Source organism: Psychrobacter cibarius (genome assembly GCF_016107535.1).
Lineage (GTDB): Bacteria > Pseudomonadota > Gammaproteobacteria > Pseudomonadales > Moraxellaceae > Psychrobacter > Psychrobacter cibarius.
The window spans coordinates 1-55,302 of sequence record NZ_JABASQ010000021.1 but is presented as its reverse complement, the minus strand read 5'-3'; the positions used below and the strand labels follow the sequence as shown (position 1 = coordinate 55,302).

Sequence of the window (55,302 nt, the reverse complement as noted above, 5' to 3'; positions counted from 1 at the left end):
ACGAAAAATTGGCTCGTAATTATAAGTCTATGCTGTATCTAGCTTGTACTATGATCCACTGTAAACTGAATTAGGGACACGCCCTAGTGATTCTCTAATGAACATTCAAACTTCACCTTAATGTTATTCATGTTAAAAATCAAAAAATACAGGCTATATAAAAGTCGTAAGGCGGATGAACCAGCCAATTAAAGTCTTCATTTAGAGTGTTGTCACATGCAAAATGGTCGAAAATAAATATAAATCAACAACAAATTAAGAGTTTCTAACAAATTTTATTGTTTCATCATTTTATGGAAAGTCCTATAACTTGCCATAAAAATCCTTCTATCTACTTTTGATAATAAATACAAGCCATTGATTTAATTGAAATAATTAAAAAAACCCTCATATTTCCTCTCATTAAAACACTTCGTTGCCAATTGGTACTGATAGATTTTAATCCTTGTTTTTTACAAATAATTGCGTTAACCTCGTTTAACTGTACTTTGATACATAACCCGTACATAGCTACTAATAAACTTTGCATTTAATTATATTTTGGTTGTAGCTCGTACGTATAGTTAGCGAATTGTAGATTGCAAGCTTTCAAATACACTACTTAATTAACGGTTTAATAACAAAGACACACGTAAGGCCTTCTAAAACCTTTATTAATTTAGCAATGTTAGAAAATTTGTAAATAGCACATATAGCGGACTCTATACTCAACCTTTGTATTTAGATTGGGTATTCTACTAATATCGTTAGCTGTCATTTGAGCGTTTCATAAGTATCTTTGGTCGTATTATCCTGACCCGCTTATGATAATAAAATGAAAAATTACCATACCTTAAAATCTATAAAAGCCACGTTTAGTATCAATAATTATATGAAAAAAATATTGATGATGCGGCTTTAGAGTTTGTGACGCTGTTAGATTGGTCTAACATTGCCACGCTCAGTCTAGAACTATTAGAGTTAGATTTTAAAGTATAAGTTATAGAGGTATCTATGAATAAGCGTTTATCTGGTTTACTTACCATGTCAGCAGTATTGTTTGCTGGCTCCGCAGTTGCTACTAATGCAAATGCTGTAGAAGCAAAAACCTCTCTTGCGATGATTTCACAAGATAACGCCTCCCATATCGATCGTATACTTGGTGAGCTTAGCCGTCAGCATGATGGCGCATCAAGTTTGGTGAAGTCAGCACGCCAACCAACTTCATTGGCACTTAGCAGCTCGCTGTTAGCCAGTGACACCTCTCAACTGACTAATGATGAAGATGTATTAGAGCGTCTGACAGCCGTAGCCTCTAACTCGGTCAGTAAATTTAAGCAAACAGGCCTAGCCTCTTGGTATGGTCGTAAATTCCATGGTCGTAAAACAGCCAGTGGCGAAACATTCGATATGAATGGTTTGACAGCGGCGCATCGTTCACTGCCATTGAATTGCTATGTTAAAGTCACGAATAAGACTAATGGTAAAAGCGTCGTGGTAAAAGTGAATGATCGTGGTCCATTCCATGGTAACCGTGTGCTAGATTTGTCTTATGGTGCTGCCAAAAAACTCGGTATTACAGGTAAAGGTGTGGGTAATGTTGCTATTGAGCGCGTTTCAGGACCATAATTCTAAAAAACAGTCTATTTGCATTAAACCATAAAAAAACCATAAAAAGCGCCTAACACATCAGTGTTAGGCGCTTTTTTGTAGTTTCAGTTTATTGTATCCATTAGGCTACAGATAAAGCTGTAGCGCTTAGCAATAATTTATAAAACAACCATAATCAAAATGATTAACCCTTACACTTTACAGTTCAAATGCACTTTCAATGGCATCATCAAGACGTTCAACGGCAATCACATTGATGCCTTTAAATTGAGGAGCATCCTTAGCAGGCGCATTGGCTTTTGGAATAATGGCGTGCTTAAATCCATGTTTCATCGCTTCCTTCAAACGTTCTTGACCGTTCGGTACAGGACGGATTTCACCCGACAATCCCACTTCACCAAATACAGCCAATGACGATGGCAACGCTTTTTCTTTAATACTTGAGGCACAAGCCAACAATACTGCTAAGTCAGATCCCGTCTCTATGACCTTGACACCACCGACGACGTTGACATACACATCTTGTCCGCTGGTATGAATGCCGCCATGACGATGCATGACGGCCAGCAGCATGGACAGGCGCTGAAAATCCAATCCTAATGCCATTCGTCTAGGTGAGCCTTGCGAATCATCCACTAACGCTTGTACCTCCACCAACAAGGGTCGTGTGCCTTCGCGGCTGACCATGACGACAGATCCAGCAACGGGTTTGTCATAGCGACTCAAAAATATCGCTGATGGATTGGCGACCTCTTTCAGTCCCATATCTGTCATACCGAAAATACCTAATTCGTTGACGGCACCGAAGCGGTTTTTGACGGCACGAATCATCCGAAAGCGTGAGTCTGATTGACCTTCAAAATATAAGACCGTATCAACCATGTGTTCAAGAACGCGCGGCCCTGCGAGCGTGCCTTCCTTGGTCACGTGACCCACTAAAAATAGCGCGGTGCCAGTCTGTTTGGCGTAGCGAGTCAAGATAGCCGCAGACTCTCGAATTTGACTGACGCCGCCAGGTGCAGAATTGATTGCATCCGTATAAATGGTTTGAATAGAGTCAATAATAGCGATGGCGGGCTGCTCTTGAGTCAAGGCGGCACAAATAGTCTCTACATTGGTTTCGGCCAGTACGCGTAATCTATCGGCCGGTAAATCTAAGCGCCTAGCGCGCATAGCAACCTGTGCCAATGATTCTTCACCAGTCACATACAAGGCGCTACCTGCCAACGAGTCGGCACGTGCCATATTAGTCGCAGTTTGCAGCAAAATCGTCGATTTACCGATACCAGGATCACCGCCGATTAAAACGACTGAACCAGCAACCAATCCACCACCAAGTACACGATCAAACTCACTAATACCAGTTGGTAAGCGTGTGTCTAGCGTTACGCTCACGGCATTGAGCGGCATGACCGCACTATGCGTACCCGAATAATTTCCTGATGGTGCACCACCTGATTCACGAGATGCTGATCGATTTGCTGCTGGTTTAGAAACGTTTTTATTGTGATGCGGCATGCTGACATTTGGTGCTTCAACCAAGCTATTCCATTCACCGCAATCGGTACATTGCCCTGCCCACTTGCCAAAATGCGCGCCGCAATGCTGACAGACATAACTACTTTTATTTTTTGCCATAACGTATGAACCTTATTCAAGTGTCCAATCAAGATTAATTGATAAAATATCGTGACGCTCTGATAAGCGTTAATTTGAGAATGATCTTTGAGATAAATTAGCCATCAGTATGATGGACTAGATCTTATAGAAGAGGTGATGCTAAATATGATGAATAGCTAGATATAGGAAAAGTAGCAAGCGCTGTCTTGAGAACTTAATGGAAATTATAAGTTTAACAGACAGCGTAAATAGTAGCGCGAAAAACACGTTAAGATATTAAGGGTGTATTAAACATTTAAAAATACGCAGAGCTAATCGATGCGCATTTAGCAAAAAAATGTATTCGAGACAAGTACAATATTCAACACATCCTCATTTATACGTGAAAGTCTTTACCCAGATAAACGGCTTTTACCAATTCATTTTCTAACACTTCACTAGAAGTACCCTCAGCGATAATAGAACCTTCTGAGACGATATAAGCTTTCTCACAAATAGCCAAGGTATCGCGAACGTTATGATCGGTAATCAAAACACCAATACCACGATTTTTGAGGGTCAAAATAACGTCTTTGATATCACCAACAGAGATAGGATCCACGCCTGCAAATGGCTCATCTAATAAAATGAATTTTGGGTCAGCCGCCAATGCACGGGCAATTTCACAGCGACGACGCTCACCACCTGATACGCTCATGCCTAATGATTTTCGTACATGCTCTAGATGGAATTCACCGATTAGTTTTTCCAGCTCTTGCTTTTGCTCGCTTTTATTTAATTCTTTGCGAGTTTCTAAAATAGCCAAGATGTTGTCTTCGATAGACAATTTGCGAAAAATAGACGCCTCTTGTGGTAAGTAACCAATTCCTGCACGCGCACGCTCATGCATGGCATATTTAGACAGATCCATTTTTCCTAAAGTGACACGGCCTTTATCCATATTGACCAACCCTACCACCATATAAAAGCTGGTTGTCTTCCCTGCACCATTTGGACCTAATAAACCAACGACTTGCCCTTGTTCTACGGAGAAAGAGACATCTTTCACAACCCAGCGCTTACCATAGCGTTTGCCTAGATTTTGCATTGATAGTCGCGTCGCAGGTGCTGCGTTGTTGTTGGTTGCTAAAGGGTTTGTATTTTTATTATCACTCATAACTTACTCATACGGTTGCAGAATTCAAGCACTGATACACTAAAGGGTGTTGATACAGTTACATTCACCATTCAGCTTTTTAGCGGATGCTACTTTGGCTACCATTACTACTGGGCGGAAAGACTAACTCTACGCGCTGATTACCGCCAGCAGTTGCTTCAACATCACCAGCTTTTAGGCTATAACGAATGACATTACCCGCAAAACTTGCGCCATTTTGAACCAACTTAGCATTACCCGTCAAAGTAACAATACCAGTGACCGCATTATAATCAATCTTATTGGCTTGACCTTTTGCCAGCCCTTTTTCTTGTGTGACCACCTGTTGCATGGTTGCAGGGCGTCCAGTCGCTACTGCCGAGTTGATACTGCGACCCTGTGATAGGTTGACCGTAATGTTATCAGCGGTCATTTTAAACGTACCTTGAGTGATAATGACACTACCCGAGTAGCTGGTAACGCCTGTACGCTCACTATAGGTCGCTTTATCAGCCAATAGTTTGATTTCTTGATTGGCATCTGATGGCAGCGCATGACTGTAAAGTGGTAGTGCCAGCAGCATAACCGTTGGCAGCACATGTAATTGACGCAAGCGGCACGATGTTAGATTAAAGCGTGCTAATGATGAGCGCAAAGTAGGCAAAAATTTAGATGTCATAAAAATCACTCGTTTTATAATGGGTAGTAGGATTTGCAAACTTTATGCTAGCTGCTATTTTTATTACATAGTCAATAAGAGTTACTGCGATCAAAACAATGCTTTATCTTGGCGTTCAGCTGGAGTAAAAGCGACAGCCACTTGACCAAACTCATATTCACCAGTCTCAAGGTTGGCGGTCATGCTAGAAGCTTCAAAACGATTCATGCCTTGTTCAATCTTAACAGGCGCGTCACTATATACTTGCCCTGATTTGGTATTGCCTTTAAGGATACTACCTGTCACCTTTATCGGTTCAATATCTGGCGCGTCTTTATTGCCTTCACTGACCAGTGAAAAGCCCCCTGACAAGCTGAGTTCACCCGTTTGCTGACTGATAGCAGCACTACCCGCTTCAATACGATAACGCTGCTCTGCCGATGGCTCCCAATTCATAGTGATGCCTGACATCTCGTCTAAATTGGTCTCTGGATTGTGCGTCAATGTTTTGGCAGTCATCTCATACTCAGTTTCGCCTTTCTCATTAGTTTGTACCGCTTTGATATCTGTTGCTTCATAATCAACATCGGTCGCTTCCATACTAACTGGCGGCGCTATCTCTCCTTGCTGTTGAAAAAACCAACCTGCAATACCAGCAATAATCAAGGCAAGAACTATTAAAACACGAGTATTCACGACAAATTATCCTGAGTTTTTGCTGCATCAAGCGTATAGTGCGCGATGAAGTCTTGATAGTGTCCATGACCTTTCAAAATGAGGTCACATACTTCACGTACAGCGCCAGTGCCACCTGCTCGGGTGGTGACCATGTCACTGCGATTGATCACTTCAGCATGCGCATTGGGTACTGTTGCAGCAAATCCAACGGTCTGCATCGCTTTAATGTCTGGTAAATCATCGCCCATATAAGCGCAATCGGCAGCCGTAATATTGAGCGCTGGATCAAGTATGGTTAGCAGCTCATTTAAAGCAACCAGCTTATCATCACGACCTTGCACCACATAATTCACGCCCATTTCCGCGGCGCGCTTATCTACCATAGCACTGCTACGACCTGTAATAATAGCCGTCAAAATGCCATAACGTGCTAACGACTTAACGCCTACGCCATCATGAACAGAAAAAGCCTTGGTCTCGATACCATTGGCATCATAGATAATTTGACCGTTTGATAAAATACCATCGACATCCATTATTAACAGCTTTACTTGTCCAGCTTTTTTGATTAAGTCTTGCATCATGTCCCTCTTTCTTAAGGCGATTTTTTACATTTTATTGTTATAAATCGATACTGTGTGAATCTATACTGTATAAACCGATATCTTTATTAATGCTATTTATTTTACACCGGCTTGTAGCAAATCATGTACCGTAATAATTGCTTCTAAACGATCTTGGTCGTCAATAATTAGCAACTGGCTAATACCATTTTCATTCATCACACTGAGCGCGTCTGATGCGCGCATGGTCTTGCTAATGCGCCGTGGATTACTAACCATTACTTCACCCATCGGCGTTTGCAAATCGATGCCTTTTTCTAGACCACGGCGTAGGTCACCATCTGTAAATACCCCAACCACCTTATCATTATCATCGGTCACCACCGTCATTCCTAAGCGCCCAGCAGACATAGTAAAAAGCGCTTCTTGCAGTGGCGCTTGCTGATGAATGAGCGGCAAATCTTCTGACTTAGTATGCATTAAATCTTCAACTCGCGTTAGCAGCTGACGACCTAATGCGCCCGCTGGATGCGATAATGCGAAATCTTCTGAGGTAAAGTTGCGCGCATGGACTAAGGCAACGGCTAATGCATCACCAAGCGCTAAGGTCGCCGTGGTACTGGAAGTAGGAGCAAGATTAAGTGGACAAGCCTCTTGCGATTTACCGAGCGTCAATACAATGTTCGCGGCACGAGGCAACATACCGCGCTTATCACGGCTAATACTAATCAGTGGAATATTTAGGTGTTTGACCACTGGCAGCAGCATCTTAATCTCGTCGGACTCACCAGAGTTAGAGATAGCAAGCAGTACATCACCTTTTACCAACATGCCTAAATCGCCATGCCCAGCTTCACCAGGGTGCATAAAAAAGGCTGGCGTGCCAGTAGAGGCAAACGTCGCCGCTATTTTACGCCCGATCAATCCTGACTTACCCATACCAGTGACCACGACTCGACCCTTACAAGCCAAAATAATATCGCATGCTTGTGCAAACCTATCGTCTATCTGCTCTGTTAGTAAAGCCAATGCCGATATCTCAGTATTAATCGCTTCGATGGCCTTACTAATAAACTGCTCATGGGTTAGATTGATTTGGGTATTACTCATGGATTCGCTCTATTTTATAATGAATCAATACTGTATTTTACTATACTATGCCCAATATTAATAATAATCTACGAAACCAATCACTAACAACTCGGCACGTCATTTCAGACCATTATTATACGTTTGTTTATACAAAAAAAACCCACTATAAAAAGCAGGTTTTGATCGGATAAATCACGTATTAGTAATGCACCTTCGATAATGAATCTTGCTCTCTAACCCTTAGTCTCTAACCATTGTTATCATTAGATCCATCATTTGGTTTTTCCTCAAAACCCGTATTTTCTGCTGGGTTTTCGAAACCACGGTCTTGACCAAAACCGCCACGCTCAAAGCCACGCTCCTGACTCTGACCAAAGCTACCACGCTCAAAACCACGATCTTGACCTTGGCTAAAGCCGCCACGATTAAAACCACTGCGATTAGACGCAAAACCGCGTTCTTCAAAGCCACCTGTGCTAGCAGGATTACTACCGCGTTCAAATCCGCCGCCTTGATAACCTGATGGAGCAGCGCTTTGCGGTTGGGTGCTCGTACCTGTCGTCGTACTGCTACGTGGATTACGTGCCGGCACGACGGTTGAGATAGCGTGTTTGTATACCATTTGACTGACAGTGTTTTTGAGCAATACCACGTACTGATCAAATGATTCAATCTGACCTTGCAGCTTGATACCATTGACCAAAAAAATAGAGACAGGAATGCGATCTTTGCGCAGCGAGTTCAAAAACGGATCTTGTAAAGTTTGTCCTTTTGACATGAGAGCTCTCCTAAATATTATTAATTATGTTTTAGTGCCAATTATTTTAAGTGCCAATTATTTTAAGTGTTAATTTAATTATAATGGCTAACGGCAGATACAATAATAAATTTTCCTTATAAAACGTATCTAAATAAACGCTACTTGTTCTTAAGTGATTCCACTTTATCGCGAATACATTATTATTGTAAATAATTAAGTAACTAGTTGTTTCATTAGTTATTTTTATCAACAAACGTCAATTAATATTGATTAAATACACAGTTAGGCTAGTATTACACCTACTATTTTGATGAATTTAAATTATAACAGCTATCTACGATTTATTTTGATACTAATTGTCATTACTTTATAATAGTTGCATAGAGCTTTTTACAATACTATATTTTTAGTACACCATATTGTATTTATAAGGTATTAACTCATACCATATTTTGAGGCAGTTTATCTCATTTTTATCACCATTTTTAAAATGAGGACACGCCCTAGTATCATTGAGAGATTTAATATAAATAATCTCTTGCCTGCGCCATGGTAGTGAATGCTTTTACCACCATATCGCGGTCTATAGAATAGCCTTCCTCGCTAGAGGTCTCGGCTGCTATCGCCCCATCCATGGAATTACTAGGCAATTTCATGACTTTGCGTAACCATGTGTACTGACGTTTTGCCAATTGTCTTGTCGCATATAATGCCTTATTTTGCATTTGCTGACAAGCAAGTGCCTGGGTCGCATCATCAGATAAGCTTGATTGATCTGAAGACTGGAGTACTTCAAAAGCACTGTAAAATTGCGCTTTATCTAGATGAAGCTGTTCAAATACTGGGTGATCGATGTGTACTAGGTATTCTAGTACTTGTCGATAACCAACGCAGCGCATGGACGGTAGATTTGGTGTTAAAGGATAGCGCTCCAGCAGACCAATGACCTCAGTCACCAACCCATCATTCCACATGATATCTAAACGTTGCTCGATACGTGTATGCAACCATGGACGATCAGGCATGACTGTCAATGCATGCCATTGCTGATTGGGATTATTTGCCAGTGCCTGCTTGGGCTTGCGCTGCCAGTCACTTATAGGGGTATCAGTTTGCAGATAAACTTCAACTGCTCGGGTGATGCGCTGAGTATCAGTCGCATGAAGGCGCTCATGGCTGATCGGATCTATCTCACCTAAATAGTCGTAAAGCACACTAATGCCTTCATCTTGCCGCCACTGCTCCACACGTGCGCGAACACCATCATCACTATCCGGTACTGGAGATAGCCCGTCTAGCAGCGCCATGTAATACATCATAGTACCGCCAACCAGCAACGGTATTTTGCCATTCTCGTGACAGCTATCAATCAAACGGGCAACGTCATTCACAAATTCGGCGACGCTATAGCTCTGCATAAGATCGATAATGTCAACCAAATGATGTGGATAACGCGCCAACTCAATAGCGGTTGGTTTTGCCGTACCGATATTCATATCACGATAAATCAGCGCTGAATCTACTGAAATTAGCTCATAACGCCCTGTATTATATAACTCATAAGCCAGTGCAGTCTTGCCACTTGCTGTCGGCGCCATCAAACACACCACGCTATTATCTGCTAAATTGGCGTTTAGGCGATAAGATGAGCTATCAGATGAAAGTTGCATAGGCTTGCCTTTATTAATGATATTAGTAGCAATAAACTTGAGCGTTATCATTGCTAAAATTTGCTTATTATATTTTTTGTCGTTATAGCTATCTTGACTCAGGCGCAGATAATAGCATCAATGTTGCTAATTGATTACCATCTATCGCTTTAATCGCATGCTGAGTCAGTAACGCGTCGATATCCGTCAAGAACACCATCAAATCTTGCTTTGACATCTGCATGCTCACGGCGGCAAGTTGCTGATTAATGTCATTTGCATTGTGTAACCATTGATCTTTTTTATATGCCCTATTGCTAAGTAAACTTGACTCAAATAATGAACGCATCTTTGATTGCCAATTTTCTGCACCGATCAATACACATTGGCTTTGATGATAAAACAATAACCAAGGCAGCGCTTTGTCCTCAATATATGTCGTGCCAACAGATTCGGTTAATGCCTCATTTAAATGAGTAACAACATCTAGGCAATAAGGCAAAGATGTCGAATGTATTGCGACATCGTTAGCGATACCTCTGGTGTTTTGACTTATTTTCTCAGAAACACTTGGTACGTTTAAGGTTTGAGGCGAATACCTATTTTCTGACAGCTGATAGGGTTGTTTGGGCGCTTTTACCTGATGACTTTTGCTTGAATGAATGGTCGTTGATGTCTTTGGCATTACAGTAGCGAATGCATTATCGATAGACAGATTACTATCTACTATCTGACTATTACCTAGTATTTGAATAGTATCATTAGCATTAGTAGATCTGATCGTCTCTGTAGTCACTACTGTCTTAAGTTTTGTCCGAATCGCATGGCTTACATGCGCCATAATATTATTGAGCGGACTTATTTTGATACGCTGTTTAGATGGATGCACATTGATATTGAGCCACTGAGTGGGCAAATCAAAATAAAGCGCATAGCCAATTCCTACCAACTGAGCAGTTTGGGCAAGTTGGCGTAGCTGATTGCTTATCAATGCTTCTTTGACCAGTCTTCCATTCACATAGATTAATTTTGGTAAGGTGTCCTGCGAATCAGTGATAGGCCATAACCAACCATTAACGCTTGCTTGATCGCCAAAGCCATTATTAACATATTCTCTGGATGGCTGCATTAAACTGGTGAGGTCTATCGCTATTTCTAATGCCTTCTTGGTTAACAGTAACCCAGTCGCTTGCTCAAGACGTGCCAATGGCAAAAGATTGATATTATTATTGCCACTAGCATTTGTAGAAACGGTATTTAAAGACTTTGAATTTGAAAGCCTTGTAGTTGAAGACATGGTACTTAAAGACATCGCACTTGAAGAAAGTGACAAGCGTTTTTTATGGTCATGAAAAAGTGTTAGTGCCACATCTGCTCGCGCCAAAGCCACTTCGCGCACAATCGTTTCGATATGACTGAACTCCGTCGCAATAGATTTCAAATTGCCACGGCGTGCTGGTACATTAAAATATAAATCCTTAACCGTAATGGTCGTACCACGATGATGCACAACTGGCATGAGCTTTGGCGCATCATCTAACACACCCGCGACTTGCAACTGGCGACCGATGCCACTGTCATCATGGCTACTGGTTAAAGTCAGCCGAGATACTGCCGCCGTCGCTGCTAGTGCTTCCCCGCGAAAACCCAACGTCGTAATACCGTGTAAGTTAGCGACATCCGCGACTTTGCTAGTCGCATGACGGGTAATTGCCATGACCATATCATCGGGATGAATGCCCACGCCATTGTCGACCACTTCAATCATACCCATGCCGCCTTGAGTAATATGTATCTCAATATTAGTCGCACCAGCGTCAATGGCATTTTCTAGCAGCTCTTTGACTACGGCTGCTGGGCGTGTCACTACCTCACCCGCTGCCAATTGATTGATGAGCAGCGGCGATAGTTTTTTGATGCGAGTATAAGAACGATTGTCTGGCATTTGCGGCATTAAGAGGTATCGTTGTTTTACGTGATGATAAGTAGTACTGGCAGATATTGATAACTTATATTAAGGTCTGTTGAACATTCAAATGTATAATTAAATCTTAACAGAGGATAAATCTAAGTCTTGCGCTTGCCCAGCCTTCGATAGACGCAGCTCAACTTGACGAGACTCATTATCCTTATCAGTGCTAGTAGCTTGCGTCATATCAATAAACAAGGTGGGCGGCGGTAAATAGCTGTCTGCGCGGCTGGCCCATTCGATGATAACCAACGCGTTTGGCTCATCCAGATATTCATCAAAACCGATAAAAGACAGCTCTTCTGGGTCTTGCAAACGATACAAATCCGCGTGGTAAACTGGCTTGACTGAGCCGTCTGTTTGCTCGATGCTATAAGGCTCAACCAAAGTATAAGTCGGGCTTTTGACGGCACCTGCATGCCCGAGCGCCTGCAACCAATAGCGAGTCAGAGTCGTTTTACCTGCCCCTAAATCACCTGCCAACCAGACACTACCTGTCAAGGGTAAAGCTGCCAATTGCGCAGCCAAACGTTGAGTATCAGCTTCTGTATACAGTGTCAGCGTCTTAGCGTTTTTGTCCTCTGTTGTACTATTAGGCATCAGGCTTACCTACCTGCACTTGCGTCTGTACCTGCATAGTCACCGTTGGGTTAATAAAGCTTTCACCGCGGATCAATTTGGCATATAGCTCAGGGTCGTGCCACTCGGCACTGACTTGATCGCTAAACTCAAACGCTTCTAAATGAAGCTTACCCATTTGCTCATTCGCCACATCATCAGCAAAGCACTGCGCGTAACCGGTAGCGGTTTCGTGTGCAATCACCGAATAAACGCTGACATCAGATTCACCGTTTTGCATTTGGGTTTGTTTTAAAATTTCTTGCGCCCAAAAGAATATCACGCGTGAAAACTGCTCTGCCGATGGCGATACTGGCAAGCTTATCCAGCGCGCACTGAATTTTTTACAGGCAGCGACATACTCAGGGTCGTCTTTATTCCAAAAACAAATCGCATGATCAAAGCTATCGATAATGTCCTTGATAGACGATTTTAATAAGCCAAAATCATAGACCATTTGTCCGTGATCCAAGCGCTTAGCCTCAAGAATCAGTTCAATCTGATAACTATGACCATGGATAGAGTGTTTGCAGCGCTCAGAGCTACAATTACGCACAATATGTGCATTTTCAAATTTAAAAAGTTTACGGATACGCATAACAATCAACCAAAACAGTAAGCATTTTTATGCTAAATATGAATATTATAAAAGTTTGCCGCGACAACTTATCGGCTTGTGGCTTATTATAGCAAATCGTGATGACTCCGTAAGTAAGCACTTATTAATAGCAGTATTGACTAAATAAATCCATGGCATCGAAAATCTACTTATACAACCCATTTATCAGACAAATTTTTAGAAGTAGCATTAAACAAGGGATGAATACAGGATTGACTCGAATCGTAGGTGAATTGTGCTAGTGCTATCTATTGCGACACCTTAAGCATATACTCATTGCAGTACGCACTATTTGCGTCATCAGCATTAATCTAACCTTCCAGCTATTTACACTGGCTTAAAAGGTATTACGGCTTATCTCAAGAGGAAAAAACCATGAGTAAAGGTCAAGACAGTAAAAAGAATGTAAAAAAGAAACCGCTATTAACGGCAAAAGAGAAAAAAGCCGCCAAACAATCTAAGAAAGACGACAACGGCAGTATCTTAGGTAAACATTAATATTTAGTGCATCATTGTGCCATTTAAAAAATGCCAATCGAACCTCACGGTTTGATTGGCATTTTTTATGCTAGGTGCGGTCTTTATGCTAAGCACCGCGCGGCGCAAACATAATAATTGCCATGCCTAATAACGCAACCGCAGAACCTACTATATCCCACGTGGTCGGCCTGATACCATTCACCGTCCACAACCATAAAATAGCCATCGAAATATACACGCCGCCATAAGCCGCGTAGACTCTACCAGCTGCGGCAGGATGTAAAGACAACAGCCAAACGAAAGCGACCAAGCTTAGTACGCCAGGGACAAGCAGCCAAATAGACTTACCTTCTCGCAGCCATAGATAAGGCAAATAGCAGCCCGCGATCTCTGCTAATGCGGTCAGCGCAAACAGTCCAACGGTTTTTAATTCAGTCAAAACCATCTACTCCTAAACGGTGATAAAACCTGTCATATACTGTACGGCATTGCCAGAAATCATTACTCTGTCACCTGCGACGACACAGTCTAAAATACCGCCTCGTTTTGATGCTTGATAAGCGACCAAGTGATTTTTACCCAAACGCTCAGCCCATAATGGTGCTAAAGCAGTATGAGCCGAACCCGTCACTGGGTCTTCATCGCCACCATTGGCTGGCCAAAAATAACGTGAAATAAAATCATAGTTTTTGTAGTCAGCAGACTTAGCCTGACAAGTCACCACCACATCTAAAGGCGCAAGCTGTTTTAGCTGCTCGTTATCACGCGCTACTGTTAATACGTCGGACTCAGCATTATAAATCACAAAATAGGCTTGAGCATTTTTATAGACTTCAATGGGTGCAATAGATAGTCCTGCAAGCAAGCTATCAGGGATACTGTCAACTTTCTCAGGCTTAGTATTAGGAAAGTCCATTTGTATTTTGCTATCGTCTGTTTGCACAATGGTCAATATACCAACCGCTTTGGCTGAAAACTTAATACAGTCTAAATGAGGGTTTTTGTTAAATAACACAAAGGCTGACGCCAAGGTTGCATGCCCGCAAAATGCAATCTCAGTGAATGGTGAAAACCAGCGGATATGATAAATGCCTTTATCATCAAGAACCATAAAAGCTGTCTCGGATAAGTTGTTTTCAAAAGCAATAGACTGCATCAAATCATCAGTGAGCCAGTTATCAGTGATAACAACTGCCGCTGAATTTCCTTTAAAAACGGTATCAGTGAAAGCATCGATGACATTAATTTCTAGTTGCATTTTATGTTCTCGCTTTATTTTTATAGATCTATGGTTTTATAGCTTTATGAATTTTATGGTGTTACTGGCAATATCAATCAACAATAAATAGCTTAGCGCCTATCTTCGTTGACGAACGATGTGCAATCGTATTGTCCGCCACTTGATAAGTCATGCCCGCTGTTAAGGTGAAAGTACGACCATCTTTTAGTTCGGTGTTCAGCTCGCCCTCAACACAGAATAAAATATGTCCTTTATCGCACCAGTGATCGGCAAGGTAGCCTGCGGAGTACTCAACCATATGCACATTGATATTGTTAAATTCGCAAGTCTTCCAATACCCCGTGCCCGTTTCACCTTTATTTTCTACCGCTTCTACTGTCGTCCAATCGGTAATAGCAAAAGGTATATTTTTCATTTCCATAATGTCATCTCCCTGATTTTATTGTTCATTCATTTATCATAAAATCTTTACTTACTATACCTCAAATCCAGCGCCGCACTTTATTTAGATAATCCTGATAAGTTTTGCCGAATTTTCGTGCCATCATCTGCTCTTCTGGCTGGATTTGAAAGCGCGTCATATAAAGTATAAAAATAGGCAATAATACAAACGCCAGAAAGTGAGAAAGATAGAACGCCCAGCCTAATAGTATAAGCACCAAGCCAACATACATCGGATTGCGGCTATACTGATATACGCCGCTGGTCACTAAACTAGAGACCTTCTCTAACGCTTGCGGATTGGGCGTGGTCTGAGCTATTCTAAATTGAGTCACACCCATAATACCTAAGCTCAGCCCTATCACACCCAAACACCCTGCCAGTGTAGTTGAGCCGTTGAGTGAGAACGTCAAAGTAGGAAGCATTTTAGAGACGCCATACATAGCAGCGGCGGTAATAATAACTTGAGCGACTGGAGGGACTTTAAGTGCTAGAGCGTTCATGATTAGACCTTATAGCGCGTTAAATGACAAACCTGAACAATGAGTGCTCATGATACCTGCTAACTATTTTCGTTTTAATTGTTTACTTTTAGCCCTTTACTATTTAAACCGTCAAAAAATAATTATTCTTACCTTTTAGATGGCTTTATCATTTATTTTTATTCTTTGCTCGCTAACCATATCACTGTATTTATACGGTTAACGGGGATTGTTATTTATCAAAATAACGCCATTTATGTAAAGTAAAAACATATATAAAAATATAATACCTCATAGAGGATTATGTCTTAAAGTTGTCTTTAAATTTAAATGAGGAAACTGGCATCATGATGCGTATTGGATTGTTCTTATTGACCAACTTAGCGGTGATTGTGGTATTTAGCATCGTGTTTGGTATTTTATCCAGATTCTTTGGGATTGGTGGCGTACATGGTGCGGGCGGGTTAAATTACACCAGTCTTGCCATTATGTGCGGCGTATACGGCATGGTTGGTTCGATGGTATCACTATTTATCTCGAAGTGGATGGCCAAAAGATCAACGGGAACGGTGGTTATTGAAACGCCAAGCAATGCCACTGAAAAATGGCTTGTAGATACGGTCGCTAGACAAGCGCGAGCGGTAAATATTGGCATGCCAGAAGTAGGAATTTTTAATAATTCTCAGCCAAACGCGTTTGCCACAGGCTGGAATAAAAACAAAGCGTTGGTCGCTGTTTCATCTGGCTTACTGCAAAGCATGACACCCGATGAAGTAGAAGCGGTATTGGCGCATGAAATTGGTCACGTGGCAAACGGTGATATGGTCACGCTGGCGCTCATCCAAGGGGTGGTAAACGCCTTTGTGATGTTCTTTGCGCGTATTATTGGTAGCTTCGTCGATCGGACGGTGTTTAAAAATACCAGTGATAGCCCAGGTATTGGTTACTTCATCACGAGTATTGTGATGGATATTTTGCTTGGATTTTTGGCGTCTGCCATCGTAATGTGGTTCTCGCGTCTACGCGAATTCCGTGCCGATCAGATGGGTGCAAAGCTTGCTAGCAAAGACAAAATGATTAGTGCGCTTGATGCTTTACGTCCTTCCGAGCAGCGTCCCGATCAAATGCCTGAGAGCATGAAAGCATTTGCTATTTCATCAGGACAATCTACGGGCTTTAGTATCGCAAACCTTTTCCGCTCACATCCAACGCTTGATGACCGTATTGCGGCGTTGAGAAATTATAACCCTAGTGAGGGGTGATAGAAGACTCTTGAAATGCTAAGGGCATAATTTGTAGATTGAATTGACCGTCTATGGATTATGCCTTAGCTTTTGATTAAAGCATAGAAAGACCTAGTTAAGCGAATATAAGTCAGTTGTAATTGAGGAACCATTAAATGAATATAGTTGATTCAATCTAAAAGAGATAAAAAGCAACCGAATGTGTATGTCATAACGAGCCCATCTCAGATTCTGTGTAACTGCCATTTAGATTAAATGCCTGCTTATACGATCATCAAACATAATCATAAAGCGATTTAAAGCAGACGTCCAGTTACGGATGGGCATAGACCACTTTTTAGAGGCCTGCTGGGTGGCTAAGTACACCACTTTAAATGCTGCCTGATCAGAGGGGAACACCTTACGCTTATTCACCGCTGTCCGAATCACGCTGTTTAATGATTCAATGGCATTGGTGGTATAGATGACTTTTCTGATGTCTTTAGGGTAGTTAAAGAACACCGTTAAGCCCTCCCAGTTATTGCGCCAAGACTTAACCACATGCGGGTACTCAGTGCCCCATACCTCATCAAAGTGTTCAAGGTTAGCCTCTGCTATCTCAAGCGTATCAGCGCCGTAGATAGCCTTTAGATCAGCCGCTACTGCCTTTTTATTTGTCCAAGGTACAAACTTCATCGAATAGCGCACCATGTGTACGATACACAGCTGAACCTGAGCGTTGGGATAAACGGTATTGATGGCATCAGGGAAGCCCTTTAAACCATCGACACAGGCAATGAGGATATCTTGCACCCCGCGGTTTTGTAGTTCAGTGAGTACGCCTAGCCAGAACTTAGCGCCCTCATTCTCTGATAGCCACATACCAAGCAGCTCTTTTTTACCATTAAGTCCCACACCTAGTGCCAGATAGATAGCCTTGTTGATAATCTGTTTATCTTGACGTATCTTCACGACAATACAGTCTAGATAGACGATAGGATAGACACTGCTTAACGGCCGGTTCTGCCAAGCGGTGATGTCCTCTAAGATGTTGTCAGTGACTCTTGAAACCAGTGTGCTTGAGATGTCGACATCGTAGAGCTCTTTGATGCTCTCTACAATCTCGGTGGTGGTTTGACCTTTGGCGTAAAAGAAGATGATTTTATCGTCAAGACCTGAGATACGGGTCTGATGCTTAGCAACCAATACAGGCTCAAAGCTGCCACCGCGGTCTCTTGGAGTAGATATCTCAAGATCGCCTGTATCACTGCGGACGGTCTTTTTAGTGTGTCCGTTGCGCTTGTTTGGTTTATCTGCTTTCTCATGCTTGGGGTAGCCGAGATGCTCTTCCATCTCAGCCTCTAAGGCAGTATCGATAAAGGATTGCATGAGCTGCTTTTGGAAGTCTTTGATGTTATCAAAGCTTTTCATGCTACCAGCCATTTGCTCGGCCAGTTTTTTAATGTCAGATTGAGTAGTCATTGCTTATTCTCCTGTTAGTGGATTATAAGCAGTTACACAGTTTTTAGGAAAGGCTCGTCATAACTCAAGAGGAGGTTAATGCTGTAACTCCTTTTTAGTCGATTGACTAAACTTCTTTATTCAAAGGAGCCAATTTATTAGAACTAATTCAAAGATAATAAGCTGGACAAGACGTCCAACTTATAGAACCTCTATTATGATATATTGCTTTCAATCACGGAAAAATGCCGCTTTTCTATAAGCATCATCAGAAGCTTGTGCCTCACATTGTTCACAATACTCAGTTATATTTTGATAGTACTCTACAAGCTGATCTTCATCTAAAATATTAGGACATTCTGTTGGTGCTTCTTCACATTCATGATTGTAACCAGGACACTGAACATCTTCGATTAAGTGTCTAATACAGTTATTAAAATGATATTTTTGTGGGTCTGATAATTTATCAAACCCATTAATAACAGCAAATTTTGCAATTCCAATAACAACATCTTTATCTGCATTATTATCAGCAGCAGCTTCTTCAATAATTTCTACATTATTGTTAATAATCTCTTCTAGAGCTTGTAAGTTCATAAAATCCATCCTTATTTATGTAATTTAGAAATTCGATTATCTACTAATATTTTAACTATGTGCAAGTAAGTAATCGTAGTGTGTATATAGCGGATAGCAGGATTGGCTCCCCTACCTCCTCGTAAAATTAAAGTAAAAACTCAGACATAAAAAAAGCCTATCTATAAAAGATAGGCTTTTTTGTTGGATAAAATTACTGATTAAATATCAAACGCTAACGCTCTGTCACCTTCGCTATCTTTGATACGCGTTGGCAAACCAATCTTATTCAGCAGATTGATAAATGGCTTGGCATCCAGCTCTTCGACGTTAACCATCTTGCCAGCATCCCACTCACCAGTTGCGACCAGAATCGCCGCAGCGACCGGTGGTACGCCTGCGGTATAAGAAATACCTTGGCTACCAACCTCATTATAAGCATCTTTATGATCTGAGATATTATAAATAAACACCTCGCTATCAACGCCGTTGATTTTACCTTTGACCTTGTCACCGATGCAGGTCTTGCCCGTATAGTTTGGCGCAAGTGAACTTGGGTCTGGTAGAACCGCTTTCACTACTTTTAATGGGATAACTTCTTGCCCTTCAGCAGTCATCACCGGCTGCTCAGAGAGTAGACCCAAACTTTGTAGCACAGTGAATACATTAATATAATGCTCACCAAAGCCCATCCAAAAACGGATATTTGGTACGTCTAAATTGGCGGATAACGAATGCACTTCATCATGACCACTTAAATAACTGTTTTGCACGCCAACTACCGGTAAATCGTCAGTACGCTTCACTTCGAACATTTTATTAGACTGCCACTTGCTGTCCTGCCAAGAGTAAACCGTACCGGTAAATTCACGGAAGTTAATCTCAGGATCGAAGTTAGTAGCGAAGTATTTGCCGTGGCTGCCAGCATTGATATCAATGATATCGATATCCGTCACCGAACCTGCATCCATCATGTCATAGCCAAGACGCGCATAGGCGTTGACCATACCGGGGTCAAATCCTGCCCCTAAAATCGCCGTGACATTATTGTCCGCACAGCGCTGTTTGCGCTGCCATTCGTAATTGTCATACCATGGCGGCGTCTCACAAATCTTGCGTGGATCTTCGTGAATGGCAGTATCGATATAAGCAACACCTGTCTCGATACAAGCTTCCAATACCGTCATATTGATAAATGCCGAACCGACATTGATGACGATTTGGATACCCGACTCTTGAATCAGCTGTATCAGCGCCTGAGTATCCATAGCATCCACTTGGTGCGTATGCAATACGGCAGGCTGCTTGAAGCTATTCTTATCTTTCACGCTTTGGGCGATAGCATCACATTTATCTTGCGTGCGCGAGGCAATATGAATCTCGCCAAGGATATCGTTATGCATCGCACATTTATGCGCGACCACTTGAGCGACACCACCGGCTCCGATGATGAGTACGTCTTTTTTGCTAGATTTGGCTTGTTGGTTTGTGTTCAATGAACAATCCTCCTTTGTGTCTCTGTCGATACCATCGATAGTGGCGAGTCAAAACAGAAACGAGTGAATGATATGCGTGAATTAAAAAGGAAGACCGAGGAAAACCCACGCACCCGTCGGGCAAAGCACCATTTGATTGTTGGCTTTTGCCCGTGGCGATTATAACAATTTTTATGAAGACATCGGTAAAAATAATGTATAAAAAACAGACGAGTTAAAGTCATTCAAAAACACACTTAAGTCTTTGTTTTCTAAAATTTAAATCAATTTATCGACACAATTAAACTAAGACAAGCTGGCTTTGTAATCTTGATAATCAAATTCGCGCTGCACATCTATACTGCCATCTAGACGACGAATCACAATTGCTGGCATATTAACACCATTGAACCAGTTCTTTTTCACCATGGTATAACCTGCGGCATTACCAAACGCAATCTTATCACCTATTGTTAGGTTATTTGGCAAGGCATACTCACCAAAGATATCGCCCGCCAAACAAGAACGACCATAAATAATGGTATTATCAGCTGACTTAGCGTTCTCGCTGATGGGGGCGATATTGGTAGGGTCGATATCAAGAGAGGCAATATTCATTAAATCACTATTAACAGCCGCTATCGGCGCTGACTCACGGTAAATTAACAAATCAAGCATGTGCGCTTCAATGGATGAATCTACTACAGCGAGATTTTTTTCATTGTGCATAGTATCTAAGACGGTCGTGACCAATGACCCAGCACCATGGATACTTGCCTCACCCGGTTCAAGATAAACTTGCACCCCATATTTTTCACTAAAGCCTTTTAACCTGTCAGCCAGTTTTTCTAGTGGATAATCAGGCGCGATAAAGTGAATACCACCGCCCAAACTCACCCACTCAAGCTGCGCTAAAATATCACCAAATCTGTCTTCGATATCTGCCAAGCTGGCACTAAAGGCTTCAAAGCTGTCATTTTCGCAGTTGTTATGAATCATTACCCCAGTAATGTCATCAATTACCGCTGTAATCTTGTTTTTATCATGTTCACCCAAACGACTAAAAGGACGCGCAGGATCAGCGATGATAAACGATGAATTACTGGTCTTTGGGTTTAAGCGCAGTCCCACTGGTATATTTTTTGCCGCCGCTTGATCTTTAAAAGCATTTAATTGTGAGATAGAGTTAAAGATAATTTTATCAGCATAGCTCAATACTTCATCGATCTCATCAGCGCTATAGGCGACGCTGTAAGCATGAGTTTCTTTTTTATTATCACTGTCTTTACCTTTACCAAAGGTCTCATAGCCCAAACGCACTTCATTGAGTGACGATGACGTTGTGCCGTGCAAATAAGGCTGCATCACATCAAACACGCCCCAAGTGGCAAAGCATTTGAGTGCCAATAATGCTTTAGCGCCCGATAGCTCACACAGCCGCGAGATAATCTGCATATTGGCAACGATTGCCGCTTCATCAAGCATATAATAAGGCGTGGGCGGTAGAGGTGATTGGCTGGTGTTTAGCGAAGTTTTTGCATTCATAAGAGGTTACCTAATAGCTGCTGTTGGCATCATGACAGACATAAATATTTGCGCTATAGTAGACTAAATTCATCATAATTAGAATATCTTATGTCACTATCAACCGATTATTCCACTGCTACTAGCCAAGCTTATTCATCGCAACTCGACCCAAAAAATATTCATTTAGAACATCTTGATGTTAATGCGCGTGCAGTACTGGAGTTTTGGTTCGACAAAGACAATGAGCAATATTGGTTTGCGCAAAATGATACTTTTGATAAGCAAATAAAAGACAAGTTTGCTGATATTTGGCAAGCGGCAAAGCAAGGTGAATGCGTGACATGGCGTAGCGCAAACGCGCCAACCGATAGCAATAGTTCAATCACCGCTTTGGCAGGCAGACTAGCAGAAATTATTGTCTTAGATCAGTTTTCGCGTAATTTATGTCGCGGGCAAGCAGATGCTTTTGCACAAGATAGTATGGCTATCGCATTGGCACAAGAGGCTATTGGACAACCACACTTTGATACATTACCGACTGAATGGCGCAAGTTTACCATCATGCCATTTATGCATTCTGAATCATTGATGATCCATAAGCGCTACTTACCATTGTTTGAGAAATTACATGATGACCATACGCTGGATTTCGAAAATCGTCACAAAGATATCATTGAGCAATTCGGTCGCTATCCGCATCGCAATGACATTTTAGATCGCGAGTCAACGGATGAAGAAGAAGCCTTCTTGCAACAACCGAACTCGTCGTTTTAGCGCTTATATATTTATATGATTGATTGCAATATGATTTATTCTAATACAGTTACTTCAACTCAAAATAAGGGTGAAGTACAAGGCAACCAAGTATAGGCATATATATATTTCAAGCGAGATGAACGCCGAACTTTTTATAGTGCAATGGATTGACTATGATAATAAAGCAAGGGCTGAATCAGATAACTGGTTCAGCCCTTGCTTTATTCTACTTACTTTTTAGGTACTTTCGTTCAGATTGGTGTTTTTATTCAGATTAAGAACACGTCTTAGTTCACCTAATTATTAGTTCACTATCCCTGTCGTAAAGGTAAAGCTTTCACGCTCGATAGTTTTATTATCCACTAAAATATCAAAGCTGACACGGTAGTCACTGTTGCCATGTAAACCGCAGTTTTTGCCTTTTTTACTGGCAATCTGGCAGCTTTTTAAATTATCAGTGATTGGTAATATAAAAGCTTCGTTTGCTGGTAATGCATTTGCCGTATTTTTATGGGGATCTTGGCGATAGTCTAGCAGCTCAATCGGTACATTGATATTTCGCTGGATATCATGGAATGTCACATTGCTGATATCAATCGTTTGAGCAGATGGCATATTGATATAAATAGGTTGTCCGATAGGATCCACTCGCAAGTCACGCCCTGTATGCTTGACAGGATCTGGCGTCTCATTATATAGCGCGGTTACTGTATCCGTTACGCCTTCACATGGATAAGTAAATACGCCTTTAACCGTATTATCTTTAGTCGCTTGGGTCGCTGCTGCATGGTTGACCAAGACATAACCTTGGTTATTCGCTGCCTCTTTATTGTATGGCTTATAGATAACCACGCCAGTACCTGTCACGCTTGCACTAGGCATCATTAATGAACGCAAATGGTAAGGTGCTGCCAGCAAGGACTTTGCCATCGAGCCTGCCACAACATCTGAGCGAATAAGATTGCTTGCTGAACTATAGTAGATAGATTGGGCGATATTCTCAGTCACACCATATCGTACATTTGGATAGTCTGCGTTTGATAAGCGATCGGTAAAACTGAGCCCACCAAAAAATGGATTATTGCTACTGGTAACGCCCGAAATATCTGCAATCTTATTTTCGTAATGCGCGCTGAATGCGGTCGGTGAGCTATTGGCAAAGACGTATTTAATATAATTTGCATGTTTAATGGCAACATCATCAAGCGCGGTATCAACAGATAAGCCGCTCAGACCACAGCTGGTACGTGCCAAACTGAACTTATTGTTGGCAATTAATGCAGCCTTTACCTCATTAGTAGCAGTAGTGCTATCAGGTTGGTCGCCAACATTATCGCTTGAATTGTCACTTGTATTACCATTGGGCTGATCGTTTGGCTCGATAGCAGGTGGGTTCGGGCTTGGCGCATTGGTATTAGAGCTGCTATCAGAGCCACCACCGCCCCCACCACAAGCCGTTATAAATACTGTCAAAAAAAGCACTGCAGCAAGATTTTTTTGTGGCGTACTGATTAATAGCGTACTGAGCGTCATTTTTTATCCTATAGAATAGTAGCACGTATATAAGTCAATAAAAGCTAGCGTTAAGTATGCGGACATAAGCTAAGTAGACTTAAGCTGCTAGGGCGTGTTGAACATTCACAAATGGGCACTGCTGATAGCTAAAATTGTTCCAGACAAGGCGCAAGTCGACGATAATGTTAATACCTTAGCTAGAATTGCAACGCAGTATGGGGCAGTTTTAGTATCAGCCCCGATATTAACAGAAGGGGACAGGACTCTTTTTTGCCGCTTCATTGTTAAAAAGAGACGCTTAGAATGACTAAACTTACTATTTTTAACGTCGAATCGCCTGCAAAATAGCCTCTGTCAGTGCCATGGTCGAATGTTCGACACGCCCTAACATCACAGTATTGAATTTATTTGTAATGGCATTGTAATACAGTCCAAAAATTTTTACTTGGTGTTTGTTGAAGACTGATACGTTCATTACGGACTGTCTTATTTTTAGCCATGACTATTTTTGCTTAGGCTATTTTAAAGAAGCACGCTCAGTTTAACGTTTATTTTTAAGTGCTTTCTTCTTAAGTGATTTGTTCTTAAGTGGCTTTCTCTAATGACTTTCTGACTGGTGCAAAACTACGTCTATGCGCAGATAATACGCCGTATTTTTCGATCGCCTCCATGTGTGCACGTGTTGGATAGCCTTTATGTTTGGCGATACCGTATTCTGGATGCTTGGCATCAAGCGCATACATGGCTTTGTCACGACTGACTTTAGCCAATATACTGGCGGCAGCAATGCTGGTATGACGCGCATCGCCCTTTACCCACGCTTGGCAATCGATAGTCGATTTTTCTATACCCAGTTCAGCGAGCATTGCCTCATTTAATTCAGGGCAGCGATTACCATCGAACAAAACTTCGACCTGCCTCATAGAGTTGACAAGATGATGAGCAATGGCTTTTAACAATACTTCGGTACATAAGCGCATACCGAGCATCGTCGCTTGCAAGATATTGACTTGATCGATGACCGCTGCTGGGATCTCGGCGACAACATAACCAATAGCATGCTGTTGAACCAATGGATAAAGTCGGTCACGCTTCTTTTCACTCAGCTGCTTGGAGTCGGTCAAGATAGATAATGGCGTGTCCTTTAATGGCTGCATCTCAATCAATCCTGACCAGGTTTTAGGCAATATCGCAGCAGCCACATTGACGCTACCGAGTAACGGCCCACGTCCTGCCTCATCAACGCCCATTTGTAGCGTTGACTGCTGTAAGCCTTGCTCCACCTTGATCGGATACTGAACAAGTAGCTCACCAATATCTACCTGACCCGATAAACGAATAGGCTCAACCAGCTGTAGATATTGACCTTTGATATCAATTTGCTCAATACTTACTTCGATCGGGGTGACAGAGTTGTGGGTTTGGTACTGGTTACTCATAGGGGCGCGGTATCTTTGTTATTAGGTATCATTGTAATTAATAGAAGAAGAAATGATCGCAATCAATAATGGCTTAAATCCGATGTTTCGCTTGGATAAACCATTGCTCAATCACACTATTAGCAGGATCATGATTACTCTGCTGTTGTAATAAGTGCTTGGTGGCGACGATATCTTTTAATTGCTCAGCATAGGCACGCGGTTGTAGTAGCCGCATGACCGTACGACAGATATTGTCGCCACTCGCCTGCTCTTGGATCAACTCAGGAACGATTGCAGTATCAGCCAAAATATTGGGCAGCGCCACATAAGGCACTTTGACTAAGCGTTTGGCAATCTGATAGGTGAGCTTATTTAATTGATAAACCACCACCATCGGTCGCTCTAACAGCATCGCCTCTAGCGTTGCAGTGCCAGATGCTAGCATTACAATATCTGAGGCTGCCATCGCTTGTTGACTAAAGGCTGGCTGGCTATCATCATAGACCACCACGATGGCAGCACGTAGTTGCTCTGAGCGCTGGTCAATAACATCTTGGACGATATATTGGTGATTCTGGTCGACGGTCGGAATGATAAAGCACAGCTTGGGGTCAAGCAATATTAACTTTTGAATACCATCTAACATCAATGGCAAAATAGCCGTGATTTCACCGCGACGAGAGCCTGGCATCACACAAATAAGCTGGCTGACATCGTCAAATCGTTCAATAAAAAACTGCTGCAAGCCATCGTTGTGCCAAACCAGCTCACTACGGCGCTGATTGATCGGTGTCTCTAATAATGTTTGATCGATCGTACGCAACAGTGGATGACCAACACATATTGCTGGATGATTATGACGCTCATAAACGGACAGCTCAAAGGGGAACAAACACAACACAAGGTCGGTCGCTGCTTTAATATTATGAATACGTGACTCACGCCATGCCCAAATAGAAGGGCTCACATACTGCACGCAGAATACGCCTTGCGGTTTTAACTTTTTAGCCACTCTAAGATTAAAATCAGGCGCATCAATGCCAATAAACCAATCAATATCAGCGGTTTTAAATGCGCTCAGTAATTCACGGCGAGCTTTAAGCAGGTCAGGCAATTGCGCCATAACTTCTACCAAACCCATCACCGCCAAACGCTCTAACGGAAAAATGCTTTGCAGCCCTTGCGCTTGCATCTTTGTACCACCAACACCGACCCACACAATATCACCACGTAGATTATTCATCTGCTGCATGAAGTCTGCGCCCAAGCTATCCCCTGACACTTCACCTGCGATGATACCGATGACCAATGGCACAGTCTGTAATTCAGCACTTCGAATTTCAGTCTCTGTTTGGTCTATAAGGTTATGATATTGATCAGGCGTAGCAGAATCTGTCATGACAAGCTCTCGATATTAAAAAATACAATAAATGCATATAAAATAAATGAATGATTATTATAAAATACGACGCATAAAATCTGCGCGAAAGCTCTGTGATACCTAAGCATTCGCCATACTCACTATTTTATCGTCATACCTTTTATATTGTCATCATACGTGACGATGATACAAATAGCTAAATTAGCTGATAAAAGCCAGAAATAACTACTTAACGGGTTAATTCGTTTTTCTATACGGACAGATAAATTGAGTAACAATCTTGCTTGTTGAAGCGCTCATATACGATTAACGCTGAACAAGTATAACTAAGTTTTGGTTTCCTCATTCCAGTTATCAGTCAATTAACTGCGCGACTGCCCTTGTCAACCAACACTTTTGTCCGCATAATGAAACTCCCTATAAATCAGCTAGACGATATATAACCATGACAACATCAGTTACCCATAATGCAGATATTGACGACGTGAATATTGAAAAGTTCATTCCTTTGATCACTCCCGCTGAGCTAAAAACTGAGCTACCTTTATCAGATGCAGCCTATAAAACCGTATTAAACGGTCGTAATACCATCCAAAACATCTTGGATGGTAAAGACAAGCGCCTCTTTGTGGTCATCGGCCCCTGCTCTATTCATGATATCAAAGCCGCTCACGAATATGCCGATCGTTTGGCCATATTAGCAAAAGAAATCGAAGATAGCGTGTTCGTTGTGATGCGCGTATATTTTGAAAAGCCACGCACAACCGTTGGCTGGAAAGGCATGATTAATGACCCTGATATGAACGACAGCTTCGATATTGAAAAAGGTCTGCGTACTGCCCGTAAGCTACTGCTCGATTTGAATGAAAAAGGTCTTCCTTGCGCCACTGAAGCTTTAGACCCCAATACGCCGCAATACATGCAGGATTTGATCAGCTGGTCAGCGATTGGCGCACGTACCACTGAGAGCCAAACGCATCGTGAAATGAGTTCAGGCTTATCGTGCCCAGTAGGTTTCAAGAATGGAACAGACGGCGGCATGACGGTCGCTGTTAACGCAATGCAAGCCGTGAAAGAAGGTCATAGCTTCTTGGGTTTATCAGCAGATGGCAAAGTCTCAATTATCAAGTCTAAAGGCAACCCTTACGCGCACGTGGTACTCCGCGGTGGTAACGGCAAGCCCAACTATGACGAAACTGCGGTTGCACAAGTGGAAAACGAGCTGGCAAAAGGCAAAACCAATAGCAAGATTATGATTGACTCAAGCCATGCCAACTCAGGTAAAGACCCATATCTACAGCCGATGGTCATCCAAAACGTTGCAGAGCAAATTCAAAACGGTAATAAATCAATTATCGGCATGATGATTGAGAGTCATCTAAAGGGAGGCAATCAAAAATTGACGGCTGACTTAAGTCAGCTCGAATATGGCAAATCTATCACTGACGGTTGCTTAGATTGGGAGAGTACGGTCACTGCCCTATATAATCTACGTGATATGGTTAAAGACGTTTTGCCTAACCGTTAATATTGACAGCCCCTCATCAAAAAGCCCGTCTGACATGATATGTCAGACGGGCTTTTTTGTACGCTTTAACTTATTAGATTATCACGTTTAACTTTTCAACGTAACTGATAAAATATTACGCTTTATATATTTGCCGCACCTAAAACACTGTTTAGACTTTCAAGTACATGCTTAGAAGAGGCCTGCTTTTGCAACTCAATCAACCGCTCATGCGCCATTTGACGACGTGGCTCAGCCAAGGTATTCCAACGCGCTAGCACTTGCAATAAGCGCGACGCCAAAACAGGATTGGCATCATCCAACTTTTTAATCACACCAATATAAAGCTCTAACCCTTCTGCCGTCCATAAAGCCGTTGGCTGCGAGGTAAAGGCACTGACCACTGAGCGTACACGATTGGGCGTATTCCAATCAAAATCTGCGTGAGCGATCAAGGATTGGATAGTATCAGCGGTCACAGTATCAGCAGACGCCTGCACACTAAACCATAAATCGATGACCAAATCATTATTTTGGAAGCGATTATAAAAGTCCGCCAAATACTCATCAGCATTTAGCAGTTGATGATTGACCATCGCTTTCAACGCGCCGAAACGCTCCGTCATACAGCTTGCATCATCATACTGCTGCTGCGCCCATTCACCTGCGCCATCGACATTCGCGGTCAGCGCCATATCGAGCACCACATTACGCAAGGCACGGGTGCCACGAGCCTCGGCACTATCTTCATAAGACTGCATTGGTAGCTGCTCATAAAGCTCAGCCCATTGATCTTTTAGCGCCTCTGCAAGCTGCTGATACAAGTCGTCGCGCTGCGCTTTCACCAATGCTGGATCGTAATCCTTATGAATAGCAGACGCCAGCTCTTGCGCTGATGGAATATCAAGCAAGCGGGCAGCCAACATCGCATCCTTAGCCGCGAGCACAGGCAATGTCTGCGCTAGTGCTTGCAGATAGATGTCAGGACTGCTCTTCTCGCCTTGACCTTGCAGCAAGATACGATTGACCAGCATCTGCGTCACTTGCCAGCGGTTAAAACCATTGGTTTCATGTTTGAGCAAAAATGCCAAATCTGCATCTTGATAATCATAATTGAGCTGTACTGGCGCACTAAAATCACGTAGCAAAGATACAACAGGCTCACGCGCTACATGTTCAAAGGTAAAGGTTTGCGTGGCTTGATCGAGTAGCAGCATACGCTCAGCCACAATGTCACTACTTTCTTTATCAAATAGCGCAGTCGCGACCGGAATAGGCAAAGGTTTTGGCTCAGCAAAGCCACTGACATGACGGGTTTGCTGACTTAACGTAACCGTCAGTGTCTGCGCTGCATGGTCATAATATTGATGACCAGACACCATTGGTGTGCCCGGCTGACGATACCAGTCGATAAAGCTTTCAATCTTACTATCCGTGATGCTAAGCGCAGATAAAAAGTCCTCAACCGTCACCGCTTGCCCATCATAACGACGGAAATACTCATCCGTGCCTTTACGAAAATTCTCGGCTCCTAACGTATTGGCAATCATGCGCACGATTTCAGCGCCTTTCTCATAAACAGTCGTCGTATAAAAATTATTAATCTCAACGAAACTTTCAGGGCGTACCGGGTGCGCCAGTGGTCCTGCATCCTCCGCAAACTGATGAGCACGCAAGGTCGCCACATCATCGATACGCTGTACGGCACTCGACTGCTGATCCGCTGAGAATGATTGATCGCGGTAAACAGTAAAACCTTCTTTTAAGCACAATTGGAACCAATCACGACAAGTGATGCGATTGCCTGTCCAGTTATGAAAATACTCATGGGCAATGATGGCTTTCACACTAAAGCTACGCGCATCCGTTGTCGTCTCAGGACTGGATAACACACAAGCGGTATTAAAAATATTCAGACCTTTGTTTTCCATTGCGCCCATATTAAATTGACTCACGGCAACAATCATATAGCGATCTAAATCGTAGGCGCGACCATAATTGACCTCATCCCATTTCATCGAATCCTTCAACGCTTGCATACCGACATCACATTTATCGATGTCAGCGGACTTTGCGTATATTTCCAGCAACACCTCACGACCTTCGCTAGTGGTATAAGAATCCGTTAATACGTCTAAATCAGCGACAACGCAGGCAAATAGATAGCTTGGCTTATTGGTTGGATCATGCCATATCGCATAATGACGGTCTGGGGCATCTGCCACCTCACCTGCTTCAACCAAGTTACCATTGGCCAATAGTATTGGATAACGCTTATCCGCCTCAAGACGCGTGGTAAATATCGCCAATACATCGGGGCGGTCTGGATAAAAAGTGATTTTACGAAAACCTTCCGGCTCGCACTGGGTGACAAACATCGTCTCATCACCACTGCCCGCCATATAGAACCCTTCAAGTGCGGTATTGGTCTGCGGACAGATACGTACTTGAATTTCTAAAACAACCACATCAGGTGCATTAGCAATCGTCAACGTGCCTGCTTGTTCTTGATAGTCCTCAGCCGTCAATGGCTTACCATTCATCGTAATGGCGATCAGTTCCAACTCCTCACCGAACAATACGAGATCTCCTGCTGTTTGACGTACCATCTTCAGAGTGCTGTCTACCTGTGCATGATTTTCGAACAGTTTAATATCTAAATCAACCGTTTCCACATCAAAGCTAGGTTTCTGGTAATCTTTTAAATTAATTTTACTTGGTGCATGCGGTGGCACATCTGGCATATCAGGATTAATGATTTGAGCATCAGTTTCTGCAATAGACATGGGTATTCCTATTATTATTTATGGCAAAAAATATATATGGTAAAAAGCGGGATAATTTAGGTTAAGGCAGGTCATCAATTAGCATAATCTTATGACCATTAACATGATAATGGTATCTTGCTACATTGACCTAAACTGCCAAATTTCAAGAGCAGGTCCCAATTTTATTATGTCCATCGTCCATGACACTTATCAAAATGCGATAGCAATGAGAGAGTCGATATATCAAAAGAATAAGAGAGTCGACATATTAAAAGAGCAGCATAATCAGCATCAATCACCCATTGGATAATCGCGATTAAAATGATTTAATAGGGTCACTGATGACCAACACTCGATAAACGGCCTATTATATGATAAAGCAAACCGACAGTCGCTCAGACATTACGTTACCATTACTGATAGATTACGTTGAGGCTCTTTTGCCCTCACTAACCATACAAGCGAACGCATCCACAACGATTGAATCTACTAATAATGACACTGAGTTGCTGTGGGTCGTCCCAGATCAAAATGCGCGGTTAGCATTAAAGACACTGCTAAAAAATACCCGCTCACCACAAATATCGACATTATTAGAGCTCAATCAACGACAATTACCTGAACGTTATGAGCTCGCCTGTTTTTGGTTGCCCACACTCTCACCAGAGTTTCTGCAGCAGTATATTCCGCTGCTCATGCGCTATCGAGATCTTTATGCGGCACACCTGCTAATCGCCCTTGATGACACCCTAGATCTAAAAGCTTATGGCTTTACCCCATTTGATATCTTGAATGAACCATCTTTAGAGATGAATACTACTGACAAATCAGAGCAGCCTTCATCTGTAAAGTCATCAGCGTCCGCTAGACTTTGGCAGTTCAATTTATATGACTATAAACAGCTGCCAAATTGGTTAAATGCGGATTATTGGGCCAATCCTGAAAATTGGGGCAAGCACCGCTGGTAGTAGATCTCATATCTATCTGTAAATTCTAGCATTATTTACAGTAATACTACTTACATAAAGTAACATTTAGTATATGATAGATAGCAATTGCCTAAGTTTTATCGTAAGCAGTTCAAAAAAAACAATTTTAATTAATTAAAATTTTAGGAGCTCATTATGTCAACCAGTTTTTCTAAGATCGCAGTCCTCGCTGTATTATCAAGCGCTGTGGCACTAACCACAGGTTGTGCGACCAAACGTGCTACCTCTGAAGTCGTGGTTGCCCCACTAGGTATCCCAGGTGGTCAAGTTGGATACACTGGCGCAGTCATCGTAGATAACTCAAGCGCGGTTATTATGGGCGCTGAAAACCTACAGGCGGTTGTTTACTTTGCTTTTGATAGCAGTGAAATCACTTCACAAGCAGCGAGCATTCTTAATCAACATGCCAGCTTGCTAAACTCAAACCCAGCAGCCAGCGTTGTTATCGCAGGTAATACTGATGATCGCGGTAGCCGTGAATACAACATGGCACTAGGTGAGCGCCGTGCTGCAGCAGCACGTGATTACCTTGCTACTCAAGGCGTCGCAGTAAACAATATCCGCGTCATCAGCTATGGTGAAGAGCGCCCTGCTGCCGCTGGTAATACTGAAGAAGCCTACGCACTAAATCGCCGTGCTGAATTGTCTTACTAACACCAGTAAAACCAATCACAGTCGATAAAGCTCAACATATTTTATAATTGAAAGCCCAGCAATAATATATCGCTGGGCTTTTTGCATGTTACTAAGCGAACCAATCCAATAGATGTAATCAATGATGCCAAGCTCTATCTTAAACCTGACCCATGTACAATATACCCAGCTCGATCCTGCAACGTGGTGCGCCACTGCACAAGTGAGCGAGTGTTCATCCCTCAACTTTAAAAGACTGTGGGATGAATTACTGTGGTCATCCGCTAACAATTTATCGCAAGTAGATTTTCAGAAAATTTACGAGCTTAATTGGCATTATTGCCTGTCACCAGTAAGTTCATCAACACGTGAAATGGCGCAGCATCAACGTCAACTACAACGTAAGGGCGTTCGATTATTGCTACAACAATTACTGGATGAGCTAAAGTTGCGCGATACTTTGGATGAGTCAAATTTCCCGTACCGGCTTAGCAGCAGTGAATATTACGTATGCTTTAGTCATACAGGCAGCAAGAATCATGATATGAATCAAAATACTGTTCAGACAATCAATAAATCATTGAACAGTAAAGTAACAGTGGTCATTAGTCGTCACCGTCCCATTGGTATTGATATTGAAACCAATCATGTAGCATGGCGCGTGGCACAGCGGTTTTATTCTGAGCATGAAATGGCTGCTTTACAAGCATTATTCCCACTTCAGCGTAAGATTATCGCTAAATTACTGTGGCAAATAAAAGAAAGTTTTATCAAAATTCATCAATACAAACTGGCACAAGGGTTAGGAGTAGATTACTCCTACCTGATTGCTGATTTGATTCATGCCATTAGAGAACCGTCATCTTTAATGGTCATAGCAGACATTAAGTCCGATTACCGTATCGCGGTATTGTCAGCGCAACAAACCATCGTTATTTTCTAGACCATTTATACCTGTTATTCATTCTAACAACTACCCTTTCACAGACAAAAAAAAACGACCCTAAAAAGGATCGTTTTTTCTTACTATTCTTCTAATAATAGTACTTAAACTGTGATTAGATTAGAAACGGTAAGTTGCACCAAGCTTAACAATTGGCATCCACTCTAACCAATCTTTATCTTCTAGCTCACGCTCAGCAGCTTTAGCAACATCATCAGCGTCAACCTTCGTAACTCCGTTTACAGTAGTAGCTGTAACCTGTTTACCTGAATTACTTGAAACAACAGTAGCATCAGTAGTACCCATGTATGCCGCACCAATCTCACCAAACAAACCGAAGTTGTTAGTAATGTTAGGACGGAAACCGATAGTACCATAAGGTGCTAGCTTGTTACGATGCTTCATAGTACCTGATAAAGTACCAGTCTCTTTAGCATTATAGTCAACATTATCGATTCTGAAGTTAGGACCTTCAGCATTAGCACGCACATCAATATCGTTGTCAGGTACGATGATACCAGCACCCATTGTGAACCAGTTACCAGTAGGACGTAATTGCACACCTAGGTATGGGTTGCTGAAGTCAGCATCAACGTCATAGTTTACGTCGTTTGCGTCAAAGTCACCGCCGAATAGGTCAGCAACATCGCCGCCTGCCCAACCAGCTTGTAATTCAGTTTTCTCATTTAGTGACCAACCGATGTTAGCACCATAACCTAGTGTACCAACTTCAGCGCTAACAGAAGCTGGGTTGATAGCAGTTTGGAAGAAAGTCTTAGTACCACCAACAACAGCACCAGTAGTGTTGCGAACAATACCAGCGTCAGCATTGTATGCATAAGCAACAGGCTCAGCTTCATATGCAACAGCAACAGGCTCAGCTTCGTAAACAACTGCATCGTTACCATCAACAACGATAACAGGTTCAGCAGCTAGTGCCGCAGTTGACGCTAAAACGGCAGCAGAAATTGCTGTTAATTTAATAAGTCTCATAAATACTCTCCTAAAGTGTGGAATAAGTCGCCCATAAAAAATGACAATTTAGCTTTTTTTAAATCGATCATTTTGTTGAGCAGATTAAAACAATTTTGGCCGGAAAAGTCACCCCTCTAGGAGCGCTTTTTATTTGCCGTTATGTAAAGATTGCATAGATATTGTAATAATTACTACACCAATCCGCAAAACTTCGACTTTCTGTTACACAATGCTCTTAAAGTAACTCAGCAGCGCAAACATGAATATTGGTTAGCTTAATCTTCATGTAAGGATATTACAAAATATGTCATTATAATGACCTACCTCTTTATTTAACTCAATGACAGTTATATAGCTTATTACTACAGTTTGTTGTATTTTGTGAGATGGTGTAGTAATTATTGCTTTTAGAAAACTTTTCAGAAAAATAAAGCATTAGCATAAATTTTCAATATTGTATGACTGTGTAACGTTAGTATTGATACATTTAGTATTGGCATATAGAGTAACTAGATCTTGTCTAGGCTTGATATTATGCTAAATTAGAGGTTAGGGAAAATGTGTCGCAAGGCTGCGTATTTACTTTTATCTGTTAATGCCTTGTTGTATTTCCTACTGTATTCTTTTTATTCTTATTGAGCCACTCATATGCCTAAAGTATCGTCGATTACCCGTGTGTTAGAGATTATCGAGGCGGTGTCCTATGCCTCAAAACCGCTCTCGCCACTTGAGCTATCGCAAGAGCTTGATATTCCCAAGCCGACCATTCATCGATTGATTCAAAATCTGCTCGATGAAGGGTTTGTGACTGTGGATATTGGCGGCGGTATTATACCGGGCAAGCGAGTACGCAACTTGGGTGTTGAGCTTTGGCAGCAGCGATTGTTCTTTAATGAGCGACAAATGATTTTGCAAAAGCTGGTTGATGAGCTAAAAGAGACCTGCGGGATCGGTGTGCCTTATCAGATGAACATGATCTATACCAACCGTGCAAATACGACATTGCCGATACAGATTTATTTGCCAGTGGGCGCAAAGTCGCCCATGTGGTGTACAGCGACTGGCAAGCTGTACTTAAGTCAGTTGCCGCGCACAAGCCGCGACAAAATACTGCAAAACCTGTCATTGGATAAGTTTACCAAAAATACGATTACCGATATCGATGCGCTAAACGCTGAGCTTGATCGTATCGCTGAAACAGGTATTGGTATCGATAATGAAGAGTTTATCTCTGAGATGGTGGCAATCGCCGTACCGATACGGGATAGAAAGTCGCGCTACCTTGCCTCGCTGTATCTGCATGCACCGACCATAAGAGTGTCTTTAGATGATCTCTTAACCCATGTCCCACGACTGCAAAAAGCAGCGAAAGATATTCAGTCTCTCGTCTATGACCTACCCAGCTAGATGATGCAATATAAGCAAAAAAAAGGTCTGCATTAAGATACTAATGCAGACCTTTTTCATAGGTACTTTGATAATTTAAGTCAATACAGAGCTGTCGTGTCGCGCCATAATGCTTGAAAAATCTCTATCGCCGTTCTCGACAGTATGTGCAGCATAAAGCTCTGTCGCTTTAGCGCCCATCGGTGTCTCTACCTGAGTATCTTCAGCGGTCTGCATGGCAAGGTTAAGGTCTTTTTGCATTAGCTTACTCATAAAGCCGCCTTGATAGCCATTGCTAGAGGGGACATTTTCCATCACTTGCGGATAAGGATTGTAGACTTCTAACGTCCAGTTACGACCTGAGCTTTGCAGCATAATATCTGATAGCACTTTAGGGTCCAGACCGTTTTTGACGCCCAGATTAATTGCTTCTGCCGTTCCTGCCATGAGAATGCCTAACAGCATGTTATTACAGATTTTTGCGACTTGTCCGGCACCATGCTCGCCTGCATGAAAGATATTTTTGCCCATTACAGCCAGTATCGGCTCAGCTTTGGCAAAGGCATCAGTGCTGCCACCGACGATAAAGGTTAACGTACCAGCGATAGCACCGCCCGTACCACCGGAGACTGGAGCATCTAAGAAGTCTATGCCAAGCTTGCTTGCCGCCTCCGCCACTGTTCTTGCATCAGCCGCTGCAATGGTACTGCTGTCAATCACCAATGTGCCCTGTGGTAACTCTGCAAGTAGACCGTCAGCGCCATTATCTCCTAAATAGACAGAATGGACGTGCTTGCCAGCAGGTAACATACTGATGATCACTTGGGCGTTTTGGACAGCATCTTTAGGGCTATCAGCTACACTGGCGCCCGCTTGTTGCAAACGCGCCGTTGCCTCTGCAGATAAATCATAAACCGATAGCGTATAACCTGCCTTTAACAAGTTTTCAGCCATTGGTGCGCCCATATTACCAAGTCCGATAAAAGCAATATTTGGCTTAGTAGTATCGTTATCGGTGGCATTTACATCCTTTGTATTCATCTCATCATTCCTTGATGGTTAGTATTAATCATGCGCGCAGGCGTTGCTACACATATAGCTGTAAACTATTTAATTGAGTGTAATTTTAATTTGATGTCTATATTGAATTGATAAATTCAATTTTTAACGCACAGACTGACTGCCTAAAGCCTTATCACCCAACCAATCGCCTAACGGATGCTCATCTGTAGCATAAGGGTTCACAAAGTGCTGCTGTATGTACGCCTGCCCTTCGCTACTTAGGCAGTCTGCTAGTGAACGCGACCATTGTGGATTACGATCTTTATCAATGAGCAGCGCACGTACCCCTTCTTTAAAGTCAGGATTGGCGGCACAATGTACGGCTACATTGGCTTCTAAATACAGAACTTGCTCTAGCGATAAGTCAGTGACTTTATAATAAAGCGCATAAGTTAAAGCAGCAGTAACTGGACAGCCATGGCGATAAGTATCTACTGCTCGCTGCGTCCAGCTATCATTGGCAAACTCTGTATCTATGTTTTCGAGTGCTGCATCACTTTGTAATAAAGCATCGATATCACCCAGTCCGCCGCTGTTCATCAACTGCTGGATAGGTTGCCAGTATGTCGCAAGCTTACTTGGCGGTAACTCGGCAACGGGCTGCGCGGCTAGTGCACGGCTAACAATACTATGGGCGCTATCGTTGTAGAATTTATCTGTGCTGTCAGCTAGCGATTGCCAATTACTCTGTTTTAAACCTTGTATGACGGCATCATAATCACTACTGGCAACGGCATACTCTGCAAGATTGGCTAATAGCGCATCACTGCCATTACACATCGCACCCGTTAGCCCTAAAAACAAGCCCGTCTTAGCTGGCATACGCTGCAAAAACCAACTGCCAGAAGCATCAGGGAACAGCCCAATAGTCACTTCTGGCATGGCAAATCGCGTGCGCTCTGTGACCAAGCGGTGACTACAACCTGCCATCAAGCCCATGCCGCCACCCATAATAATGCCGTCACCCCAGAGTATTAGTGGTTTGGAATAAAAGTGCATTTGCCGATAAAGACGATATTCATGACCAAAAAATTCTGTCGCATAAGGATTCGGTAGCGGTGCATCAATAGACATACTGTCATAAAGCTTACGAATATCACCGCCAGCACAAAATGCCTTATCGCCTGCGCCTTTTAATACCAATGCTACTATCCGATCGTCATTTTGCCACTGCTCTAGCTGCTGGGCTAATAACTGACACATCTCAACGCTAAGGGCATTAAGTGATTTGGGTGTGTTTAACGTCATTATTCCAATCAGGTGACCACAATCTGTCGGCTCGGTGCTGAATAGTACAGGCGCTTCTGGTTTGCCTTCTATAGCTGTTGTCATAAAGGTGACCTACAAATATTAAAAGAAAAAATAGTATCATTAAGTTTGATTTTATGGCGTTTATTTATTTTTCCAAATGGGCTTACGCTTCTCTAAAAATGCTTGCACGCCTTCACGCTGATCTTTGGTATCAAATAATTTAACAAAGGCTTCGCGCTCATGGATAAGGTTTTGCGCAGGCGGTGTGTGTCTTGCTGCTTGAATAAGTGCTTTGGAATAGCTAACGGCAACTGGTGATTGCTTAGCGACTTTTTGCGCTAGTGCTTGTGCTGCTAATAAACCGTCACCTTTTGCAGTGACTTCTTCGACTAAGCCAATGCGTAGTGCAGTCTGGGCATCGACACGCTCACCGCATAATATCATACGCTTTGCCCAGCCTTCACCTACTAAAGCTGTTAGATTTTGCGTACCACCAGCACACGGCAATAAGCCCACACCAGTCTCAGGCAATGCCATTTGCGCATGCGCTTCTGCGATACGGATATCGCAAGCGAGTGCGCACTCAAGACCACCGCCCATCGCATAGCCATTGATGACCGCGATGCTCACGCCGCGATAGGCTGACAGTGCCTCGAACGCTTCACCAAAGGCTATCGCCATACTGATCGCACGACCTTTATCACCATCTGCAAAATTATTTAAATCGGCACCTGCTGAAAAGAACTTTTCGCCATTGCCATGAACAATTAGTGAATATACCTCATCATTGGTATTGAGATCAGTGACCAGCTGCTTAAGCGCCTTGAGACTATCCATCGTCCACGTATGAGCAGGTGGGTTATTTAGGGTTAGCGTTGCAATATGACCATCAATCGATAGTTTTAAGTTGGTATAATCCGTCATGAAATATCCTTGTTATAATTTTTATAAAATTGCTTTATCCATACATTCGAATAGGCAAACTATCTATTTATATAAAATGATTAGCGTAACTGGCTTAGCGTATCGTCTTGTAGCAGCTGGCGTGAGACAATCACGCGCATAATCTCATTGGTACCTTCTAAAATCTGATGCACACGCAAATCTCGCACATGACGTTCAAGCGGATACTCATTAAGATAACCGTAGCCACCGTGTAGTTGCAGAGCTTCATTGGCAACATCGAAACACAAGTCAGTAGACAAACGCTTTGCCATGGCGCAATAAGTAGAGGCCTGTGCATCATTATTGTCGACTTTGCTGGCCGCTAAATACAGCATTTGCCGTGCAGTGATGGTTTGAGTCAGCATATCGGCAAGCTTAAATTGTACCGATTGTAAGCTGGCAATCGGGCTGCCAAACTGACTGCGCTCTTGTACATAATTGGTCGCTGTCTCAAGCGCCGCTTGCGCTGTTCCTACTGCACAGATACCAATATTAATCCGCCCGCCATCTAAACCTTTCATGGCAATACGAAAACCTTGACCTTCCTCACCGATGAGGTTTTCTACTGGCACTTTGACATCTTTAAAGCTAATCGTCCGCGTTGGCTGCGCTTTCCAGCCCATTTTATGCTCGTTTTTGCCGTATTCGATACCAGCACTGTCTGCATCAACGACGAATGCTGAAATCCCCTTTGGACCTGCAGCGCCCGTACGTGCCATAACCACTAACACATCAGTGGAACCTGCCCCTGAGATAAAGGTTTTTTCGCCGTTAAGAATATAATGCTCGCCTTGCTTATCGGCTTTGGTACGCAGTGATGCGGCATCAGAACCGGCATTAGGTTCCGTCAGACAATAACTGCCCAGCCATTCACCACTAACCATATTGGGCAAATATTTTTTGCACAATGCATCACTGCCAAACTCACCAATCATCCAGCCTGCCATATTATGAATACTCATATAAGCAGCGACCGCGGTATCACCCCATGCTAACTCCTCAAACACCATGGCAGAATCTAAACGCGGCAATCCCAAACCATCATAGTCAGGGTTGGTATATAACCCTAAAAATCCAAGCTCGCCTGATTTTTTAATCACATCAATCGGAAAATGCGAAGTGCGATCCCATTCAGCGGCATTGGGCTTTAGCTCTTTTTGTGCAAACTGTCTAGCAGTTTGGCGAAAGGCAATTTGGTCATCGGTCAATGAAAAATCCATGGGGTCATCCTTGTGCTGAATAGAGTGTATTAAAGCGTCAATGCAAATATAGGTGATTCAGCGTTAAATTGAAATAGTGGTATTAACCCCGCGGCTCGCCTCATCATCAAACCAGCGCGCCGTGACGGTCTTAGTTTGAGTATAGAACTGTACCGCTTGCTTACCATAAGGACCGAGATCACCAAGTTTACTGGCACGCGAGCCTGAGAATGAGAACATTGGTAATGGTACAGGAATCGGCAAGTTAATACCGATTTGGCCCACTTGGATATCTTGTTGGAACTTATGCGCAGCTGCACCTGACTGAGTAAAGATAGCCGTACCATTACCATGTGGATTGGCGTTGAGTAATTCAATCGCTTCATCTAAGCTGGCAGCACGCATGATGCACAGTACAGGTCCAAAGATTTCTTCTTTGTAAATTTGCATATCCGCAGTGACGTTATCAAAGATAGTAGGTCCTACAAAGTTGCCTTTCTCATACCCTTCAACCGTAATACCGCGACCATCAAGAATCAAGCTTGCCCCTTCTTCTACACCAGTACCAATCAAATGCTCAACACGCGCTTTTGCCGCGGGAGAAATTAGCGGACCTAAGTCTTTATCATGCTTACCAGCTGAGACGATTAAACCTTCTGCTTTGGCCTTGATATCATCAATCCATTCACCCGCAGCGCCCACTAGCACCACAACTGACAATGCCATACAACGTTGACCAGCAGCACCAAATGCAGCACCAGCTAGCTGATTTAGCGTTTGCTCTTTATTGGCATCTGGCAATATAACACCATGGTTTTTCGCGCCCATCATACACTGTGCACGTTTTCCTGATTGACTGGCACGCTCATAAACGTGTTTGCCGACGTTGGTCGAACCGACAAATGAAACTGCTTTGATATCAGGATGATCACAAATCGCATCAACGGTCGCCTTGCCACCATGTACGACGTTTAGCACACCTTCAGGTACGCCCGCTTCAACCGCTAGCTCAACCAAACGCATGGTCACCATCGGATCTTGTTCAGAAGGTTTTAGGATAAAAGTATTGCCCGTGGCAATCGCCATTGGGAACATCCACAGAGGAATCATCGCTGGGAAGTTGAACGGCGTGATACCAGCACAAACACCAAGCGGCTGCCAAATACTATAGGTATCAACGCCTGAGGCAACGTTTTCAACGAAATCGCCAATCTGTAGATTTGCAATCCCAGCAGCATGCTCAACCACTTCTAAACCACGGAATACATCACCGCGTGCATCAGCAATAGTCTTGCCCTGCTCTGCGGTCAAGATTTCTGCTAGCTCATCCATATGGTCACGAATCAGTGCCTGATATTTTAGAAAGATACGCGCACGTGTGGTAATCGGTGTTTTGCGCCACGTTTGAAAAGCGGCTTTGGCTGCTGCAACCGCCTGATTGATTTCATCGTCTGTGGTTTGCGGAACTTTGGCTATGACTTCTTGCGTGGCAGGATCGGTGATATCAATCCATTCACTGGTATTAGAATCAACAAATTGACCATTGATGAGCTGCTTGACGTGGTGCATAAGATATCCTTATCTTGTTTGCGAGACTACCCTTTAGCGGTGTCTTAATATTCAAAAAGAGAGAAAAAATGATGAGCTTTTATCGATCAAACGTAATTTATAAAATGATTTATTTCGTATCGTTATTGACTATACCAATAAACCATTTTTAGGGTCAAGCGCTTTGTCAAAATTTTATCTGAGTTTATGTTAACGAAAAAAACTTTATGTAAGGTATATTTTCAGTTTGAGCGAAAGCGACTAAGTAGTGATAAAAATGAAGAGACGCCTTAAATTGAAAACAAAAAAGCCCATGATTGTGCATGAGCTTTTTTTCAATATTAACGTTAGATGGCTTTTTTCAATTAATACGCCATCGTATTAGTAGTCTTTCATAGACTGCTTAATCGCCTCAATCGCTGTTGGATTATCAAGCGTTGACATATCTCCTGTTTCGTTGCCTTCTGCTAGAGCACGAATGGCTCGACGTAAGATTTTGCCAGAGCGCGTTTTTGGTAGTGCTTGCGGGAAATAAATTGCCGCTGGTCTTGCGATACCACCAAGGGATTTGACCACAGCACCGATGACCTGCTGCTCAATACGGAAACGGTTTTCGGTCGTCGCCACTTGTTCATGATCTCTCAGCACACAAAAGGCTATCGGCAACTCTCCTTTCAATTCATCATGAATACCCACAACCGCACATTCTGCCATTTCTGGATGCGTGCTAATCGCCTCTTCAATTTCTTGCGTGCCAATACGATGACCGGCGACGTTAATCACATCGTCAGTGCGCCCTAAGATATAAAAATAACCCTCCTCATCAGTCACGGCATAGTCTGAGGTTGAGTATTGCTTGCCATCAAACAGACCAAAATAGCTACTGACAAAGCGTTCATCATTACGCCATACCGTGGTCAGACAACCGGGCGGCAATGGTGCACGAATCGCGAGTAATCCTTTTTCGCCAGCTTTACACGGTTCGCCTGTTTCTTCATTGATGACATGTGCATCGTAACCATACATGGGGTAACCGGGTGAGCCTTGTTTGTGCGGTTTATGATTGAATTTGGGCGTGTTACTTAGAATGGGCCAGCCAGATTCTGTTTGCCAATAATGGTCTAAAATTGGTACGCCTAGATGCTTGGTCAGCCAATTGGCTGTCGATTCATCCAGTGGCTCGCCTGCCAAAAAGAAGGATTTTACGCTAGAGACATCATAGCGCGTCATCCATGTCTCATCTTGTTTTTTCAACATACGGACACCAGTCGGTGCCGTGAATAAGATATTTACCTTGTTTGCTTCAACAATTCGCCACCAAATGCCAGGGTTTGGACGATGCGGCAAACCTTCATACATTACACTCGTCATGCCAGCCAGCAATGGTGCATAAATAGTATAAGAGTGTCCCACTGCCCAGCCGATATCTGATATCGCCCAAAATGTCTCACCTGCCTTGCCATCGTAGATATAGTCCATTGACGTCGTTAGCGCGACTGCATGACCACCTGTATCACGTTGCACACCTTTTGGCGTACCCGTCGTGCCTGAAGTATAGAGAAGATACGATGGTGTATTTGACTCGAGCCAAACAGGCTCTACAATCGCATTAGCTTCACAGCTGATACGGCGCTGGGTCGCATAATCGACATCGATACTTTTTGGCTCAAATGGTAAAATACCTCGATTGACGACCAATACATGTTCTGGCTTAATCGTTGCTTGCTCAACGCCTTGATTGACAAGGTTTTTATAGTTAATAACTTTACCGCCACGCAGACCTGCATCCACCGTGATTACCATTTTTGCTTCGGCATCATCCATACGAATGGCTAAGTTATGTGCAGCAAAACCACCAAATACCACTGAATGTACCGCACCAATACGAGCACAAGCCAACATGGCATAAGCGGCTTCCAATATCATCGGCATATAAATGACGACGCGATCACCCTTGCCAACACCATGACGCTGTAGCACATCGGCAAAATAATTGACTTCTTTATAAAGGTCATTATAGGTCAGGCGACGCTTGGTATAGTCCGTATAAAGCTCAACGTTATTACCCAAATCTCTAAACGCATCGACGACACCAGGAAAGGTTTCTATTAACTCTTGGTTAATCTCAGTGGATAGCCAGATAAAAGCATCCTGCTCTGCGCGCTCTGCGAGATGGCGATCCACACAGTTATAACAAAGATTGGTCTCACCACCGACATACCATTTAGCAAAAGGCAGATTGCTGTCATCAAGTATTTGCACAGGCTCTTTATGCCAATAGATACGCTTGGCTTGCTCTGCCCAAAACTGCTCTTTATTTTCAATAGAAGAGTGATAAATTTCAGCAAAAGTTTGAGTGGTATTGGATGACGCTTGAGAAGTCTGAGCTTGGTCTGACGATTGGTTGGTCACTGAAGTGGCGGTTTGCTCGCTCATAATAGCTGTCCTTAGCATAAATGATGGGTAATACGATGTAATATTGTCTAATAATGTCATAGTAAAGATTGGCTATCCCTGCCAGCTATCTCTAATAGAACAAAAAACCGATACACTACGTATCGATTTAGTAGGTATCGGTTTAAAATGTAGCAGAGCTAACAATAAAGGTCAACTATTAAGCCAGTTATCTGCTCAATAGTTAAGCCACTTTGAACCTATACCTCAGTTTGATCAGCATACATCTCACGCATCACTTTTTTGTCATGCTTACCAACAGAAGTCTTTGGCAACTCATTGACGAACTTAAACTGACTTGGCACACCATATTTCGGAATAATACCCCGCTCTACGGCTTTCTCGGCAATGGCTTTGATATCATCAACGCTCGTGTCTTGAGCATTAGGTTTTAACACAATCAAGGCCAATGGACGCTCGCCCCACTGTTTGTCACGTACCCCAATCACAGATACGTCAGCGACCGCTGGATGTAACGACAAAATCGTCTCAATCTCTAATGACGATATCCACTCGCCGCCTGACTTAATGACATCTTTTAAGCGATCAGTAATTCTAATATAACCATCAGGACGTATATAAGCAATGTCTTGGGTGTGCATATAGCCGTTTTCCCACAGCTCTTTGCCCGCATCGTCATTTTTTAGATAGCTTTGCGTTAGCCAAGGTGCGCGCAATACCAGCTCACCCGTATTGTCTTGACCGGTACCAACCGACTCATTATTGGTACTCCATATTTGAGCATCCACCATCAGTACGGGCTTACCAGTCATACAACGGCGAGCGATATCTTCATCTTCACTCATTTTAGGCTCATCGAGACTAAATTCTGTCAAGCTAATAAGGGGCGCTGTCTCTGACATACCATAACCAGTATATACTTCGATGCCTTGTGCCATGGCTGTTTTTGCCAAGCCTTCTGTCAATCGTGAACCACCGATGATCATTTTTAAACCATTAAAGCTAGCACCGCGATCTTGCGCTTCTTTGAGCACCATTTGCAAAATCGTTGGGACACAATGGGTAATACTAACTTTTTCATTAATAATCAAATCCATTAACACATCTGGTGCATAGCGTCCCGGATACACTTGCTTCAGACCAGCCATGGTCGCAGTAAATGGAAAGCCCCACGCATGAACGTGGAACATCGGCGTCATCGGCATATAGACATCACCGTAGCTGACGCCTTGCTTGTCGGGCAGCATACCTAGTGTCGCCGCTTCGCTAAGAGTATGCAATACTAACTGGCGGTGGCTAAAGAACACGCCTTTTGGATCGCCCGTCGTGCCTGAGGTATAAAACGTTGTGGCAATGGTATTTTCATCAAAATCTGGGAAGTCAAACTCACTATCGGCAGCTTGTAATAACGCTTCATACTCACCTACTACGCGGTTTTGATTACCACCGAAGACTCCTTCAGATGTCACGCCATCATCATCTAGCCAAATAATGTGCTCAATACTAGAGTTTTCAAACTGATAGCTTTTGACCAATGGCGCAAACTCAGAATTAAGCAGCAGCACTTTTGGCTTAGCATGATTGATTGTATAAAGAATTTTTTCTGGCGATAGGCGGATATTAACGGTTTGTAAAATATACTCTGACATCGGTACAGCGAAATACGACTCAAGATAACGATGGCTGTCCCAATCCATCACCGCCACTATATCACCTGCATCTAGATTTAAACCTGCTAAGACATTGGCCAAGCGATTGATACGATTGAATAAATCTTTATAGGTAAGGCGTTTTTTGTCAGCATAAACGATTTCTTGCTCTAGCGACACCGTTTTGGCACGGTTCAATAGCTGCTTAACTAATAAGGGATAATCGTAAGCAGAAGGGGCGCTGTGGTAAATATTTGACATAGATGTGACGTCCTTGTTGGTCATGCGGATAAGTTATTATGCGGGTGAATCATAAATAATTGATGGCACGCAGCCCTAGTTATTTTAGCTTTTATTTATAAAAAATTGCGGTTTAACCAGTGGTTATTTAAAACAGTATCTATTTAAAAATTGGCTGTTTAAAAATTGATAGTGGCTAACAGTATTAATAGAATTATTAGGGTGTATTGAACAGGCTATATCGATAGTAAGAAAAAATAGATGCTATGTAAAGCAACCTTACGTAAACATCCTAAGCTGCAATAGCTTGATGAAAATTGCTCAAAAACAGCCATCAAGCCGCGCGTGATTTTGTTTTAATCATGCCAAAACTGGCAACCAGTAATGCCAAAATCTGTACAAATAAGAGCAGCCATACTGTGAGCGACCACTGCCCGCGCGCATAAGCCATACCGCATAACCACGCACCCATCGTACCGCCAGCATAATACCCCATGTAATATAAACCAGACGCCAATGAGCGCCCTTTTTTAACATTGACGGCGATATAACTGATGGTAGCAGCTTGGGTGATAAAGACACCTGAGGACATAATAGCAAGACCAATAATAATGCCCCATAACGGCGTTACTAGCGTTAACAGCACCCCAATCATAGAAACGAAAACAGCCACGCGCACTGTGCGCGCTGAACCAAAGCGACGTAGCAAGGTCGTCGACAATGGCGTGATGACAACGCCTATCAAATAAACGGCAAAAATATTGGCAAGCGCACCCGTATTCAACTCATATGGCGTCTTAGCAAGATGTAGATTGATAAAGGTAAAACAACCCACGAGTGAGAATAAAACACACGCTCCTAGCAGACAAGCCGTCACCACATAACGATTGGTTAGATGCTCACCGAGCGTCTGCATCGCGGAACGAAAATTCGGATTGGCCACAAACTGCTGTGACGATGGCAGCATTTTGCCGACCCACAGCGCACCGATAAGGGTCATCGCTGCCATCACATAATAGCCTGCACGCCAGCCGATAAGCTCGTGCAAATGCCCAAGCAAAAATCGCCCCATGAAGCCGCCAAGTACCGAGCCTGAGACATAGAACGACATCAGTTCTGTGACAGCGCGTCCCTCAAACTCTTCACCGATATAAGCAATCGTCACCACGGTAATGCCCGGTACAGACAACCCTTGCATAAACCGCCACATACCCATCCAACCAATACTCGGACTTTGGGCAATTAAAGCAGTTGGTATCGCTAAAAATAATAATGCGCCAACGATAAAGGATTTACGCCCCACAGCGTCAGACAGCATGCCTAAGAATGGCGACATAATAGCAATCGCCATCACCGTTGCACCGACGATCATGCCAGCTTGCACCTCAGTTGCAGACAGGTCTACCATTAATACGGGCAAAATGGCCTGAATAGAATACACTTGCAAAAAAGCAAACATCCCAATCAAGCCAATGGTGAGTTTTAAGACCCACGATGTTGCATTATTGATTGGTGTAGATAGAGGTTCTGGCATATTATTTTGGGATTTACTGATGGTATTTTTCACAGGGATACAGGCTATGTTGGACGCGGATGATCTGGCGTGAGTAATAGAAATAGGACGATAATAGCTGAAATAATGACGAAAACAATGATGACAATAATGGCTGATGCTAGGGATAGCCGTCAGGTATGATTTTAGCACACCAAATACCAGACTCTGGTTTCGGTGTGTTATCGGTATTGCTTTATTGATGCTTAGGGTCTGTTGAACACTAAAAATTGCTGCTTTGTATACTGCGTAGGTGACGTATATTTTTGACAGCAAGCAGATTACTGTCTACTATTATTTTGATCTATTATATATAAATGCAATTCACAAAAACTTATATCCACAAAATATAACCTGCAGCGAAATCCAACTCACCTATAGCAGACTCTCTATCATGCCCAAATACCCTTATTATTCGCAATGGATTGTCGCTATAGGTATCCTAGTTTTTTCTATAAATGCGTCGGCAGTTACGTTAGACGAAGTAGCCGCAACGAACAAGCTCACAATTAAAGAGCAATCGACCAAAATAGTATCAACCCCGATAGCGTCAGCGGTTGCAATAACATCGCCTGTATCAACACCAGCCGTGCCGTCAAACTGTATCGCCGACAGTATTATTACAGCGGATAATCTGTCAGATACGCGTGATAAGGGGCCTTTTTCGGTGGCCAAAAAACCCGTTCCTCGTCAGTTAGCCAATGGCTTTGGTGGCGGAACCATTTATTATCCAACCAATGCAGGCGACTGTGGTTTGTTAGGCGGAATCGCAGTAGTACCCGGTTATGTGTCCTACGAATCTTCTATTAAATGGTGGGGGCCGCGTTTGGCATCTTGGGGATTTGTGGTTATTACCATCGATACCAACTCCATTTATGATGACCCAGAGAGCCGTGCGGCGCAGTTAAGTGCCGCGCTTGATCATATGCTTCGTGACGATACGGTAAACGCTCAGATAGATAGTACGCGCTTGGGTGCTATTGGCTGGTCAATGGGCGGCGGCGGCGCACTCCAGCTAGCGACAAAACGTCAGACGGTTCGAGCGATTATTGCGCAAACGCCCTATCATAATAAAGACTATGGCGAAATGAACACGCCTGCTTTATTCATTACTTGCCAAAATGACCGTATTGCCTCAAATAAAAAATACAGCAGTCATTTTTATGATAAGGCTACAGGCGCAAAAATGAAGATTGAGATAAAGAACGGTAGCCATTTTTGTCCAAGTTATCGTTTTAATGAGATATTACTGAGCAAGCCGGGTATTGCTTGGATGCATCGCTATATTAATGGCGATACCCGCTTTGATCAGTTTTTATGTCGTAACGACAACTATGGTAACAATCCTCGTATATCCGCTTACGACTATAAAAACTGCTCATAAACGAGGTGCTCATGAGAAAAGCACTTATAAACTAGGTACTTATAAACTAGGTACTGATAAACAATCTGCTGGTCAATCTCTGACTTAGGAGCGCTTAGCATAGAAAAAGGCTACCGAAATGGCAGCCTTTTTTATAAAGTCATTAACGCAATTATTCACAGCTCGCTTTGCCAGTGCGATGATTCACAGCACCATTGGCGGCTAATAGCTTTTGCATATCAACCAAATCTCGCGAACACGCATATGAATAGGCACCTTGATTATACGAGACCATTTTTTTGTCTTTGGTCGTTGCCACTAGATTTGGATTAGCACCTTGCGCCAATAAATAGTTGACAGTTTCAAGGCGATTATTACTAGCTGCAACCATAATCAAGGTTTCACCATCACTTTCTACCGTCTGATCATTTAAGTCCACAGGCGCTTTTTCATTCAATAACGTATGTACTTTTTTGACAATATTGGTATTTTTCCCCAGTACAGCAGATTTCATGACGTTATACACATCACCGTCATCTTTAGCATAGATATCAGCGCCTTTACTGACTAAATAATCGACCATATCTTCATAGCCGATAAAGGCAGCCCAGCCTAACGCCGTTTGGTTTAGGCTACCTGTATCTTTTACTTCTAAGTCTTGACCATTGTTAACCATGTATTTGACCGTGGCTAGATCACCATGTTTTACGGCGTCAAACCAAGTAGCATCTGCACCTGTAGAGGGTTTGTCATAAAACACACGCCAAGAAAGTTTGTTTTGATTGGCAAGATCAACATTCTCAGTAGTGCTGAAACGAAAACCCACTTGTGGGACGGGTGCGGTTTGAGCAGCTTGGATAGTGTCCATTTTAGTGACGCTGTTATCATTGTTTAGGCTTGAGCAACCTGCTAATAACATCGTTGCCATAACCGCTGATGCGCTCATTTTTCCAAAAAATCTCATGACTCAACCTTCAAATATAAATTAAATAGTGAGAGATATTATACAGATTCATTAAATAATAATCTATAAATTATAAGCTATGAATGACAATGATCCTCGATTAATGTAGGCTTATATCCGACTTTAGCGTTATACACTGAACCTAACAATCAACATCTTTTTTATAACAGACTTTAGGTACATGACTCACCATAATAAGAGGTCATTTATAATAAATTGTCATCTACTGATAAGAAAGATTCATTATTAAAATTGCTAAGACATCAAGAAACTCGAATAAAAACACTAAGGAATAATTTTAATGACCGATAAAATTCATGATTTAGGGGCAGGATTTTGGAATATACGCGGATCTTTTCGCATTGGCGGTGTTCTAAATATTGGTACTCAATGCTCACTTATACAGTTAAACTCAGGAAAGTTTATATTTTTGGATAGCTATTCATTGACTGGTGACGTACGCGATGAGGTGATGGCATTAACCAATAATGGTCAAGATGTCGAAGCAGTACTGAACGTCCACCCATTCCATACGGTGCACTGTGCACAAATGGCAAAAGACTTCCCTCAGGCGACCTTTTATGGCAGTAGCCGCCACCATAAAAAAGTACCTGAAGTAAAATGGTCAGATGACTTGGTTGAAAGCGATGCGGTCGCCAAGCGTTACCCTGAGCTTAAGTTCTCAATGTCACAAGGCATCCACTATATCTCACCCAATGAGATGATTCATGCAGGCTCACTATTAGCCTATCATCCTGCCAGTCAAAGCTTGCACGTCGATGATACCTTTATGAGTCCACCGATGAAGTTATTAGAGGCGATATTACCTGAACTGATACTGCACCCAACGACCAAAAAAGCGCTAAAAAATGAGCCCGATGCAGGCAAGCAATATTGCGATTGGGCAAGCACTTTGGCACATGAATGGCGCGATGTGCATAATTTCTGCGCCGCACATTCCTATTTAGTGACATTCAATGACGGTGAGTTTGAAGTGGCGCTATTAAAAGCCATTGATAAAGCTCGCGCAAAATTAGAAAAATCTTAATTGACCGTATAATCTTACATTAGAAGCATAACAAAAGGAGTGACCAAGATGGTCGCTCCCTTTTTTGCAATGATGCCATCAACATTAAAAGTTATTAACGAAACAATAAAGACGCTAGCTCATCTTGGTTATTGATGATATCTGCCAAGGTATAGCGCTCAAGGACGTTAATAAATGCCGTTAATGCTTCAAAGAATACACTTTTTAGTTGGCATGCTGGGCTAATGACACAGCCTCTAGCGTTATTTGTCGTTTCATCAATAAGCGTAATAGGCAAACCTGTTGAACCAGTCTGTCGACCATCACTACTCTTATCATTCGCGGGTGTCGCAAAGCATTCGACCAAATCAAAGTCTGGCTCTATTTGTTTAATTAATACACCCAAATTGATGTCTTTTGGCGCACGAGCCAAACGTATACCACCATTTTTACCACGCACACTTTCTATATAACCAAGCTGACCCAACTGATGAATAATCTTGGTCAAATGACTTTTAGAAATGCCATAACTGTCGGCAATATCACTGATATTTGCGAGCAATGGCGGCTCTGGTCTCACCGCCAAGTAAATCAATGAGCGCAGCGCATAATCGCTATAATTGGTCAATCGCATTTATTTGCGCTCCTATTTTATATAAATCTCTCAAGTATGTATCAGCCTAAACTTTAGCAATGTAACTATATGAGTTTAAAAATGAGGGTCTTGAAAAATCAGTGTCTCAGATAAACGGTATTTTGAACAAACAGTATTTTAAACAAACAGTGTCTGGAAAACAAAGGTCTTATAACATTTGCAAAATAACCTACTTAAGAATATCAATACTAAGGCGATAAATTTTGATAAATCCCCTATTCTTTTGGCGATAACATTATAACTGCTCTAAAGGCTCTAACCAAACAAACCATCAGGTCTAGGACGTGCCAGCATCGGCAAATAACTGATGCAAAATAGCAGGAAGCAAGCAATCCACGCCCCTTGGGCAATCATGATCCATAACAGATAGTGACTCATATCGGCAAGCGGCAATAGCACGCGACTGACAAATGCTAATACCATCAGACCATACATAATATTCACCGTCTTGGGCGGCTGATGAATGCTACGTCCCGTATGACCAAGCGATACCCGCGTCATCATCGCCACGGTCATCATACCAACGCCTGCAATGGCAAGCCCATGCATCGCAATACTATGAGTATAGCCCAACCATGGTTGCAGCGCATACAGCAGAAAACTCAAACACATGCCCAAAAATGCAACATATAATGACCAAAGCAATGGCTTTTGCCAGATACCGCGATGATACCAGCCTACCAGACGGACGATATTAACCACTGCTACGCCAAGCGCCGTAATAGTCAGCAGATACTTATTAGGATAAAACAAGTCACTGATAAAAAACGCTAAGAAAAACAATAAACTCGCAATATCCTGTACTTTACTATTGCGCAACTTGATGACTTCCGTCGTTCCAACACTCAGACCACGTTCAATAAAGAATGGCACCACGCGGCGACCAATGGTCAGCACCAAGCCGATAATCAAATAAAACCCTAGATAAATACCTATTTTAGTCATACTCATATCGGCATTGATAATACCCCAGTAGCAGATTCCATTGCCAATGGTCAATAATGCCAGTTTCGCTAAGATGCCCATTTGCTTATACTGCTTGACCTGTAATACCGCTCGACATATCACAAATGCCATCGAAGCGATAAACAATAAGTCAAATACTGCGGCGACATATAACAACGATATACTGCTACCCTCAACCGTCATACCAAGCCCAAAACCTGCCCAGCTCAAACGTGCCAACAGCCAACAGCCAAATATAGCCAGCAGCTTATAACCATGCGGCATCATTACCCCTGTCCACGTCTTCACTGCCGTGAGGAGAAATCCTGCAATGACCGCCAAGGCATAACCATAGACCATCTCATGACCGTGCCAGTACAACGGATTCAGTGCTTGTGCGTCAATATCTGTATGACCGGTAAATACAAAAGACCATAGCAGCATCGTTATCACGGCAAATAGCGCGGCAGCACTAAAAAATATTCGAAAGCTCAAATTCAGAATAGGATGCGGAGAGCTGGGCGGCTTGCTGGGTAAGTTGATCGATTGCATGGCAGTCTTCTTAGAAGCATGTGAATAGAGTTTAACTTAAAGATTCATTTTAAATGAATGTTATAAGTTATACAATAGTGATAATTTTATAACTCATTATAACGGTTTGCTATTAGCATAAAAAATAACCGCTGATAAGACTATTAAGCGGTTTAAAACGTGCTATTCAGCATTTATGGTCTAAAATCTATAAACCGCTTTAACTTACATGACGGCCTTGCCATTTATCAATGAACTCAGCATTGGGGTCGTATTGTTGGGTTTGCTTGCTAAGATTAAATTGCCGACATCCTCTTGGATCAGCGCCTACGCCCGCTAGATATTGCCAATTCCCCCAATTACTCGCGACATCATAATCGATAAGATGCTGCTCAAAATAGGTTGCACCGTAACGCCAGTCTAAACCCAGCTCATGAATAAAGCAGCTAGCAACGATTTGTCTGCCTCGATTGGACATATACCCTGTTTGCTTTAGCTGATTCATGCAGGCATTGACGATAGGATATGGCATGCTGCCATTCTGCCATTGCTGCAAACGCTGATCGTCAAAATGAGTAGCTGGTAATTGATGACCAATGCCCTTAAACAAAAATAGATTGCTACCATGTTCAATCGCATACCAATAAAAATACTCGCGCCACAGCAGCTCAAACCATATCCAATACGTTGACTCATTGGCGATAATCTCACGCTCATAATGACGTAAGCGATTCAACAGTATTTTCACAGACAAGCAACCTTTTGCCAGCCAAGGCGAGAATTTAGTAGAATGCGTCCAGTCATCCAATGCATTACGTGTGGTTTTATAAGTGCGCGGCGCAGCAGAATCAAAATAGTGAGTTAAATGAATCATTGCATTTGTTTCACCACCTTTAAAGCTAAGCGCTTGCTCATTAGATGCTTGTGTTTTAAAAAGGTATTTACTATGACCCATCAACGCATCAGGCATTGGCGGTAGCGACTTTGGCGTAGGAAAAACAGCCACCTCGTCGTCAGCATTCAATAAATCATGGCTTGCTTCAACCTTTTTGCGAAACTGGGTAAAGCTTTTGGGCAGGTCTTGTGTCGGTAAATCAGCAAATAGCATATGGGTTGATTGCCTGTGCCATATTATCTGCGGATATTTGCTCTGCAAGGCAGCATAGCCTTTATTTTGATTATAATCTACCGTGTGGCTGACACAGATATCGGTGACTTGTTGCTGCTCAATGAGCTGGCATAACTTAGTAAAGGTATTTAAGGCAGACTCTACCTTATCTGGCGACAAATGACTCTTTGATAAATAGCTTGGCAACAGATACAGTAATCGATTACCAAGGCGCTGAAGCGATCGATCCAAATCTGCCAAACTCTCAGACAAGAACTGCTGACGAGCAGCGCCCATCTCATTAAAGTGGTAAGCTTGACGGCTCTCTCTCGATTGAATGCAATCAGCCAAAAAATCAGCATAGATGAGCATCAGGTTGCCTTGATTACTTTTAGCCAATGTCGCCGCTTTGACTAACGTTTCATTGTCCTCTATGCGCAAATCGTTATGAAATAAGACCAATACCGCTTTTTTGACTGACTTATTTGATGCGTTGTCTGATTGGTGATTTGACATACTCTCGATTCCCAAGTAGTTAAACGCGCTCACTTGAAGCTGAGTCTAAACTTTGACTTCCTCCCCGCCCTCAAAGGAAGGGGATTCCTACTAAAGACGGCCAAGCCCGACCGCAAGAATGTTTTTTGCTCCATTAACGTCTCTGTTATGGGTCGTTTTACAAGAACGACAAAACCATACTCTTATACCAAGCGCTGATCTA

47 protein-coding genes and 2 pseudogenes are annotated in these 55,302 nt (G+C 42.7%); 11 read left to right on the top strand and 38 right to left on the bottom strand.

The genetic code is table 11. The features are described from left to right. Positions 1–1,266 precede the first annotated feature (1,266 nt). A pseudogene (locus JFC08_RS14005) lies at positions 1,267–1,608 on the top strand (septal ring lytic transglycosylase RlpA family protein); the annotation flags it as partial. 180 nt (positions 1,609–1,788) lie between these two features. Here the strand turns inward: JFC08_RS14005 and radA are convergent. The 11 genes from radA to JFC08_RS11090 all read right to left on the bottom strand — a co-directional run bounded on the left by radA (position 1,789) and on the right by JFC08_RS11090 (position 12,930). Next, complete coding sequence (radA, locus tag JFC08_RS11140; RefSeq protein ID WP_198330737.1) at positions 1,789–3,228, bottom strand: DNA repair protein RadA; 1,440 nt, start codon at positions 3,226–3,228, stop codon at positions 1,789–1,791. Positions 3,229–3,586: 358 nt separating this feature from the next. After that, positions 3,587–4,366 carry an LPS export ABC transporter ATP-binding protein gene (lptB, locus tag JFC08_RS11135; protein ID WP_198330736.1) on the bottom strand — a complete coding sequence of 260 codons (780 nt, stop codon included), beginning with the start codon at positions 4,364–4,366 and terminating at the stop codon, positions 3,587–3,589. Positions 4,367–4,445: 79 nt separating this feature from the next. After that, complete coding sequence (lptA, locus tag JFC08_RS11130) at positions 4,446–5,024, bottom strand: lipopolysaccharide transport periplasmic protein LptA (protein ID WP_045452840.1); 579 nt, start codon at positions 5,022–5,024, stop codon at positions 4,446–4,448. 90 nt (positions 5,025–5,114) lie between these two features. Then, positions 5,115–5,699 (bottom strand): LPS export ABC transporter periplasmic protein LptC, encoded by a 585-nt coding sequence (gene lptC, locus JFC08_RS11125; RefSeq protein ID WP_198330735.1) that lies wholly within the window; start codon positions 5,697–5,699, stop codon positions 5,115–5,117. Further along, entirely contained in the window at positions 5,696–6,262 is a 567-nt protein-coding gene (locus JFC08_RS11120) for a KdsC family phosphatase (protein ID WP_060491184.1), read from the bottom strand. Before JFC08_RS11120 ends, lptC begins: the two co-directional genes overlap by 4 nt. A gap of 99 nt (positions 6,263–6,361) precedes the next feature. Then, positions 6,362–7,354 (bottom strand): KpsF/GutQ family sugar-phosphate isomerase, encoded by a 993-nt coding sequence (locus JFC08_RS11115; protein ID WP_055124929.1) that lies wholly within the window; start codon positions 7,352–7,354, stop codon positions 6,362–6,364. A gap of 229 nt (positions 7,355–7,583) precedes the next feature. Further along, positions 7,584–8,114, bottom strand: a complete 531-nt coding sequence (hfq, locus tag JFC08_RS11110) for an RNA chaperone Hfq (protein ID WP_198330734.1) — start codon at positions 8,112–8,114, stop codon at positions 7,584–7,586. Between the two features lie 503 nt (positions 8,115–8,617). Beyond that, positions 8,618–9,766: a tRNA (adenosine(37)-N6)-dimethylallyltransferase MiaA gene (gene miaA, locus JFC08_RS11105; protein WP_198330733.1), complete on the bottom strand. Its 1,149-nt coding sequence runs from the start codon at positions 9,764–9,766 to the stop codon at positions 8,618–8,620. 88 nt (positions 9,767–9,854) lie between these two features. Beyond that, positions 9,855–11,699 (bottom strand): DNA mismatch repair endonuclease MutL, encoded by a 1,845-nt coding sequence (gene mutL, locus JFC08_RS11100; RefSeq protein ID WP_198330732.1) that lies wholly within the window; start codon positions 11,697–11,699, stop codon positions 9,855–9,857. A gap of 90 nt (positions 11,700–11,789) precedes the next feature. After that, positions 11,790–12,314 carry a tRNA (adenosine(37)-N6)-threonylcarbamoyltransferase complex ATPase subunit type 1 TsaE gene (gene tsaE / locus JFC08_RS11095; protein WP_198330731.1) on the bottom strand — a complete coding sequence of 175 codons (525 nt, stop codon included), beginning with the start codon at positions 12,312–12,314 and terminating at the stop codon, positions 11,790–11,792. Next, positions 12,307–12,930 carry a 6-pyruvoyl trahydropterin synthase family protein gene (locus tag JFC08_RS11090; protein WP_045446397.1) on the bottom strand — a complete coding sequence of 208 codons (624 nt, stop codon included), beginning with the start codon at positions 12,928–12,930 and terminating at the stop codon, positions 12,307–12,309. The genes tsaE and JFC08_RS11090 overlap by 8 nt, the downstream gene beginning before the upstream one ends. A 396-nt stretch (positions 12,931–13,326) precedes the next feature. On the opposite strand from JFC08_RS11090, the gene JFC08_RS13905 reads away from it, so the two are divergent. Next, positions 13,327–13,449, top strand: a complete 123-nt coding sequence (locus JFC08_RS13905) for a hypothetical protein (RefSeq protein ID WP_020443648.1) — start codon at positions 13,327–13,329, stop codon at positions 13,447–13,449. Between the two features lie 88 nt (positions 13,450–13,537). Here JFC08_RS13905 and JFC08_RS11085 read toward each other — a convergent pair whose 3' ends face one another. From JFC08_RS11085 to JFC08_RS11070, 4 genes are all read right to left on the bottom strand, one after another. Beyond that, entirely contained in the window at positions 13,538–13,870 is a 333-nt protein-coding gene (locus JFC08_RS11085) for a YnfA family protein (protein WP_055125033.1), read from the bottom strand. 12 nt (positions 13,871–13,882) lie between these two features. Further along, a complete protein-coding gene (locus JFC08_RS11080; RefSeq protein ID WP_055124933.1) occupies positions 13,883–14,689 on the bottom strand; it encodes a PhzF family phenazine biosynthesis protein in 807 nt (268 codons plus the stop codon). Positions 14,690–14,762: 73 nt separating this feature from the next. Continuing rightward, positions 14,763–15,092, bottom strand: a complete 330-nt coding sequence (locus tag JFC08_RS11075) for a DHCW motif cupin fold protein (RefSeq protein WP_055124934.1) — start codon at positions 15,090–15,092, stop codon at positions 14,763–14,765. A 61-nt stretch (positions 15,093–15,153) separates the two neighbouring features. Further along, complete coding sequence (locus tag JFC08_RS11070; RefSeq protein ID WP_055124935.1) at positions 15,154–15,615, bottom strand: methyltransferase family protein; 462 nt, start codon at positions 15,613–15,615, stop codon at positions 15,154–15,156. 326 nt (positions 15,616–15,941) lie between these two features. Between JFC08_RS11070 and htpX the strand changes: the two genes are divergently transcribed. Beyond that, a complete protein-coding gene (gene htpX, locus JFC08_RS11065; RefSeq protein WP_055124936.1) occupies positions 15,942–16,856 on the top strand; it encodes a protease HtpX in 915 nt (304 codons plus the stop codon). 228 nt (positions 16,857–17,084) lie between these two features. Here htpX and JFC08_RS11060 read toward each other — a convergent pair whose 3' ends face one another. The 4 genes from JFC08_RS11060 to JFC08_RS11045 all read right to left on the bottom strand — a co-directional run bounded on the left by JFC08_RS11060 (position 17,085) and on the right by JFC08_RS11045 (position 21,874). Beyond that, positions 17,085–18,299, bottom strand: a complete 1,215-nt coding sequence (locus JFC08_RS11060) for an IS256 family transposase (RefSeq protein ID WP_193009093.1) — start codon at positions 18,297–18,299, stop codon at positions 17,085–17,087. A gap of 210 nt (positions 18,300–18,509) precedes the next feature. Then, positions 18,510–18,875, bottom strand: a complete 366-nt coding sequence (locus tag JFC08_RS11055) for a hypothetical protein (protein WP_193008173.1) — start codon at positions 18,873–18,875, stop codon at positions 18,510–18,512. 200 nt (positions 18,876–19,075) lie between these two features. After that, the gene (locus JFC08_RS11050) at positions 19,076–20,350 is read right to left on the bottom strand and encodes a saccharopine dehydrogenase family protein (RefSeq protein ID WP_055124939.1); all 1,275 of its coding nucleotides are present in this window, start codon (positions 20,348–20,350) and stop codon (positions 19,076–19,078) included. A gap of 285 nt (positions 20,351–20,635) precedes the next feature. Continuing rightward, entirely contained in the window at positions 20,636–21,874 is a 1,239-nt protein-coding gene (locus tag JFC08_RS11045; RefSeq protein WP_198330730.1) for a carboxynorspermidine decarboxylase, read from the bottom strand. A 90-nt stretch (positions 21,875–21,964) separates the two neighbouring features. Between JFC08_RS11045 and JFC08_RS11040 the strand changes: the two genes are divergently transcribed. After that, on the top strand, positions 21,965–22,630 hold the full coding sequence (locus tag JFC08_RS11040; RefSeq protein ID WP_198330729.1) for a DUF924 family protein: 666 nt from the start codon (positions 21,965–21,967) through the stop codon (positions 22,628–22,630). Between the two features lie 285 nt (positions 22,631–22,915). On the opposite strand, the gene JFC08_RS11035 is transcribed toward JFC08_RS11040, so the two are convergent. The 4 genes from JFC08_RS11035 to lpxB all read right to left on the bottom strand — a co-directional run bounded on the left by JFC08_RS11035 (position 22,916) and on the right by lpxB (position 26,947). Beyond that, positions 22,916–24,145, bottom strand: a complete 1,230-nt coding sequence (locus JFC08_RS11035) for a CAP domain-containing protein (RefSeq protein ID WP_198330728.1) — start codon at positions 24,143–24,145, stop codon at positions 22,916–22,918. Between the two features lie 304 nt (positions 24,146–24,449). Next, positions 24,450–24,602: a hypothetical protein gene (locus JFC08_RS11030; RefSeq protein ID WP_193008180.1), complete on the bottom strand. Its 153-nt coding sequence runs from the start codon at positions 24,600–24,602 to the stop codon at positions 24,450–24,452. A gap of 109 nt (positions 24,603–24,711) precedes the next feature. Beyond that, complete coding sequence (locus JFC08_RS11025; protein ID WP_193008182.1) at positions 24,712–25,566, bottom strand: ribonuclease HII; 855 nt, start codon at positions 25,564–25,566, stop codon at positions 24,712–24,714. Positions 25,567–25,639: 73 nt separating this feature from the next. Beyond that, a complete protein-coding gene (lpxB, locus tag JFC08_RS11020) occupies positions 25,640–26,947 on the bottom strand; it encodes a lipid-A-disaccharide synthase (protein ID WP_227697744.1) in 1,308 nt (435 codons plus the stop codon). A gap of 427 nt (positions 26,948–27,374) precedes the next feature. Here lpxB and JFC08_RS11015 point away from each other — a divergent pair, with 427 nt between their 5' ends. After that, positions 27,375–28,457, top strand: coding sequence for a 3-deoxy-7-phosphoheptulonate synthase (locus JFC08_RS11015; RefSeq protein WP_060491198.1), 1,083 nt, complete (start codon positions 27,375–27,377; stop codon positions 28,455–28,457). Between the two features lie 122 nt (positions 28,458–28,579). On the opposite strand, the gene pepN is transcribed toward JFC08_RS11015, so the two are convergent. After that, the gene (pepN, locus tag JFC08_RS11010; protein WP_198330741.1) at positions 28,580–31,180 is read right to left on the bottom strand and encodes an aminopeptidase N; all 2,601 of its coding nucleotides are present in this window, start codon (positions 31,178–31,180) and stop codon (positions 28,580–28,582) included. Between the two features lie 395 nt (positions 31,181–31,575). On the opposite strand from pepN, the gene JFC08_RS11005 reads away from it, so the two are divergent. The 3 genes from JFC08_RS11005 (at position 31,576) to JFC08_RS10995 (ending at position 33,769) form a co-directional block, all read left to right on the top strand. Beyond that, on the top strand, positions 31,576–32,172 hold the full coding sequence (locus JFC08_RS11005; RefSeq protein ID WP_055124945.1) for a DUF6231 family protein: 597 nt from the start codon (positions 31,576–31,578) through the stop codon (positions 32,170–32,172). A gap of 156 nt (positions 32,173–32,328) precedes the next feature. Next, the gene (pal, locus tag JFC08_RS11000) at positions 32,329–32,847 is read left to right on the top strand and encodes a peptidoglycan-associated lipoprotein Pal (protein WP_198330727.1); all 519 of its coding nucleotides are present in this window, start codon (positions 32,329–32,331) and stop codon (positions 32,845–32,847) included. 121 nt (positions 32,848–32,968) lie between these two features. Further along, positions 32,969–33,769 (top strand): 4'-phosphopantetheinyl transferase superfamily protein, encoded by an 801-nt coding sequence (locus JFC08_RS10995; protein WP_198330726.1) that lies wholly within the window; start codon positions 32,969–32,971, stop codon positions 33,767–33,769. Between the two features lie 120 nt (positions 33,770–33,889). Here JFC08_RS10995 and JFC08_RS10990 read toward each other — a convergent pair whose 3' ends face one another. Next, positions 33,890–34,762, bottom strand: coding sequence for a hypothetical protein (locus tag JFC08_RS10990; protein WP_198330725.1), 873 nt, complete (start codon positions 34,760–34,762; stop codon positions 33,890–33,892). Between the two features lie 630 nt (positions 34,763–35,392). On the opposite strand from JFC08_RS10990, the gene JFC08_RS10985 reads away from it, so the two are divergent. After that, positions 35,393–36,151: an IclR family transcriptional regulator gene (locus tag JFC08_RS10985; protein WP_045446365.1), complete on the top strand. Its 759-nt coding sequence runs from the start codon at positions 35,393–35,395 to the stop codon at positions 36,149–36,151. 75 nt (positions 36,152–36,226) lie between these two features. Here JFC08_RS10985 and mmsB read toward each other — a convergent pair whose 3' ends face one another. From mmsB to JFC08_RS10945, 8 genes are all read right to left on the bottom strand, one after another. Beyond that, on the bottom strand, positions 36,227–37,171 hold the full coding sequence (gene mmsB / locus JFC08_RS10980; protein WP_198330724.1) for a 3-hydroxyisobutyrate dehydrogenase: 945 nt from the start codon (positions 37,169–37,171) through the stop codon (positions 36,227–36,229). Positions 37,172–37,294: 123 nt separating this feature from the next. Next, positions 37,295–38,524, bottom strand: a complete 1,230-nt coding sequence (locus JFC08_RS10975) for an enoyl-CoA hydratase/isomerase family protein (RefSeq protein ID WP_198330723.1) — start codon at positions 38,522–38,524, stop codon at positions 37,295–37,297. Positions 38,525–38,584: 60 nt separating this feature from the next. Then, on the bottom strand, positions 38,585–39,367 hold the full coding sequence (locus JFC08_RS10970; RefSeq protein WP_198330722.1) for an enoyl-CoA hydratase: 783 nt from the start codon (positions 39,365–39,367) through the stop codon (positions 38,585–38,587). A gap of 80 nt (positions 39,368–39,447) precedes the next feature. After that, complete coding sequence (locus JFC08_RS10965) at positions 39,448–40,608, bottom strand: acyl-CoA dehydrogenase family protein (RefSeq protein WP_198330721.1); 1,161 nt, start codon at positions 40,606–40,608, stop codon at positions 39,448–39,450. A gap of 63 nt (positions 40,609–40,671) precedes the next feature. After that, positions 40,672–42,156, bottom strand: coding sequence for a CoA-acylating methylmalonate-semialdehyde dehydrogenase (locus JFC08_RS10960; RefSeq protein WP_109590045.1), 1,485 nt, complete (start codon positions 42,154–42,156; stop codon positions 40,672–40,674). Between the two features lie 360 nt (positions 42,157–42,516). Further along, positions 42,517–44,571 carry a propionate--CoA ligase gene (locus JFC08_RS10955; RefSeq protein ID WP_211181340.1) on the bottom strand — a complete coding sequence of 685 codons (2,055 nt, stop codon included), beginning with the start codon at positions 44,569–44,571 and terminating at the stop codon, positions 42,517–42,519. A 218-nt stretch (positions 44,572–44,789) separates the two neighbouring features. Next, a complete protein-coding gene (locus JFC08_RS10950; protein WP_198330720.1) occupies positions 44,790–46,460 on the bottom strand; it encodes a fatty acid--CoA ligase in 1,671 nt (556 codons plus the stop codon). A gap of 313 nt (positions 46,461–46,773) precedes the next feature. After that, on the bottom strand, positions 46,774–47,973 hold the full coding sequence (locus JFC08_RS10945; RefSeq protein WP_170108259.1) for an MFS transporter: 1,200 nt from the start codon (positions 47,971–47,973) through the stop codon (positions 46,774–46,776). A 412-nt stretch (positions 47,974–48,385) separates the two neighbouring features. On the opposite strand from JFC08_RS10945, the gene JFC08_RS10940 reads away from it, so the two are divergent. After that, the gene (locus JFC08_RS10940) at positions 48,386–49,375 is read left to right on the top strand and encodes a dienelactone hydrolase family protein (protein WP_198330719.1); all 990 of its coding nucleotides are present in this window, start codon (positions 48,386–48,388) and stop codon (positions 49,373–49,375) included. Between the two features lie 151 nt (positions 49,376–49,526). On the opposite strand, the gene JFC08_RS10935 is transcribed toward JFC08_RS10940, so the two are convergent. After that, on the bottom strand, positions 49,527–50,318 hold the full coding sequence (locus tag JFC08_RS10935; RefSeq protein ID WP_227697742.1) for an ankyrin repeat domain-containing protein: 792 nt from the start codon (positions 50,316–50,318) through the stop codon (positions 49,527–49,529). Between the two features lie 301 nt (positions 50,319–50,619). Between JFC08_RS10935 and JFC08_RS10930 the strand changes: the two genes are divergently transcribed. After that, a complete protein-coding gene (locus JFC08_RS10930; protein ID WP_198330718.1) occupies positions 50,620–51,366 on the top strand; it encodes a hypothetical protein in 747 nt (248 codons plus the stop codon). A 94-nt stretch (positions 51,367–51,460) separates the two neighbouring features. Here the strand turns inward: JFC08_RS10930 and JFC08_RS10925 are convergent, their stop codons facing one another. From JFC08_RS10925 to JFC08_RS10910, 4 genes and pseudogenes are all read right to left on the bottom strand, one after another. Continuing rightward, positions 51,461–51,979, bottom strand: coding sequence for an Rrf2 family transcriptional regulator (locus JFC08_RS10925; RefSeq protein WP_198330717.1), 519 nt, complete (start codon positions 51,977–51,979; stop codon positions 51,461–51,463). Positions 51,980–52,255: 276 nt separating this feature from the next. Continuing rightward, the gene (locus tag JFC08_RS10920) at positions 52,256–53,497 is read right to left on the bottom strand and encodes an NnrS family protein (RefSeq protein ID WP_198330716.1); all 1,242 of its coding nucleotides are present in this window, start codon (positions 53,495–53,497) and stop codon (positions 52,256–52,258) included. Between the two features lie 199 nt (positions 53,498–53,696). Continuing rightward, on the bottom strand, positions 53,697–55,100 hold the full coding sequence (locus JFC08_RS10915) for a DASH family cryptochrome (RefSeq protein WP_198330715.1): 1,404 nt from the start codon (positions 55,098–55,100) through the stop codon (positions 53,697–53,699). A 70-nt stretch (positions 55,101–55,170) separates the two neighbouring features. Next, positions 55,171–55,302, bottom strand: a pseudogene (locus JFC08_RS10910) (zinc ribbon domain-containing protein); the annotation flags it as partial.

Excerpts from the sequence above, each read along its gene's own strand:
- miaA (WP_198330733.1), bottom strand. The coding sequence starts at position 9,766 with ATGCAACTTTCATCTGATAGCTCATCTTATCGCCTAAACGCCAATTTA.
- JFC08_RS10930 (WP_198330718.1), top strand. The coding sequence starts at position 50,620 with ATGACCGATAAAATTCATGATTTAGGGGCAGGATTTTGGAATATACGC.
- lpxB (WP_227697744.1), bottom strand. The coding sequence starts at position 26,947 with ATGACAGATTCTGCTACGCCTGATCAATATCATAACCTTATAGACCAA.
- radA (WP_198330737.1), bottom strand. The coding sequence starts at position 3,228 with ATGGCAAAAAATAAAAGTAGTTATGTCTGTCAGCATTGCGGCGCGCAT.
- JFC08_RS10915 (WP_198330715.1), bottom strand. The coding sequence starts at position 55,100 with ATGTCAAATCACCAATCAGACAACGCATCAAATAAGTCAGTCAAAAAA.
- JFC08_RS11040 (WP_198330729.1), top strand. The coding sequence starts at position 21,965 with ATGTCACTATCAACCGATTATTCCACTGCTACTAGCCAAGCTTATTCA.
- JFC08_RS10925 (WP_198330717.1), bottom strand. The coding sequence starts at position 51,979 with ATGCGATTGACCAATTATAGCGATTATGCGCTGCGCTCATTGATTTAC.
- JFC08_RS10935 (WP_227697742.1), bottom strand. The coding sequence starts at position 50,318 with ATGAGATTTTTTGGAAAAATGAGCGCATCAGCGGTTATGGCAACGATG.
- JFC08_RS11035 (WP_198330728.1), bottom strand. The coding sequence starts at position 24,145 with ATGACGCTCAGTACGCTATTAATCAGTACGCCACAAAAAAATCTTGCT.
- JFC08_RS13905 (WP_020443648.1), top strand. The coding sequence starts at position 13,327 with ATGAGTAAAGGTCAAGACAGTAAAAAGAATGTAAAAAAGAAACCGCTA.
- tsaE (WP_198330731.1), bottom strand. The coding sequence starts at position 12,314 with ATGCCTAATAGTACAACAGAGGACAAAAACGCTAAGACGCTGACACTG.
- JFC08_RS11005 (WP_055124945.1), top strand. The coding sequence starts at position 31,576 with ATGATAAAGCAAACCGACAGTCGCTCAGACATTACGTTACCATTACTG.
- JFC08_RS11025 (WP_193008182.1), bottom strand. The coding sequence starts at position 25,566 with ATGAGTAACCAGTACCAAACCCACAACTCTGTCACCCCGATCGAAGTA.
- JFC08_RS11015 (WP_060491198.1), top strand. The coding sequence starts at position 27,375 with ATGACAACATCAGTTACCCATAATGCAGATATTGACGACGTGAATATT.
- mmsB (WP_198330724.1), bottom strand. The coding sequence starts at position 37,171 with ATGAATACAAAGGATGTAAATGCCACCGATAACGATACTACTAAGCCA.
- JFC08_RS11070 (WP_055124935.1), bottom strand. The coding sequence starts at position 15,615 with ATGAACGCTCTAGCACTTAAAGTCCCTCCAGTCGCTCAAGTTATTATT.
- JFC08_RS11045 (WP_198330730.1), bottom strand. The coding sequence starts at position 21,874 with ATGAATGCAAAAACTTCGCTAAACACCAGCCAATCACCTCTACCGCCC.
- lptB (WP_198330736.1), bottom strand. The coding sequence starts at position 4,366 with ATGAGTGATAATAAAAATACAAACCCTTTAGCAACCAACAACAACGCA.
- JFC08_RS10945 (WP_170108259.1), bottom strand. The coding sequence starts at position 47,973 with ATGCCAGAACCTCTATCTACACCAATCAATAATGCAACATCGTGGGTC.
- htpX (WP_055124936.1), top strand. The coding sequence starts at position 15,942 with ATGATGCGTATTGGATTGTTCTTATTGACCAACTTAGCGGTGATTGTG.
- JFC08_RS10985 (WP_045446365.1), top strand. The coding sequence starts at position 35,393 with ATGCCTAAAGTATCGTCGATTACCCGTGTGTTAGAGATTATCGAGGCG.
- JFC08_RS11115 (WP_055124929.1), bottom strand. The coding sequence starts at position 7,354 with ATGAGTAATACCCAAATCAATCTAACCCATGAGCAGTTTATTAGTAAG.
- hfq (WP_198330734.1), bottom strand. The coding sequence starts at position 8,114 with ATGTCAAAAGGACAAACTTTACAAGATCCGTTTTTGAACTCGCTGCGC.
- pepN (WP_198330741.1), bottom strand. The coding sequence starts at position 31,180 with ATGCCAGATGTGCCACCGCATGCACCAAGTAAAATTAATTTAAAAGAT.
- JFC08_RS11080 (WP_055124933.1), bottom strand. The coding sequence starts at position 14,689 with ATGCAACTAGAAATTAATGTCATCGATGCTTTCACTGATACCGTTTTT.
- JFC08_RS11090 (WP_045446397.1), bottom strand. The coding sequence starts at position 12,930 with ATGCGTATCCGTAAACTTTTTAAATTTGAAAATGCACATATTGTGCGT.
- JFC08_RS10920 (WP_198330716.1), bottom strand. The coding sequence starts at position 53,497 with ATGCAATCGATCAACTTACCCAGCAAGCCGCCCAGCTCTCCGCATCCT.
- JFC08_RS10960 (WP_109590045.1), bottom strand. The coding sequence starts at position 42,156 with ATGCACCACGTCAAGCAGCTCATCAATGGTCAATTTGTTGATTCTAAT.
- lptA (WP_045452840.1), bottom strand. The coding sequence starts at position 5,024 with ATGACATCTAAATTTTTGCCTACTTTGCGCTCATCATTAGCACGCTTT.
- JFC08_RS10940 (WP_198330719.1), top strand. The coding sequence starts at position 48,386 with ATGCCCAAATACCCTTATTATTCGCAATGGATTGTCGCTATAGGTATC.
- JFC08_RS10990 (WP_198330725.1), bottom strand. The coding sequence starts at position 34,762 with ATGAGACTTATTAAATTAACAGCAATTTCTGCTGCCGTTTTAGCGTCA.
- mutL (WP_198330732.1), bottom strand. The coding sequence starts at position 11,699 with ATGCCGCAAATGCCAGACAATCGTTCTTATACTCGCATCAAAAAACTA.
- JFC08_RS10965 (WP_198330721.1), bottom strand. The coding sequence starts at position 40,608 with ATGGATTTTTCATTGACCGATGACCAAATTGCCTTTCGCCAAACTGCT.
- pal (WP_198330727.1), top strand. The coding sequence starts at position 32,329 with ATGTCAACCAGTTTTTCTAAGATCGCAGTCCTCGCTGTATTATCAAGC.
- JFC08_RS11060 (WP_193009093.1), bottom strand. The coding sequence starts at position 18,299 with ATGACTACTCAATCTGACATTAAAAAACTGGCCGAGCAAATGGCTGGT.
- JFC08_RS11055 (WP_193008173.1), bottom strand. The coding sequence starts at position 18,875 with ATGAACTTACAAGCTCTAGAAGAGATTATTAACAATAATGTAGAAATT.
- JFC08_RS11075 (WP_055124934.1), bottom strand. The coding sequence starts at position 15,092 with ATGGAAATGAAAAATATACCTTTTGCTATTACCGATTGGACGACAGTA.
- JFC08_RS11030 (WP_193008180.1), bottom strand. The coding sequence starts at position 24,602 with ATGAACGTATCAGTCTTCAACAAACACCAAGTAAAAATTTTTGGACTG.
- JFC08_RS10975 (WP_198330723.1), bottom strand. The coding sequence starts at position 38,524 with ATGACAACAGCTATAGAAGGCAAACCAGAAGCGCCTGTACTATTCAGC.
- JFC08_RS10970 (WP_198330722.1), bottom strand. The coding sequence starts at position 39,367 with ATGACGGATTATACCAACTTAAAACTATCGATTGATGGTCATATTGCA.
- JFC08_RS10995 (WP_198330726.1), top strand. The coding sequence starts at position 32,969 with ATGATGCCAAGCTCTATCTTAAACCTGACCCATGTACAATATACCCAG.
- JFC08_RS10955 (WP_211181340.1), bottom strand. The coding sequence starts at position 44,571 with ATGAGCGAGCAAACCGCCACTTCAGTGACCAACCAATCGTCAGACCAA.
- JFC08_RS11120 (WP_060491184.1), bottom strand. The coding sequence starts at position 6,262 with ATGCAAGACTTAATCAAAAAAGCTGGACAAGTAAAGCTGTTAATAATG.
- JFC08_RS10950 (WP_198330720.1), bottom strand. The coding sequence starts at position 46,460 with ATGTCAAATATTTACCACAGCGCCCCTTCTGCTTACGATTATCCCTTA.